Below are 53856 nucleotides of genomic sequence, written 5' to 3'. Positions count from 1 at the left end.
ATATGGCACGAATTACCGTTATGAAGAGCACTATAAAGGATTGAATGATAATGGCACGGCTAATGCTGGTCGTGATAGCGATACAGCCAACCGTTTTGCGGCAGGAGAGCAAAATGGTAACCGCGAAGGTAATCAGGATAACAGCATTGAAAGTGGGACATGGTATGCGCGTATTCGTCATGAACAGGCAATCAGTAGTCAGGTAATCATCAGCGGTAAAAGTAACCGCTGTCAGCTGGTGCCGGGTCAACGTATTCGCATAACAGGTAACCCGTTAGCCGATACGCAAGAGGGGTTTATCATTATAAGTGTGGCTGGGCACGGTAACCGCACGGATGCTTATGAAGTGGCATTTACCGCCATCCCGTATCAGGTATTAAAACCCTACCGCCCTAAACCGATAGCATGGCCACAAATCAGTGGCACCTTACCGGCACGGGTGACCAGTCCGGATAATGACACCTATGGTTATATTGACACTCAGGGTCGATACCGGGTTAAGTTTAACTTTGACCTGAAAAGCTGGAACAGCGGTGAAGAGAGCTTATGGGTCAGACTGGCGAAACCGTATGCCGGTAGCCGTTATGGTTTTCACTTTCCGCTTATTGACGGTACGGAGGTGGCGATAGCCTTTACTAACGGTAACCCTGACCGCCCTTATATTGCTTATGCGATGCATGACAGTGCCCACCCTGACCATGTTGCAACGGCCAACAAACATCGCAATGTGATTCGCACGGCGACCAACAATAAACTGCGGATGGATGATAAACGCGGTCAGGAGCACATCAAGTTAGCCACTGAATACGGAAAAACCCAGCTTAATATTGGTCACTTAGTTAACCAGAATAAAGAGCAGCGAGGTGAAGGGTTTGAACTACGCACTGATGAATGGGGCGCCTTAGCGGCGGCAAAAGGGTTATATCTGACCACCCAAACCGAGCCAAAAGCGCAGGGCAAACAGCTGGATATGCAAGGCGCGATTACTCAGTTAGAAAACGCCTTATCGATAGCTAAATCCCTGCAAAATGCGGCTAAACAATCGGAAGCACACAGTGCTGATACGGACAGTCAAAATCAGCTCAAGGCAAACTTAACTGAGCTGGCGCAAAGTGGCATTTTAGCTTATGCACAGGAGGGCATTGCGTTAACCAGTCCTGAAAACATCCAGCTATCTACGAGTAGCAGTATTTCCTTAACCAGTGAAAACCAGACTGATATTACCGCATTAAAAAACATCACCCTGTCTGGTGGTGAATCAATGGGGTTATTTGCCCACAAATCGGGGATGAAAGTCTTTGCTAACCAGGGTGATATAAACCTGCAAGCGCAAAATGCCAACCTGAATATGGCCGCCAAGCAGGATATCAAAATTGACAGTGTTGATGGTGAGCTGACAATCACAGCCAGTCAAAGAATCACCTTAATTTGTGGTGGCTCTTATATCAAAATCAGTGAAGAGGGGATTGAGCTCGGTACAGCTGGTAATGTGTATATAAAAAGCAATGCCTTGCAAAAAATGGGAGCGGCAACTATTGATAGTGACAAATTAAAATTTACATCCAGTGATATTGATGTAGCACTCATGCGTTTAATCAACACTGAACTCATCAATTTTTCAGGATAAAGGAATCAATAATGGCATTAACACCCTTAAAAAAATGGACATACCCGGTCGTTACCAATGACCCAAATCAATTAAATGCTAACCGTTATCATGAAGCATTAATGTTAGCGCAAAGCGGTTTTTATCCTGTGAGCGTTAATAAGCTTGTGCATGGAGGAATTCACTTTGATGAAGATGTGCTTAAGAATTTAGGCATTGTAAATGATAAACCCAGCAAAGTGTATTGTATAGCCGATGGTGAAGTGATTGCTTATCGGGTTAATGACAATTATCAAAAAGTTGATTATGGTAATAAGGTTGATTTTTTCTCAACCGGTTTTGTTTTAGTTCGTCATCTGCTTGAAATGGAACGAATTGAAGAGGCACCGCCTGCAACAACAGAAGGTGAGATATCAACCGACGCAGCTACAAATAGCTCAACTGAAAATTCAACAGCGCCAACAGCCAATGTATCACCGTCGTCAAATACACAGCCTACAACTACAACGCCGGTAAAAACATCACCAACGGGCACAAATACTAATATGCCAACTCCTCCAACGACAACCGGTGACTCATCAACAGCAGGCACGCCGCCTGCTACAGAAACGGCTAAACCCAAACAGCCGGGTCATCAACTGTATTTCTACAGTTTATATATGCATTTAGCTGATACCAAGTACTATGAAGATAACCCTAAAGAGCCTGCGCCTGCATTTTGGGAGCAAGATATTTACCGAGTCATTGATAAAGGTTTAGATTTTGTCGAAGGGCTAAATATTCGAAAAATGCCTGACCTAACAGAAGGAGAAATCCTTGCGGTATTACAAGCGGGCACCAAAGTGGAGTTGAATCTTGAGCTACATAGCGAAGATTATAAATGGTATGCAGTCACATCGTTACAGGAAGGCTATTGTTCAATCCCAGTATTAACCCCTTATGAGCATGAAGGAAAGAAGATTATCGGCTGGGTTCTCACTGGTACTAGAAAGCAACTGACTGAATCCACATTTGATATAAAAGGTAAAGATAGTCAATTAGCCAAATCAAAAGGACTAAGAGTCAGGGATGAAAGTAAAAAAAATATACTGGCTATGTTACCAGAGGGTACTCAAATAAAAATAACCGGTGATAAAAAACCTAAAACGTATGTTGAATTAACTCAAATAATAGGTAATGGACAACCGACAATTCCCTTACCTACAGAGAAAAAATTGGTTTGGTATGATAGTCTCGAAAATATCGCCCGAGGCAAAGAATATAATAAGGTTGTGGTATTAGATAAACCTTTTCCCATCAATGCGGGTGATTTAGTCGGTCATATTGGTCATAATCCAAATAAGATTATTGATATTATTGATAAAAAAACGGATAAAGACGGTAATTATATTAATATCGATACTTTACCCTTAGGTGGCGGGATAGAAAAAAGCCGATTTCGGCCGGGTTTACATGTGGAGTGTTTTACTTGTGAAGATTTGCCGACGTTCATCACCCAAACGCAGGCAGAGGCAAGTAAAGTACCCGATGAAGATAAAACATTGGTTGGCATATCAAAAGGTGCAAAATTACTGGCGTTAGCATCAGACTCGGATTCAACAGTAGGTGAGTGCTTCAAAGGTTCGGAAATAAAAGTACTGAGTAAAGAATCGAATATCAACTGGTTACAAATAGAGATTCAAATATCAAAAAGTGAAACCAAAACATTATGGATAGAACATAATAACGAGATACAGGATAAACTAAAAGAAAAAGGTAATCTAAAAGATTTAGCCAGTACCACACCGGCATGGAGTAAATTTCCCTTACAAGAGAGTGAGTTAACCGGTAGCAAAAATGAAGTTGATATGCCACCGTTGCTACTGAATATAAATGATAAAGATTTAATGGGGAATGATAAACGTGCAATTGATGAAAAGGGGACCTTATGGTTAAAGATAGAGTATGCACTGGATAGTAAAAATATTCCTATTAAAGGATGGACATTTATTGGTAGTGAGGGTGTAAAAAAAGTCAGTGGTTGGGAATGGTTTGATTTTAAACAGATTAGAGAAACCGGCAGTTTAAAAGAATTTTATCTGAATGCGAAAAAAGCGGCAACCCGAAACAAAGATAATGCCTCACTTGAGCACTACAAGCCAACCATTAAAGAGACCCTAACAATATTAGATAAGCAATATATTCAAAATAGTAATAAATATGCGGCATTAACACAGGACTGTTTTAAGGGAATAGCGGAAAAAACCCCATTAACAACGGCACTGGGACGGCTGTTAGTTCATTATAAAAGTGAATGGTATGAAGAGCTGGATGCGGAAGGAAAGCGACCGGAATGGGAAGCATTAAACAGTGAAATGACCGATGATGCTGAAAACTATTTGGGTTATATAAAAGACGGTGATGAAGCAAAACGTGATGCATATGTTAGTAAGTTTGATGCAAGCGAACAAGAATCAATAAAACAAGGCTTAGAACAACAAAGAAGAGACTATGAGCGTTTTCCCGCTGATTATAAAGATGCCCCCGACAAGAAATTAACACCGGAGCAACTTAACTTATTGGGTAAAATAAAAGAGTTAGAAGAGAAGTCAGAATTATGGGAAAAAAACAAAGAAAAAGCGACAAAAATGCTGTGGTGGGAAGATGTAGTCGAAGGATTAGCTAAGCAAAGTCAACAGACAGAACAAAGTGACACTGAAACAGAAAAAGATAAAACAGAAGACAGCTCAAAGCAACAAACCGAAACATCATCAACACCTGCCACGTTAAGCCAAAATGGTGAGGTTTGGTTTATGCATCCTGTGGCGATGGTGGATTATTTTAATGCTAAAAGAAAATTCTGGCATGAGCCTTTAGAGCGCCCACAACGGACTTGTTATAGTTCAAATACAAATCTTAATAATTGGAATGGTGCTTTTGGTTTTGTAAGAAATCAGGGCGCAAAAGCTCATACAGGTTTAGATTTATTTGCAGACATAAATACCCCATGTTACGCGTGTTTAGATGGAGAAATAGTCCAATATGAAGTAGAAGGTGGATATGGAAACGTATTAGTAATAAAAGTCAAGGGTGATGATTTACGCGCATCAAAAAATGACTATACGCTTGAATTTAATGAACCCGACAAACAAGAGATAGTTCAAGCTGATGATTTTGATATTAATGCTGACCATTTTTACTTACGTTATTGTCATTTAAGTGATAAACGTGTTGACTTAAAAGTCGGGAACAAGGTTAAATCGGGTGATTTGATAGGCTATACAGGTGATACAGGTAACGCTAAAGGACTTTGTAATCCTCATTTACATTTTGAAATTGCTATGAAAAAAAATGGTAATCGGACTAATACAAAAAATGCACAAAACGATAGACTAGCCTACAAAATCAATCCAGCATTCTTTGTTAATTTACAGGCAATTGATGTAGATGAGCAGACAAAAGTGAAAGAGAGAAGAATTCAAGAATAAATGGTTAAAAAAAGAAATAAGCTTAAGTAAAACAACAGCATAAAAAATAGAAATAAATTAAGGAATAACAAGATGGATTATATAAAACCTATTTTACTTCTAATATCACTAATACCAACAATTAGCCAAGCAGAATTAAGTCGCATTTACACAGGTAGCATTGGTCAAGATAAAGTTGAATTTTATTTTGAATATGATGTTGCGGTTTATATTGATGATAAAGATCATCAAGTTAAGAGTCTTAATATAAGCCAGATTCGTAATCCTAGTAAATTCAAATCTAATAATGTTAATCCAGTGATTGAGAATGTTGATATTTTTGATTCAGAACAGCTTACAGGCTATACACCCAATGGTGATAAGGTAGATTTACACAAAACATTTGAATACGGTGAATACGATGAACATTCATTACGCAAAGTAGAATTTAATAATGTAGATTATTTACAACAAAGTAGCACTAAAGATTTTTATTTTAAAGCGGTAGTATCAAAGAAAAAAGGGGAAAAAGCAAAAATTGTGGGGATCAAAATTTATAGCAAACAGGATGGTCGCCTTATTCAGACTATTACGGGAATAAAAGGGTGTGAATTTAATTCTTATGTTAGTGTTCAAACACATGAAGGCTTTGATTTTAATTTTGATGGTGATAATAATGATTTTTATCTGACTAAAAATAGAAATTATGGTCCTAATCAAATAGCAGATTATTACGCTTATGATAAAACCCAACAAAAATTTGTTAAATTAAATCTTGATGGTAATGATTTTCGTTTTGATTATAAAGAAAAAGAGGCTATTAGCTACAAAACCTGTCCAAGTAAAAAAGAAAGATCCCAAATATTTCTCACTGATAATTTTCAATACATAGGTAATAACCGTTATAAACGAATTTCAACAGAATGCTTATTTCAGGAGGATAGTTATCCAAACGAAAATAATGGTCGATATGAGTTTAAAAAACAAAGAGAATGCACACTTAATGAGTTGAACTTTTGTCGCAATTATATAGATACCAATGATTATGATGATGATTAATAGCAGTGTGACTGATAAGTATGAATCCAGCTGTATACTAAATAAATTAAGGAATAACAAATGAGTTATAAAAAAATAATTCTACTCTTTCTATTATTAATTCCTGCTATTAGTCAAGCTATTTTCCGTGTTTATACTGGTAATGTAGGAAAAAATGAAGCTGATTTTTATTTTGATTCTGAAAAGGCTGTTTTTGTTTATACAAATGGTAAAGATTATCAAGTTAGACTATTAGATTTTGTAGAAAACAATGCTAATGAATTTAATTTCAAAACTTATTATGCAAATTCATATAAAAAGATGATTGATAAAATATTTATTAAAGATTTCAATGTTGTGACTTTTAATGATGGTTCGGAAAATTACCAACAGCTAGCAGGATATGCTTTTGGTAAAGATAGTAAGATTAATTTAGATAAAATATTTGAATATAACGAATATTCATTAGATGAAGCGGAATTCAGCAATATAGATTATTTACAGAGAGATAGCACAAAAGATTTTTATTTTAAAGTGATAGTGTCTAAAAATCAAAAGGAAAAAGCACATATTGTGGGTGTCAAAATCTTCAATAAAAAAGATGGTCGTCTTATTCAAGTCATCGATGATATAAGTGAATGTGAGTTCCATGGTTATATTAGTATCAAAACTAATGAAAGTTTTGATTTTAATTTTTATGGAAATAATAATTCCTTTTTCATTGTTAAAGATCAATTGTCGGGTTCAAATAATATTGATAAATATTATGCTTACTCTTATGACAAAAAACAGCAGAAATTTGTCAAATTGAATCTTTACGGTAATGATTTCAGCATTGATGATGAAGATAAATTTGCTTATAGCTACAAATACTGTCCGGGCAAAAAAGAAGATGAAGTTATATCGTTGAAAAATAATTTTAAATACTTAGAAAATAACCGTTATAAACGTGTTGAAACAGAATGTTTGTATAAAGAGGTTGGAACGATGGTCGTAAATTCTAATCTATTGGTGTTTACAAAACAAAGAGAATGCACACCTAAAGAGTTAAGTAATTGTAGAAAATTTGTAGATGATCCTTATGAAGATTAAAAATTTTTAGATAAATAATAAGGTTTTTTATTAATTATAAAGTTATTGAAATATATGAATTTTTGATATTGCAAATGTTTTAAGGGAATAGCCGAAAACCCCCCATTAACAACGGCACTGGGACGGCTGTTAGTTCATTATAAAAGTGAATGGTATGAAGAGCTAGATGCGGAAGGAAAGCGGCCGGAATGGGAAGCATTAAACAGTGAAATGACCGATGATGCTGAAAACTATTTGGGTTATATAAAAGACGGTGATGAAGCAAAACGTGATGCATATGTTAGTAAGTTTGATGCAAGCGAACAAGAATCAATAAAACAAGGCTTAGAACAACAAAGAAGAGACTATGAGCGTTTTCCCGCTGATTATAAAGATGCCCCCGACAAGAAATTAACACCGGAGCAACTTAACTTATTGGGTAAAATAAAAGAGTTAGAAGAGAAGTCAGAATTATGGGAAAAAACCAAAGAAAAAGCGACAAAAATGCTGTGGTGGGAAGATGTAGTCGAAGGATTAGCTAAGCAAAGTCAACAGACAGAACAAAGTGACACTGAAACAGAAAAAAGTCAAACATTGCCCCCCTCAACTGAGCAAACCGAAACTTCATCAACGCCAGCCACGTTAAGCCAAAACGGTGAGGTTTGGTTTATGCACCCAGTTGCCCTTATGAATTACTTTAAATTTAAAGCAGGCATTGTGACTTATCATATCTATCAGGATGGAAAAATCGAAAAGCATATACCCGAAAAAATATTCCCTGGTTTTGAGCGAAAATATCAATATGTCTATCATGATAAAGATAATAACGAGCATGAAATTTGTATTTGTGAATGGCATACCATTAATAAGAAAGTGTTTGTAGATTCTCCTAGAGAAACATTTAACTATCCAGATCATGGAACTGTGGAGGAAACTAAAACTAACGTTAGTGATGGGTATATTGCAGCTAGAGCGAAATACAAAAATGGTGATATTCATGAATGGATAAAAATAGAAGATGGTGTAAGTATTCATGAAAGACTAACTATGATTAATGGGAATATTGCTGAATATGGACGTCATGACAAACAAGGAGATGTATGGAAACTATATAAAAAGCTGAAGGAAGAAGCCCAAATGGTTCGAATGCCGGATAGTCTTAACTATGAAAGTAGTGGTGTAATTATAAAATATGAACTTAAAGAAACTTTTCGAAAATATATAAATCCAGACTTACTGGCAGGTTTTATAGGCGCTCTGGCGGAGATTAAAGAAAATATTATTGTAACGGGTAGTGCCTACGAACAAGGCTCTTGTTTTCCTAGTTCTTTACACATAAATGGTCTGAGTATTGACACAAAGTACATTAAAAAAGTTAAAAATTTAACTGATTACAAAAAAGATAAAGAATTTGTTAACGCTTTGGCTAAATTCCATTTTAGAACGTTTCGAATAGGAGAGGCAATCTATAACTTATTTAAAGATATATCAGGAGTAATATTTGGATATGAATTACATAATAGCCATTTGCATACAGAAAATTTTGATTTTAATACCATTAAAATAATTGAATAATCGACGATTTAAATGAGAAGGATAAAGGGAATGAAAAAAAATTTTTTAACTTTGATTTTATTGTTTATTTTTTCTATAGGAATTGTTCATTCAAATGAATCACCGGATATTTGGGATTATTATAAAGTTTCAAAAAATTCTGTTTTTGGTAATGAATCAGATTATGACAGAGAGATTTTAACGGAAAAGTATTCGCGAATTAAACTAATATTAATTGATGGAAATATTATAGTTGATACAATTTGTCTTATCCACTATGAAACATCAACAAATCTTACTACACCTTTATCTTATTGGAAAACTCCAGAAAAAGTAGAGGAATATAAAAAAATTTTTTCAGAAGAAGGGATCCTTTTAGGCGATCAATTTGAGGCAATCAAATTTACTAATAATCATGACGATAATTTATGCTTGGAAGCGGGTTTAACTGATTTAATAAAGATCGATAATTATTTTGTTTTTCTAACTAAGTCAGATTACTTAATAATATTTTCGAAGCAATTGAAAAAAAATAATGAATCTCCCATAACTTATCGAGGATTTAATTATCAGGTACCAAATCGAGAGTTTAGTTGGTTTGGTCATCCCATGTTGACTAATAAAAAAATTGTAGAGGATATGAATAAGAAGTGTGATTTTCCCACTGATGGATCTTATTCTGATTCTTACTTTGCTAATGAGTGCGATTTAAAAGAATTAGGTCAATATTTTGGTAAAGTTAGTGATACTTCATTTAATAAAAAGAAAGAGATATATCAAAAAGGAGAATATCGATACAATTTAACTAAAAAGCAGCATGGAGAGTTTGATTTCGAAATATTTTTGAATATTGAAAAAAATAATAAATTAATAGATAACTTATCAATTTTTAAAGAAAAAATTTTAGAATCAGCTGCTTTTTTACAGTATTACTATATTGATAAAAATTTTAAGAATATTTGGTTATTAAATTATGTTGGTAGTGACGAAACACGAGATATTGAAAAATGGAGACATTATAAAATAGATAATAGTGGGCACTTCAAGTTATTGGAATCGATTTCATGTAAACATCGTGATAGACAAAGAGTTGTAAAATGTCAAAAAGATTAAGAATATCATCGTTAAGGTTTTGCTACCTCTAAAAGAAATCAATATATGATATTTGTTATTCGAATAAAAGATGAAGACAGATGAAAAGAAGACTATTTATCATACTTTGTTATTTTTTTACTATTCATTCTCATGCTGAAGTTGAGAACAATCTTGATAAAAAGATTACAAACTATAAATCAAAAATATATCAAGGAGATAGTTTGGTTAGTAAAAAAAAACTTGTGAAAACAATAGATTCTACATGTTTGTCAGTTAATCCATATGAAAGTGGTAAAACACAAAAAGAAATAGATATGGAAAAAAAGAAATGTATTTTATCGAAAATAACTTTTAATTATAGTGAAATAATTAATCAAATGGTATCAAATGAAAAAATATACCTTTCTCCAATAAATGGTATTAATATTTTCTTAAAAAAAACTAAAACACAAATTTATCCAGAAGATCTGAACATAGAAGTGAGACTTTTTACAGAATTAAATAATAAAATAATAGATGAAATTCCACTCTATTATGAGAAATATAATATTGAAAGTTTTTACGCAGAATCTCAATACTATTTCATTAATAATTATATATATATACTACAAGTTTCACATTTTGAAGAAGGTGATTGGCTTAAATCATGGAATAAATACTCTATTGATGATAATGGTAAATTTAATTTACAACAGTCAATTAAATGTACGTATAAATTTGAGAATGGAAAAGAAAAAAACATTTGTCAATAATCTTAAATTTTCTTAAAACTAAAAATTCTCATGCTAACGAGTTTATGGAAATAATAGACAAAGAAATTAATATGGTGTGTTTAACTTCAAAAACGCCAAATTATCAGGATGAAACGAAGAATTTTACCTATAAGATTACCAAATGCTTAACAGAACAACTACGTCAAAAAATAGAGGACATAGATCAAAAATTGGCTGAGTAATCTTATTATAATAACTAAAATTTGGGCTAGCTGATATTAATGTCTTATGAGCATAAAAAAAGAAACTTCTCAGTTGGTTTTTATTGACAATGAGAATTAACAAAGCAAGGCTTAGAAAAGCAAAGAAGAGAATATGAGCGTTTTCCTGCTGATTATAAAGATGCCCCCGACAAGAAACTAACACTGCAACAAATTGAATTGTCTAACGAAATTAAAAAGTTAGAAGAGAAGCTAATCATATACGACTGTGAACCATTAAATTGGTGTTTTAAATAAGTTTCAGCTAATGCATTTAATCAAGTATAAAATGACGACTATAAGTGGCAATTGTATACTGTTATAATCTAGCACCTTTTCTTTTGGACATATTAGTTATGCAAACCAAAATAACAATTGTCGGTGCTGGTGCTGCAGGGCTTTTTTGTGCGGGATTACTTGGTCAAAAAGGCTTTGATGTAACAGTCATTGATAATGGTAAAAAATTAGGACGTAAAATATTAATGTCTGGTGGTGGTAAATGTAATTTTACTAATCTCGATGTTGAGGCAAAACATTATATATCGCAAAATCGGCACTTTTGTAAATCTGCATTAAAACGATTTTCCCAATGGGATTTTATCCAACTCGTTAATCAATATCATATTGCCTATCATGAAAAGGATCATGGTCAGTTATTTTGTGATAATTCAGCTCAAGATATTGTTGATATGCTTATTCAAGAGTGTCAGAAAGGGCAAGTTAAGTTTATGTTAAAAACACAACTCGAAGATGTGGAGGCTGAACAGCAAGGATTTAAGTTATCTACTTCTCAAGGCTTTGTTGATACTGATAAACTAATTATTGCAACCGGTGGACAGTCGATGCCAGCACTAGGTATGACTGCTATTGGGTATAAAATTGCTGAAAAATTTTCGATTCCTATTGTGCCAGTCAAAGCGGGGCTTGTGCCATTTACGTTACATAAGCCTTTGTTAGATGTGTTATCTTCGTTATCAGGAATTGCTGTTTTAGTTGAAGTATCTAATGAACGAATCAGTTTTAAAGAGAATCTACTCTTTACTCATCGTGGATTGTCAGGACCAGCGATTCTACAAATTTCTAGTTATTGGCAAGTAGGAGAGGAAATCACTATTAATCTTTTACCGGATTTAGAGTTTGAATCGACATTTAAGCCTTTATTGGAAAGCAATCGTAATCAAAGTTTAAAAAACTGTTTAGCACAAATTCTACCTAAAAGATTGGTTGACGTATTAATACAACTTAATTTCATTTCTGACACTATTGTTAAGCAGCTTAATCCAAAACAACAGTTTGAATTGTATAAAAAGTTAACCCAGTGGCGCATTATTCCAAATGGTACTGAAGGGTATCGAACAGCCGAAGTGACTTTAGGCGGCGTGAGTACTGATGCACTTTCATCTAAAACAATGGCAGCCAATACCCAACCAAACCTGTATTTTATCGGCGAAGTTGTCGATGTTGCTGGTTGGCTAGGTGGGTATAATTTTCAGTGGGCTTGGAGTAGCGCTTTTGCTTGCGCACAGAGCTTTAATTGATTTTATATTGTTATCTAACTATCGATAACACCCATTTGAATATGATATTTTTTGACTTTATATTGTAAAGTTGTACGGGAAATATTCAATAATTTAGCCGCAGTGATAATTTTGCCATTGGCTTGATTTAATGCATCAATAATTAATTGACGTTCATAATTTTCCACTTGTTCAGTTAAATTATTGCCGTTAGGTGGGGTAGTTGGATTATTTTTGTCGGGTTGATTATTTGTTTCAACTACGGCATATGGGCTGTTAATATCAAATAATTCTTCATCTAAGGTTATTTGTTGTAATTCGCCCGGTTCACTTTGTAATACCATACTTCGTACAATTGCATTTTCTAGCATTCTTACATTGCCAGGCCATGGTGCTGACATTAACTGTTTAAGTGCATGTTCACTAATACCGCTAATAATAACGTTAAAATCATTTTTATGTTTATCGATAAAATAACGCGCTAAAACCGGAATATCTTCTGTTCTTTCTCGTAAAGCGGGTAATTTAATTAAACCAACATTTAAGCGATAAAAAAGATCGCTGCGCATTTTACCACTTTGTAACAGTTCCGCTGGGGATTCATTCATCGCTGCTACAATACGAACATCTGAATGTATCTCTTTATTACCCCCTAATTGCCAATAGGTTTTTTCTTGAAGAAATCGTAATAATTTGCTTTGCATATCTAAAGGCATGGCATTAAGTTCATCTAGAAATAGTGTGCCTCCATTGGCGAGTTCTAAATAGCCTTGTCGATTTTCAGCACCAGTAAATGCCCCTTTAACGGTTCCAAACAAAGTACTTTCGATAAGCGTTGTCGGTAATGCACTACAATTAAGTGAAATAAAAGCCTTATCACGGCGATGGCTGGTTTGATGAATTAATCGAGCAAATAATTCTTTGCCCGTGCCTGTTTCACCTACAATCAGTACAGGAACGTCGTTTCGACCTAAAATATTAGTTTGATCGATAACGTCCTGCATTTTATTCGAAACAAAAACAATTTCAGGTAAGGGTTGTTCTTTATTTTGATACAGTTTTCTATTGAGTGTGAAGACTTGATCTTGAAGTTGCCTTACATCAGATAAATTACGGCCTATTTCTACCGCACCAATAATCTCTTTTTTACTGTTGTAAAGTGGTACTGTAGTATGTAAATAATCAACAAGTTTACCTAAATGATTATAGTAAGATTGGTAATTATCTTGATATTCCTTACCTTGTTGTAATGCTTGCAACATTGTACTATCTTCTTTTTTCAAATTAGGATAAACTTTAAGCAATGGTTTACCAATAGCTTGTTCTTCTGAGTAACCATCAAGTTCTGCGCTTTCCTGATTGTAATAAATATATTTACCTTCTTTATCAATAATGGCCATTGGCTGATGCATTAAATCAAAAAAATGTTTAAATAGTTCTAATGCTTTTAATAATTCAGGATCGATTATCATGATATCCGTACCTTTGAAATTAGGATTATTTGCTAAATATAACTAGCTTTAGTTTGTTCAACCATCACTAATAATGACAAATATTCGTCATAAAAACATATTTTTTACTAAATGACTAATATTATTTCTATGTCTATATATTTAATTTATTGATTTTTATATTTTTTTAAGTTGGCATGCTGATTGCATTACCTGAGAAAAGCTTTTTTTCTTATTCATTGTGTACTTTTTTATGTACTAATTAACTGGAGGTCATATGTCTGACACAATTATGTCTAATTATAACAAAATACGCACCAATCTTATAACCAAAGATCGTCGTTTTAGTGCGGAAGGCAGCAAACTTTGTTTTGATGGCATTGATTTAGTCGATTTAGCCAAAAAATATCCAACTCCTTTTTATGTGTTTTCTGAAAAAGAAATTGATCGTAACGTTCAAGAAATTAAAGATGCATTTAAGGCACATCCAAATACCAAAATTTTCTATGCATCTAAAACTTGTTCAGTTATGGGCGTACTCAAAGCGATTAAAGATGCTGGTATTTATGCTGAAGCTAATTCGATGTTTGAAGTGCGTAAATGTTTGGAAATTGGTTTTCCAGGAAGCCAAATTGTTTTCAACGGTGTGGTTAAAAAACCTGTTGATTTAGAATTTGCTATCAAAAATGATCTTTATATTATTAATGTAGATAGCTTATATGAACTTGATATTATTGATGAAATTTCACAGCGTTTGAAAAAAGTAGCAAACGTGTGTGTGCGTGTTGAGCCAAATGTACCTTCTGCAACTCATGCAGAGTTAGTCACTGCTTATCATGCTAAATCAGGTATCGACCTTGAACAAGCTGAAGAAACTTGTCGTCGTATTCTTGAAATGCCTTATGTACATCTTCGTGGTTTGCATATGCATGTTGGCGATCAGGTACCTGAAGCAGAGCCTTTTGCTAAAGCAACGAAAGTATTAGTTGATGAATCACGTCGTTTAGAAGAAGTACTTGGTATTAAATTTGATTTAATCAACGTTGGTGGTGGTATTCCTGTTCCATACAAATATGATGAAGAAAATGGTAACCCACTAGAAGACAACATGTACGCAGGTATTACAGCACAAGATTTTGCTGATGCGGTAATCAGTGAAGTACACAAATGGCGTAAAGATGTTGAAATTTGTATTGAACCAGGACGTAAAGTAACAAGTTCAGCTGCAGTATTGTTAACCGAAGTAGCTTGTGAAAAACGTAAGACTAATTACGATTTAGACGGTAACATCGAAGAGCATGTTGAATGGAAATTTGTTGATGCAGGTTATAGTGTTCTTTCTGATAGTCAACATTTTGATTGGTTCTTCTATGTTTTCAATGCTTCAAAAATCAACGAAGCACATGATGAATACATCAAATTAGCAGGACCATTATGTGATGGTGGCGACTATTATCATGTAGGGGTTAAAGATGAAGAATTTTTAATGCCAAAAGATACTCAAATTGGTGATATTGTCGCTTTCCTTGATGCGGGTGCTTATACCATCGAAAGTCAAACTGTTTATAACAATCGCCCACGTACTGCTGTTGTTATGATTGATAAAGAAGGCAAAGATCGATTGATTCGCCGTGAGGACACTTACGAAGATATGGTTGGATACGACGTGTATTAATCATGAGTTATCTGGGGCACATCGTGCTCCAGATATTATAATGTGAGGTTATTTTATGAGTGATTCTAAAGGTTCAAGTTTACTTGGTATTAAAGACATTGTGTTTATGAATGTCATTGCAATATTAAGTTTACGTCAAATTCCTAATGTGGCGCCTTATGGGGCATCAGCAATGGTGCTTTGGTTACTTGCTGCATTTTGTTTGTTTTTCCCATTAGCGATGGTATGTGGTGAGCTTTCCACAGGCTGGCCAAAAGATGGTGGGATCTTTGTGTGGGTAAAAGAAGCGTTTGGTAAACGTATTGGTTGGATTGTTGTTGTTTGCTTCTTATTTTCTTGTGTGCTGTTTTTCCCACTTATGTTGCAATTTGGTTTTACCGCAATTGGCTATATGTTTAGTGCCGATTTGGCGCAAAATCAGGTGTTTATTGGTGTAGGTTCGATGGTGGTATTCTGGATTTTGACACTGATGAATATTCGCGGTATGCAGTGGACCAAAATTATCAATAGTGTGAGTGCATGGCTTGGGGTATTTATTCCTGCTGCAATTATTGTGTTATTAGCTATTGTTTGGTTATTAACCGGTCACCCGATGGCAACTGATTATAGTCATGTTAGTGATTGGATCCCAGATTTAAGCAGTTGGGATACCATCGTGTTTTTATCTAGTATGATGTTTGCTTTTGCTGGTCTTGAAGTGGCACCAATGATTGCCGGACGTACACGCGATCCACAACGAGACTTCCCTAAAGCGATGGCGGTATCGGCAATTGTTATTGTTGGTATTTACATGATAGGTACTTGGGCAATTAATACTTTATTACCTGCGGCTGATACTGATATTGTTGCTGGCGTAATGCAAGCGATGGAAGCGGCGGCTAAAGAGTTACATATGCCTTGGTTATTACCGGTTATGGCAATTTGTTTATTCTTTGGTGCATTAGGTCAAATTAACTCATGGTTAGTTGGTCCTATTTATATGTTACAAGAAGCATCTAAAGAAGATAATTTGCTTGGTGAACGTATTGGTCGTTTACATCCTGTATATCAAACACCAGCATTTGCTTTAGTTATCCAAGCAATAATTGTAACGGTACTTTGTTTCTCAACGTTTGTATCACCAAGTATTGCAGCAGCTTATTGGATGTTAACCGCATTAACAACAATTTGTTACTTTATCCCTTACTTAGTGATGTTTATTGCTTACTATCGTTTACGTATTACTCAACCAGATGTACCACGTAGCTTTAAGATACCAGGTAAAGTATTACCAATTGTTTTACCAGGTTTAGGATTCTTATCTACGCTATTTGCGGTGATCTTAGTCTTTATTCCACCTGCACAAATTGATATGGGTGGTTATGTTGAGTATATTGCGAAAATTGTTGGTGGTGCAGTGCTTGCAATTGTCCTAGCTGAATGGATATATTACCGAGCACAAAAACGTAATCGTTTGCAACAACAATAATATAGAGGAGTAAGAGTATGTACAAACCTATATTGGAAATTGATTTGCGCAAATTAAGGAATAATGCGCGAGTCGAAAAAGAGATACTTGCTAAGCACGGCATTGAAGTGATGGCGGTCAATAAAGTCTTTGATGGTTGTGTTGAAACCGCCAAAGCGGTGCTTGATGGTGGTATTGATGTGATTGCCGAGTCAAGAACTTACAATCTAAAAAAACTTAAAGACGCGTTAAATTGCAAAACGTGTTTATTACGTAGTCCTTGTTTGAGTGAAATCAGTGATGTCGTTAAATATGCTGACATTAGCTTAAACAGTGAAAAACAAGTTATCCAAGCACTTTCTGATGAAGCGGTTAAACAGCAGAAAATTCATCAGGTTTTATTAATGGTGGATATGGGTGATTTACGTGAAGGTATTTGGTTTGAACATGTTGATGATATCATCGATACTGTCAAACTTATCTTATCGTTACCTGGTGTTGAACTTTACGGTCTTGGAACAAACTTCAATTGCTATGGTACGGTTTTACCGACTGTAAAAAATGGAGTAGACTTTTTACAAATTGCGCGTAAAGTAGAGCAAGCTTGTAACATTAAGATCAAATATTTATCAGCGGGTAACTGTACGAGTTATCATTTACTTGATAAAGGTGTTTGGCCTGAAGGCTTAAATCACATCAGAATTGGTGGTTTACATGAGTTTGGTATTGAGTATGTGGATATGAAGTATTTAGATGAATTCCATCACTCAAATAAACCTGTCGATAAAGCATGCAGTAATTTGTATAAATTGTATGCGCAAATTATTGAACTCAATAGTAAACCAACTGTTCCTGTTGGTGAGTTAGGTGTAGATGCGTTTTTAAATAGTAAAACCTTTGTTGATCATGGTACGCGTAAACGCGCGCTTCTCGCTTTTGGACGTCAAGATGTACCGTCTGAAAACTGTGTACCGATTAATGATAGTATTACTGTTTTAGGACAGACCAGTGATCATACTATTGTCGATATTGAAGATGTTACTGAAACATTGCGTGTTGGCGATATCATTGGTTTTGAACTTGATTACACAGCCTTACTTATGGCTTGCCAAACAAATGGTGTAGAAAAACGTTTTATTTATTAATTCGTGTTAGCTGCTGGTTACGCCAGCAGCTGTTATTAATTATTAGGCGGTTTACATGGCAACATCAGAATCACAAGAAAGCCCTTCTCCCAGTAGTTTAAAGAAAAATCTAAAAAATCGTCACTTATTGATGATTTCGTTAGGGGGATCAATCGGTACGGGATTATTTATTGGTATTGCCGCACCGCTTAGTACAGTAGGCCCATTAGGTACTATTATTGCTTATTTAATGGCTGGCAGTATTATGCTTGCTACTATGTTATGTTTAGGTGAGCTTTCTTGTGCTTTTCCCCATGCAGGTTCTTTTCAACATTATGCATTAATGTTTATTCCGAACCCAATTTGGAGTTATACCATTGGTTGGTTATATTGGTTAAGTTGGGTACTGTCGATGGCAGCTGATTTGACTGCTGCTGCTATGATAGCCCATCAAGTTTTTCCTGCGATTCCTATTTATCTTTTTAGTCTTTTAATCCTTACAGTTATCACTTGTGTGCATTTAACTTCTGTTCGTGCATTTGGTGAAAGTGAATATTGGTTTTCAACCATTAAAGTCTTGGCGATTATTGCGTTTATTTGTATTGGCATTTATTTGTTATGTCAAGAATATAACCAAACCCACGTTTTACCAACACTTAAGACAGAACATGGCTGGTTTCCAAATGGTTTTTTATCGATTTTTGTCTGTATGACCATTGTAACTTATTCGTTTCAAGGTGTTGAGTTAATTGGTAATGCTGCTGGTGAAGCGCAATCACCACAAGCGGTATTACCAAAAATTATTACCGGTGTTGCATTTCGTATCATTTTGTTTTACGTGTTAGCGATTGCGGTATTAGCACTGGTTTATCCTTATGGCACAGAACATACCGAGATCAGCCCTTTTATATGGGTATTTAATAAGGCAGGTATTAGCTTTGCCTCTTATGGCATGCTGTTTGTTATTTTTTGTGCTGCCATTTCAGCTGCAAATTCAGCAATTTATGCTAGTTCAAGAATGTTATGGTCTATGGCTCAAGATAACTTAGCGCCAAAATATTTTTCAGATGTGAATAAACGAGGTGTGCCAACTAAAGGGATTTTATTTATTGCACTTATTGCATTAGTATCCTTATTTTCTAAATATATTGCTGCTGAAAAACTTTATATCTATTTAGTTGCAAGTACTGGACAAGTCGGTTGTTTTGCTTGGATTGTTATAGCCTGGTGTCAGTACCGTTTTCGTAAAGGTGTCAATACTGGTCAGTACCCTAAAGAGATGATTAAATTCAGATCGCCTTTATTTCCTTGGTTAGCCATTATATCAATTATTGCAAATACAGTGATTATTATGGGCGTTTGGTTTGATGAGTCAGGTTACTTTATTTTATTATCTGAAGTAGTATTAATTGTTATTATTCTTATTTCTTACTTTTTCTATAAAAAACGTAATCTCGAAAAAAGTCGTTAATCGGTACTTTTTATGTAATCGAGTCAATAAACATATTGTCTTGATTACATAGGATTGATTATTAACTCTATTATTGTTGAAACAAAACCGAATCACGTTTTATTAATTATATCTCAATTTGTCTGTACTATTTTAGAAAAGCAGCTACACCAGTAAAAACAACTTGTGCCGCAATAGCGGATATAAGTAATCCAGTTAATTTTGATAAAATTGATATACCGGTATTTTTTAGCACTTTAGCGATTGTTTTAGCACATAGCAACATGGCATAAATACCGCTTGAGGCAATCAATAGCGAAAGGGCACCAATCAGATTTTGCATACCTACGGAACTTGTCCCCATAACAATAATCGTACCGATCGAGGCGGGACCCATACATAAAGGTATTGCAAGAGGAACCACACTAATATCATCATCATCAGTATGAATTTTATTTTTTTCAGGTGAATCATTCATCAACGAAACCGCTGTAATAAATAGTAATGCGCCGGAGCCAATTCTAAAAGCATCGAGTGTAAAACCAAACACACTAAACATGGCATTACCAAAAAAGAATAACACAATACCAATGATAAAAACGGCACACGATGTTTTAAGTGCAGTTTTTCGGCGTTGTTGTTCATCATATTGTTTTGTGCCACTTAAAAATGCGCTCAAAACTGCTGGTGGTGTCATTAATGCGAACAATTTTATAGTTGTTGCAAGAATTTCAAAAAGATAGTCACCCATAGCATAACCTTCAAAAGAATAATAAAATTTGCTTTAACTTTGTCAACGCTAGATAGTTGGCAGGAAACAGTATGTTTTAAATATAAAAACGGTCACCGTAAAGGTGACCATCATTAGACAGATATATTTTATATTGTTTTTTTAAATCATTAACCAATAAAGAATTAGTTAAGGCGCTCTTTAATACGAGCCGCTTTACCACGAAGTTCGCGTAAGTAGTAAAGTTTAGCTTGACGTACTTGACCACGACGTTTCACAGTAATTGAATCAACAATTGGTGAGTGAGTTTGGAATACTCGTTCAACACCTTCGCCATTCGAAATTTTACGTACTGTAAATGCAGAATGTAAACCACGATTGCGAATTGCAATAACCACACCTTCATAAGCTTGAAGACGTTTTTTGTTACCTTCAACAACCCATACTTTTACTTCAATCGTATCACCTGGGCGAAAAGACGGGATGTCTTTTTTCATTTGTTCTTGTTCTAATTGCTGAATAATTGCATTTTTCATAATGTTATCTCTTACTAGTTATACTGAAATTTTAGTTGCTTTGTTTATCACGGTATTCTTGTTGAAATTCAGTGAGTAAACATTGCTCTTCATCAGTCAGAGCTAGATTTTCAAGAAGATCTTCTCTTCTCAACCAAGTTCGTCCTAGTGATTGTTTCAATCGCCAGCGACGAATCGCTTCATGGTGACCAGACATTAACACATCGGGCACCGCCATTCCATCTAACACCTCTGGTCTGGTATAGTGTGGACAATCAAGTAAACCGTTAGCAAAAGAGTCTTCTTCTGCTGATGATTCATGATTCAACACGCCAGGAATAAATCTTGCTAGAGCATCAATCATGGTCATTGCCGGTAATTCACCGCCACTTAACACGTAATCCCCAATTGACCATTCTTCATCAATTTCGGTTTGGATAACGCGTTCATCTATACCTTCGTATCGACCACAAATCAAAATCAATTTTTGATATTGTGACAACTCGCAAACACCTTGTTGGTTTAATTTGCGCCCTTGTGGGGAAAGATAGATTACTTTTGTATCTTCACCTGCTACTGCTTTCGCTGCATGAATGGCATCTCTAAGTGGTTGTACCATCATTAACATGCCAGGACCGCCACCATAAGGTCTGTCATCGACAGTCTTATGCTTATCATGCGCAAAATCGCGCGGGTTCCAATAATCTACTGTTAACAGTCCATTTTTTACGGCTCGACCAGTTACACCATAACAGGTAATAGCTTGGAACATTTCGGGAAAAAGGCTAATTACGCCAATCCACATATTCTTACCTTACCAATTAAAATGCTGGATCCCAATCGACCACAATCATTTTTGTTGTTAAATCAACTTGTTTAATAAATTGTTCTTCAACAAAAGGAATTAAACGTTCTGTTGCTCCAAATGCATCTTTTAGATTTGCTTTAACAACCAACACATCATTAGAACCGGTTTCCATTAAATCAGTGACCTGACCTAAGTCATAACCATTAATTGTTTTTACTCGGCAACCAATCAGATCTTTCCAATAAAAATCACCATTATTAAGTTCTGGTAATTTTTCTGCATCGACAAATACTTCGGCATTAGTTAATGCATTGGCTTGATCACGATCGTCAACACCTTTGAGTTTCACAATCATGTCTTGATTATGGGGTTTAAAGCTTTCTACGATTACTTCTTGCCATTGCCCAGCACGCTGAATATACCAAGGTGTGTAATCAAAAATACTATCTGGAAATTCTGTAAACGAAAAAATCCTGAGCCATCCACGAATGCCGTAGCTTGAACCAAGTTTACCCACAACAATTAGATTCTCAGTATTCATCATTACAATTACTATTAGTTACTAATATTAAGCAGCTTTTTGTGCTTGTTTGATCAATGTATTAACACGATCAGAAACGGTTGCACCTAAACCTACCCAATGATTTACGCGATCAAGATCTAAACGTAATTCTTCTGCTTTACCTTGTGCAATTGGATTAAAAAAGCCAACGCGCTCAATAAAACGACCATCACGTGGGTTACGGCTATCAGTGACAACTACTTGATAAAAAGGGCGCTTTTTAGAGCCACCACGAGCTAAACGAATAGTTACCATAACATCCTCTTAAATTAAAAAATAATCTTTATCTTGCCCAACATGGACAAAATCAAAGCCCCGAAATTATACTCTTTCTGGCAAAAAGTGCAATGGCTGTTTATGGCTGATAAAAGGTAATACATTTATTAACCAATATCTATAAATAATCAATCTCACCAATAATAATTACTGGGATTGATTCGGTTCAAAAAATAATCATTAACAGTCGTTTTAATCTATATCTTTACCCATTAATGCCGTACTTAGCCCTTTTCCATGCATATCAAGCGCTAAAGAGTAAGTTATGCCACAGGTGATTGCACAATTATTATACCTCCAAATAGCTGGTAACTGTTTGACGAGCTGTCATTCAATTAGCATTGAGTCCATGGCAATAATCTCTTTGACAGCTTTACGAGCACATCACCCATGACGGTAACATGATCTTTGGCTATTTGTTTAAACGTTACTTGCGAAAAATCGGCAACTCGTTCTGTAATGACAATATTAGCAGGAATACCGACTTTAAAAGATATTCATACAGATTTATTGTTTTCAGGTGAGTTTCATTTGATTTACCACAAAGATAATGTTCTTGAGCAGAAACAATCGGTTGAATTAAAGGAGTTAGAAAGGCATAACTATATTGCTTTTTTAAAAGGTATAATTATTTGTATTTATACTGAACAATTGACGTAGCTATAACATTCAATATGCTATAGAAGTTAGGCTGTAGACATTTATGATGGGATTAGTATTACACTGGGTTAACCTTATTTCAATTTGAACATGACAATATTGCGATAATCTTATTTGAAGGCATCTCGCTCAAAAGAGCAGTTTATCTGATTAAGCAAAGAGATCGACAATTACTAAAATCAGCTTAAAAATTTTATCAATTTATTAGGAATAATAACATGATAAATTAATATATTAATTTATTTGTGTATTTTACTTAATATTGTCTTAATTTTTTGTTTTTTTCTTAAAGAAAGCTCGTTTTAACACGTCAAAAAAACCTAATGAACGCACCATTTTTGGCCCATCAATATAAACACGAATGGCTCTAAGTACTTGTTTAGGTTGTTTAGAAGCAAAAGTAAAAGTACCATCTTTTTTGGTTTGAATTGAATAACGTGGAATCCATTTACCACCAAATAGTACCGATGCAATAACAAAATCGACTTCATTCCAAGGGATTTGAATATATTTGCGCGGGTCATGCTGATGATAAAACTCAAAAGCTTTGTCTCCGATTATGATATTGCCATATTCAGTTAAACCAGTAAATGCTGTTGCTTTTACCGTTAAATCAATCTTCGTGTTTAATGATTGAACCATCTATTGTGTTCCCAAGCTGGACTTGAATTAGTGATGATATCCTTTTCATCATCGTTATGTGATGAAAAGGATAGTTTGATTATTAAGAAATTGTTGCTTTAAACTAAAACGGTATTTTTTAAAAATACGTTGGTTAAAACATTATCTTTTATAAAAGACCAATAACGTGGCCAATAATACCTACAACAAATAATCCAAGGATAATGATAATAGGTGAGACTTTTTTACGTAGTAACCACATACATAAAAATGTTAAAAGTAATGGTACAAGTCCTGGTATTAATTGATCCAAGTTATTTTGCAAGGTAGTAACTTTTTCTTGTGTCAAAGATAATCCAGCTTGCATTTGTTGCAATGCTTTTTGAATGCCTTCCGCACCAGCTGGTAAAGCATTCCAATCAATAAATGCACCATTATCTAATTTTACGGTTGAAACGACTGGTTGGAATTTTATTGATACCCACCTTTGTACCAAAGCTGCTAGTACAAACATCCCTAAAATAGACGCACCTTTCGTAATTTTTTGGAGTAAACCACCAGATAAATTATCGGTAATTTTTGAGCCAGTACGATAACCAAATTCTTGGGTATACCACATAAAGCTCCAACGAATAATGTTCCAAAGTAAAAAGAATAGAATTGGTCCCATAATGTTACCACTAAGTGCAAGTGAAGCTCCAAGCGCACCAAGCATCGGTCTTACTGTAAACCAGAATACTGGATCACCCACACCAGCTAACGGTCCCATCATCCCGACTTTTACACCTTGGATAGCAACATCATCAACCGCAGCACCGTTGGCTCGCTCTTCTTCTAGTGCAAGCGTTACCCCTAGCACAGGTGATGCTAAATAGGGGTGAGTGTTAAAAAACTCTAAGTGACGTTTTAATGCAGCAGAACGATCTTCTTTGCTGGTATATAATTTTTTGATAGCTGGGATCATTGAGTAAACCCAACCACCATTTTGCATACGTTCATAATTCCAAGAACCTTGGAGGAAAGTCGAACGCCAAGCAACCGCTAAACGATCTTTTTTGCTTAATTGAATTCTATCAGTCATTTTTTTCTCCAAGTTCCTAGTAATCATTTAAAATGTCGTCAAGTGGATCGCCTTTATCGCCACCATTTGAAGAGTTTCCGCGTTCAGAAAGGCTAAGATAGATTAACGCCAAGGCAATACCAAGCGCACCTAGTGCAATTAAGGTTAATTGTGATATCGCTGCAACTACAAAGCCAATAATGAAAAATGGCCATACTTCGCGGTTTGCCATCATATTAATGACCATGGCATAACCAACCGCAACAACCATTCCTCCGCCTATTGCCATACCTGTTGTTAACCATTCTGGCATCGCTTCTAATGCGCCTTTTACCGTTTCAGCAGGGATAAATAAAAGAGCTGCTGCTGGGATTGCGATTCTTAGACCTTGCAAGCAGATACCCAAAATTTGCAATAATTCTATTTTACGAATATTTGCTTCTTCTGCTGCGGCATCCATCATATGGACTAATGGCACAGCAATGGTTCGCACAATCATAGTTAAGAATAATCCAGCAACAGCAAGTGGAATCGCAACTGCAATTGCGGTCGAAACACCAGCGACACCTTGCCCACCTAAAACTAAAATGATGGATGAAGCCACTGCGGCTAATGCTGCATCAGGTGCAACTGCTGCCCCAATGTTTGCCCAACCTAATGCAATCATTTGTAATGATCCGCCTAATACAATACCCGCTTCTAAATTTCCGGTCACAAGTCCAATTAATGAACAAGCAACCAAAGGTTGATGAAATTGAAACTGATCTAAAATCCCTTCCATACCCGCTAGAAAGGCAATAACTATCACCAAAATGATAGCAATAATTGATAATGTCATAATATAACCTCTTAAATAAACTAATTCTTTTGCTCAGCTAATTCTTGTTTCGCTTTCTTTAATAATTCATCCATATTATCGTTAGAATCATTAGGCACTTTACGAACGTCAAATTTGACGTTTTTAGCTTTTAACTTTTCAAAGGTTTCAACGTCTTGTGCATTCATTGATAACACTTTATTAACCATGACTTTACCCACAGAATGTGCCATCGAACCAACATTGACAACATTGATATCAACACCACCTTCGATGGTTCTTAGTACATCTTCAGGATTTTCAAATAGCAATAAAGCTTTGGTATTACCAAAACGCGGATCACGCGAAACTTCAATAATTTTTTTAATAGGCACGACGTTTGCTTTCACGCCAGGAGGCGCAGCTTCTTCAATCAGTTTTTTTCTTAACTGATCCTTAGCAACTGAATCTGATACGACAATAATACGAGTCGGATTGGTTGATTTTGTCCAAGAAGTGGCGACTTGACCATGTAATAAGCGAGAATCGATACGAGCTAGAACAATTTTCATCTTTCCATCACCGACAACTGTTCCTTCAGGAATAGCGGCAGAGGGTTTAGATGTTTGTGTTTTGGCAGGTTCAACCGTTGCGCGAATGCCTTCTTTGGCGGATTCTAAAATTGCTGAGGCAATTTCTTTAGCTGTTTCCATCGAAAAGCGTGATGAGTAAGCTTCAATTAACATAGGTAAGTTTAAACCAGCTACAATCGCCCAATTACTGTGTTCACCACATAAATTATTTGCTTGATTGAAAGGTGTTCCGCCCCATAAATCCACTAAAAAAAGCACTTCATCTTGATTATCGAATGTTGCTATTGCAGCAAGCATTCGCTCTTTTAAACTTTCAGGACTGTCACTTGGATGCAAGGTAACCGCTTTAACGTTTTCTTGCTCACCAAATATCATCGTTCCTGATTGTAGAATCCCTTCTGCAAACTCACCATGAGTTGCAAGAATAATTCCTACCATACACGCTCCTCCAAATATTTATCTCATTGGATAATAAAAAATTACTTTAAATGGGCTCCAAAAACTAGTTTGGTTTAGTTAAGTCATATGTAAAAACATTGAACATAAATACTCTGCTTATAAAAAATATGGGGTACATAGTTGTTTGTAAAACAAATGTTTATATTCCTAATTTTTATATAATTAACTGTTAAATCATAACATTTATTAATAAGTTAAGTATAGATAATCTATTTTTTTATAGAAGAATTTTATCTATTTTTAAAGAATCATTTATTCTAGTTACGAAATTTTTGCTAATTATTGATCATCCATTTAATAATGGATACTGTTATTTTAATTATTTGTGATAATAAGTGTTGAAGCTATTTAGGTGGGTATTATTATTTTATCGATTGATTATTAAGATAGTGGCTTAGTAATAACGAATTAACGCAAAATTAATTATAAGTTATTCAATCCATAGTAAGGGATTTTGATATTGATCAATAAGTTGTTGACTGAAACCTCTACCGTTTTAGACTTCTGAGATAATTTTCTTCAAAAGCTAATTGATTGTTCTTTGTCCATTTCGTTAGGTATGTTTCGCTAACATGCAAATCAATATCGTTGCTGTTTTTTATTTTAAGGATTTTTTTATCACTCAACTTTAGATCACATCAAACAATGTCAAAGATAACTGATGTGATCTATACGCTAAATTAGATTGTCTTAGTTTTTTGATTTACCAAATGCAACTTTAAAAATCAAATTAAGGTTACTTTTGTCAAATGCACTATTTGCTATTTTTTAAAAAATACATATGAACTAAACATCATCTTTTTTAGAGTTATTTTCATCGTTATTTTATAAACCATGATCTTTTAGCGCACTACGAATAAATCCATTATTTTCTGATAAGATTTTTTTTGCTTGCATAAAAGATAGGTTACCTAAAATCATTAAAATAGCCGTTTTACAGTGTCGATTACTTTGTTGTAATGCTAAAGTCGCTGTTTGTCGGTCACAATCGGTTGCTTGCATAACAATTGATATTTGGCGCTCAATCAGTTTAGCATTGGTTGCTTCAACATCTACCATTAAATTACCGTAAACTTTGCCAATTTTAATCATACTTGCTGTGGTTAACATATTTAGTACAAGTTTTTGTGCTGTGCCTGCTTTCATTCTTGATGAACCGGTGATCACTTCCGCACCAACAATGGGGGTGATAGCGATATCGGCTAATTCAAGCATTGGAGCTTTGGGATTGCAACATAAGCTTACAACTTTGCACCCCAGTGATTTAGCAAAGTGCATGGCACCAAGAACATAAGGTGTGCGCCCACTAGCTGCAATTCCGACTAAAACATCGTTTGCTGATAAATTGATCTTGGTTAAATCATGTTCAGCTAATTGTGGATTGTCTTCAGCATTTTCAACAGCATGAAAGATTGCCTGCTGGCCACCAGCGATTAAGCCGATAACCAGTTCAGGCGGTGTGCCATAAGTTGGTGGGCATTCACTGGCATCTAAAATACCTAAACGCCCCGATGTGCCAGCACCAATGTAAATTAATCTACCTTGATTTAACAAAGCGTGACTAATTACCTCTACTGCTTGAGCTATGTTGCTTAATTCTTGCTCTACTGCTAAGGCAACTTTTTTATCTTCATTATTGATAATTTTGAGAATTTCTAATGTGGAGCAGCTATCAATTTGTTCACTATCTGGATTACGGCTCTCGGTTAACATTGAAGATAAATTAATGTTTTGCATGTTTTCTTAATCCTAGCCATAGAAAGAATATTACTAGTGTAAATAAGCAACCAAAGCCTACACCAATAGCAATAACAGGGAGGTTGAGCGCAACAGCTAAGGTATAAAGCCCTAACATGATCATCATTGCACTATATTCGCTTAAGTTTTGGATTGATATGACACTACCTGCACCAACTAAATCTTTGCCCATTTTTTGAATTAAAGCATTAAGTGGCACTAAGAAGAATCCACCTAGTGCACCAATGATAACTAATAAAATATAGGATGAAATAATATGGCTTTGCAATGTAAAAACTATAACGGCTATGCCCATCATGATTCCAGCAGGAATACAACGTAATGTTTTATCGATTGAAATAAACACGCTAGCTAAACCAGCACCAATTACAATACCGATGGCAACAATGGCATTAAGATTGGTCGGGGTTGAATTGTCAACAATACCTAAAACCACAGGCACCCAGCTAATCAATAAAAAACGTAATGTAATGCCTGCTCCCCAAAATAGGCTGGTGCCTAATAACGTATATAGCGCTTGTTTATTACTGAAGATGATTTTCACTGTGTGGGTAAAATCTTTCACCATACTGGTAAATTTCCAGTGAATATCTTTTCTTGCAGCCGGTAACTTGGGAATAAATATGTTAGCAATTACGGCGAGTGCATACATTAAAACGCAAGTAAGTAAGGATGCACTGACATTCATATCGGCAATATGCCCACCAGCCAAAGAACCTAGCAAAATTGCTGCAATTGTTGATGCTTCAATTAAACCATTTGCTTTTATTAACTTATCACCTGATGTTAGCTCGCCTAAAATACCATATTTTGCTGGAGAGTAACCAGCAGCGCCTATACCCACTAAAAAATAACCGATAAATGGACTAATATTTAAGCAGATACTTGCTGCACCAATTAATTTTAGACCATTGGCTATCATCATCGCTTTGCCTTTGGACATACTATCGGCAAATTGGCCTACAAAAGGTGAAAGAATTATAAAAGGAACAACAAAGCTAATTTGTAATACTGACTGGCTCCATTGTGGGTAATGCAAATTTTTAATATAAGCAAGGATAGCAAAAAAGATCGCATTATCCGCAAATGCTGAAAAAAACTGCGCTAGCATGGTTGCCACCATGCCTTTGCTTAATAGTGAATATTGTTTCATAGTAGATTCTGACTTATTCATCGGCCATTTTTCTTAGCGTAATAAAATCGATTTTACCTGTGCCAAGTAATGGTAACTCTTTAACAACCCGAATATCTCGCGGTATGGCTAGTGTTGGTATACCAAGTTGTTGAGCGGCTTGATTGAGTAATTCTCGATTAATATTAGACGATGTGGTAAACAGTACGATTGCTTCGCCTTTAGACGAGTCTGTTTTTACCGTTGCACCATTCATCGAATCGGGATCGACTTTTTTGGCTAGAGCTTCAACACTTTCTAATGACACCATTTCACCGGCAATCTTAGCAAATCGTTTTAAGCGTCCTTTAATCGTGACAAAACCTTCGTTATCAATAGCAACAATATCGCCAGTATCATACCAGCCTTTTTCGGTCTTGCCGTTTTCATCTGTGGCTACAGGGGGCTCAAGCTTACCTGGATTTTCAACACGCAAGTAGCCTTTCATGACATTAGGCCCTTTTAGTTGTAGTTCGCCACCATCGGTAATCCCTGATATAGGAATTATTCGTGAAATCATACCAGGCAATAACCGTCCAACTGTGCCAGCTTTAAAGGCCATAGGCACATTAAGAGCAACAACCGGTGCACATTCGGTCACACCATAACCTTCTAAAATACGAATACCATATTTATCTTTCCATTGTTCTCGAACAGAATCGGGTAGTTTTTCGGCACCGGCAACTACGTAACGTAAGCGCATAAAATCATAAGGGTGAGCATATCGCGCATAGTTAGCTAAGAATGTTGGTGTACCAAATAAAACAGTACAATTTTGGTCATAGATAATTTCGGGTACCATACGGTAGTGTAATGGATTTGGATATAAAAAGGTTCGACTGCCCGAAAACAGCGGTAAAAATAGACCAGCAGTAATGCCAAAAGCATGAAACAGTGGTAAGGCTGACATAAAACGGTCTGCTGGTGTTGGATCGATAACTGTTCGAATTTGCTCTACATTGGCAATCAAACTATTATGGCTATGAACCACACCTTTAGGATTACCTTCAGAGCCGGAAGTAAAGAGTACTAAAGCTTCATCATCGCTAGATTGACGACGCTGAACCAAACGTGGAATATATTGATGAATTAAAATATATAATTTATCACTGAAAGTTAAGCTTTTACGTAAATCTTCAAGGAAATACCATTTAACACCCTTGACTTCTTCAAGCAAATAATCAAGCTTCCCTTTTTTGATGAATTTTCGAGAAGTAATAATGGTTTTAATTTCAGCCGCTGTTACCGCACAAGTTATGCCTTTAGTACCCGCTGTATAATTAAGCATTGCTGGAATTCTGTTTTTAACCGATAAACCAAAAATAGTTGCAACAGTAATTGTAGCGTTTGGTAATAACAGACCGACTCGTTCTTTTCTTTTGGTAATTTTAGCAATGATGCAGCTAACACCAATAATTTGTTTAAGAAGGTTTCGGTATGATGCTTCTGATGTTGTCGGGTCTTGCACCATTCGTGATTTAACCCCGTATTTTACTTGTGCTTCAAGTAAAGCTTCGAATAGTGTCAATTTAGGGCGACTTGCCATACGGGCATTCATCATAATTTCATGCAGTTTTTCACCTGCTATGTAACGCCTGTCTCTGGCTTTTGGCGCATTTGGCATTGGAATAGAGGTCGGCTCAAGAACATGAATAGTTATCTTTGGAAACAAATGCCGTTTGAATAATCCTTTTAAACGACTGGTTAGGGTAAATTCTGCTCCTTCAATCCAAACAGGTACGATAGTCGCTTTAGAACGAGCCGCAACAAAAGCCGCGCCGTCATAAATTTTCATTAACGAACCTGTTATTGTGATTCGGCCTTCAGGGAAAATAACAATTGGACGACCTTTTTCAATTTCACGAACTAATCGTTTTATTGCCATAGGACTGATAGGATCCATTGGCACAAAATCAACATAATGCTTTGCTAAACGTACCAACCAATGGTCTATATAGCCTGCATAAATAGCAAAGACAGGTTTTACTGGTAAAAAAACACCGATTAAAACGCCATCGAGAAAGGAAACATGATTAGGCGTGATAAGAAGCCTATCTTGTTTTAAATTATCTAGATTGCCATGAACTTTAACATGAAATAAAATCTTAAGGAAAAATTTTAGTATTTTAAATAACATCTGATTTCTCAATTGTCGTGCAAAATTACACTTTGTCATAATAGTGAAAAAGTAAGCAATATACAAGATAAGCAATTTATCCTGTTATTTGAATTAAAACAAAACATTATTATAAAGGCCATTGGGGTTACTGAATAATTAGACAATTGATGTTGGTCAAAAAAATAAGCATTAAAAAATGGACTGGAGATAAAATGTTAATATTAACGGCTGATGAGATTAAAAAAGTTTATACCATGCAAGATGCGATTGCAGCAGATAAGCAAGCTTTGAAAATTTATACTGAGGGTAACAGTGAGGTTCCATTACGGATTAATTTTGATATGCAAAAAGGTCAAAGCTTATTTATGCCTGCACATATAAAAGGTAGCGATATTGTCGGCATTAAAATTGTGTCAGTCTTTCCTGATAACCCAGCCTTAGGCAAGCCATCAGTACCGGCACAAGTATTATTGCTTGATCCACAAACTGGTGAAGTTTGTGCCATGTTAGATGGTACTTATGTTACTCAACTTCGAACTGGCGCGGTACAAGGAGCAGCAACAGATTTATTAGCGCGAAAAGATGCTCGTCGAGCGGTATTAATTGGTACGGGAGGGCAAGCTGTATCTCAGTTGGAAGCGATGCTTACTGTTCGTCCACTAACGGATGTGGCCATTTTTGATATTGATAGTGAAAAAGCTAAACAGTTCACAGAAGAGATGAAAAGACGTTTTGAACATTTCTCTACTAACTTTTATTACTCACAAGACTTGGATCAAGATATTAGTCGAGCCGATATTATTACTTCTGTGACGACTTCAAAAGTAGCAACGTTTAATGGCGAAAACGTTAAACCAGGTACTCATATCAATGGTGTTGGTGCTTATACGCCAGAAATGCATGAAATTCCAAGTGATATCGTGAAAAAATCGTCTATTCGTGTTCTTGATACTAAAGAAGGTGTTTTTGCTGAAGCTGGCGATATCATCGATCCGATCAATCAAAAGTTAGTATCTAAAGATGATTTTTTAGAATTAGGCAATCTAGTGATGAATTCTACGCTATGTCGTGAAAATGATCAGCAAATTACGTTATTTAAAACCGTTGGTACCGCTGTGCTAGATGTTTACGTTGGCTATGATATTTATTTAAAAGCCAAACAAAAAGAAATCGGCTTAACAATATAAAATAGGGCAATAGCCCTATTTTTTGACACAACTTTTTAAGTAAGCAATAACCTTTTATCGATATAGAGCTTAACTTTTTAATTCTTCTTTTTGTGAACGCCCAAGTAATGCCATTGCCGCTTGTTTTGGATCTTTATGTTCATATAGAACTTGATAAATTTGTTCTGTAATTGGCATATCGACGTGATAGTTTTTAGCTAATAACCATACTTCTTTGGTATTTTTATATCCTTCAACAACTTGAGCGATAGTTTTTTGTGCTTCTTCAATGGTTTTATTTTGACCTAATAATATACCAAAACGACGATTACGTGATTGATTATCAGTACAAGTTAAGACCAGATCGCCAAGCCCAGCCATGCCCATAAAGGTAGCAGGGTCGGCGCCAAGTTTAGCACCTAATCGCATCATTTCAGCGAGCCCTCGGGTAATTAGCGCTGTTCGGGCATTGGCACCAAAACCCAGCCCATCGGATAGACCTGCACCAATAGCAATAACATTTTTGACAGCGCCACCCAGTTGTACGCCAATAAAATCTTTACTGCTATAAACTCGAAAACTTTTGCTACAGTGAAATAAATTCTGTAACTCAGTTAAAAACAAATCATCGGTTGATGCAACGGTTACCGCAGTAGGTAAACCTGATGCGACTTCTTTAGCAAAGGTCGGACCAGAAATAACTGCTAAAGGAATTTCATTGCCTAGAATTTCCCTTGCTACATCTTGTAATAAGCGTCCTGTGTCAGCTTCTAAACCCTTTGTCGCCCAAACGATTTTTGAATCTTTACGTAAAAAAGGTTTAATTTGCTTAAGAATACTAGCAAAAGCGTGACTAGGAACTACAATAAGTAGGATGGGTGCAGCATTAACAGCGGTTTGTAAATCCGTTTCAACCTGTAACTCAGCTGGGAAAGCAATATCTGGTAAAAATTGCTTATTTTGCCTATCGTGCTGCAAAATAGTCATTTTATCAGGGTTATGACCCCATAATAGTGTTGGATGACCATTACGAGCCAGCAATATTGCTAAAGAGGTTCCATAGGAACCTGCTCCAATGACTGTTACTACAGCACTTTTTTTCATAAATAATCCAATAAACTGATTAAAAATTTATTGCCAAACAACCACTATTGTAGTGTTTCAGCAGAATTAGCTTCAGCTTGTTGTTGAAGATAATTAAGGAATAGTGCATCAAAATTTACTGGCTCTAAATTGAGTTGAGGGAATGTACCTTTGGTCACTAAACTTGACACGACTTCACGAGCATAAGGGAATAAGATATTTGGACAATAAGCCCCAACGCAGTGTTGGATTTGGTTTTCGTCAAAGCCAATTAATGAAAAAATACCGGCTTGAGTAACTTCACATATATACACAACTTCATCTTGTGACTTCACTGTTACTGTGACGCGCAAAGCAACTTCATACACGCTTTCGTTCAAAATTTGAGATGATGAATTAAGCTCAATATTCATGTCTGGTTGCCATTGTTTTGTAAAAATTTCTGGCACATTATTGGTTTCGAACGAAACATCTTTAGTATAAATACGTTGAATTGCAAATTGTGTTTCTGCTTGTTGTGTATTGTTTTGTTCAGTCATGATAAAACCTTATTTATTTTTGAATTATATTATTTTCTAACTAATGGTAAATTTTCGCCATTCCATCCAGCAATGCCATCTTTTAGGGCATAAACATGTAAAAAACCTTGTTTTACAAGAATTTCACCAATATTTGTTGATGATAAACCATTTTCATCAATTAAAATAATGAGATCCTCTTTGAATTTATCAATGGTTTTGGCGCTCGCATTTTTAATATCAATCGGCAAAACATTATGAGATTCAGTCACATGCCCTTTTTTAAAGCTATCAGCCGAGCGAATATCAACAATAACGGCATTTTGTTTATTGATCATATTGATTGCTTGGGCATTATTAATGATCTTAACTTTCGATAATTTGCTTTTAATTGTTAATACAATGATTGCAATAAATAACACAACCCAACCGAGTGAAAGTAAAAGGTGATTTTTTACAAAAGGAATAATTTCGAGTGTAATAAAGTCCATACTTATGTGATTACCTGATTTTTTCGATATAAGCTATGATTATAGCGATATTATGCGGTGAAATATAGTACCATTATGTGAAAACATTATTTAATGTCATGATGATTATTCGATTTTAAGTTAAAAATAGATAACTTTAGACAGAGTTATATTGATAATCGGCTCCTTAATTGATTAATGTTTTTCTAATTTAGTAATGTCAATTCCAATCAAATATTTTTCAAATAAAGCTGAGGAATCTTAATTAGCTTTTCCTATTTTTGTACATAATGGTGACCGATTCTTCTGGTTTGTTTCAATATTAACCATCAAACAACCAACACGTAAAACTTACTTTTTCTATTACTCAAATAACACTGAGCAAAACAAAAAATTATTATTTAATTATCTTTAGGTATTGAAAAGTGCTGAAGTAAAGTTTAAACAGCATATCTGTATGCACCAAAACTGAAAAATTTATAAAAGCTGCAACTGTATATGACCTTATTTTATATTGGCTCTAGTTTAAGCTTTGTGATCTTTAATTAGGTCGCAATGATTTGTTTTGGTGCATTACTTTGGTGCTTATTGCTTTATTTTGGTGCGATAATAATATTTGTGTTATTATCAGGTTAGCTTATTGACCACTTGAGCGTGGTTAAAAAATGGCATCATATTTGCATAACTGTAAACAACTTGGCAAAAATGCCTTTTAAACTGAACAATTATTTGTCCTTAATGGAGAAGATACATGTCTACACAAAAAGTTTTAACACTAATTAAAGAAAACGATGTTAAGTTTGTTGATTTACGTTTTACCGACACAAAAGGTAAAGAACAACACGTAACAATTCCTGTTAGCCAAATTGATGCTGATTTCTTTGAAGATGGTAAGATGTTTGACGGTTCATCAATTGCAGGTTGGAAAGGTATTAATGAATCAGACATGGTATTAATGCCAGATGCATCAAGTGCGGTAATTGATCCATTTTTTGAAGATGTTACATTGAATTTGCGTTGTGATGTTTTAGAACCAGCGACATTACAAGGTTATGATCGTGACCCTCGTTCAATTGCTAAACGTGCTGAAGAGTTTTTAAAATCATCAGGTATTGCTGATACAGTTATTTTTGGACCAGAACCAGAATTTTTCTTATTTGATGATGTGCGTTTTGGTACGCCAATGTCTGGTAGCTTTGTACATATTGATGATATCGAAGCAGCTTGGAACTCAGGTACTAAATATGAAGAAGGCAATAAAGGCCATCGTCCGGCAGTTAAAGGTGGTTACTTCCCACTTCCTCCTGTTGATTCTTCACAAGATATTCGTTCTGAAATGTGTTTAATTATGGAGCAATTAGGTTTAGTTGTTGAAGCGCATCACCATGAAGTGGCAACAGCAGGTCAAAACGAAATTGCTTGCCGTTTCAATACATTAACTAAAAAAGCCGATGAAGTGCAAATTTATAAGTATGTAGTACAAAATGTTGCTCATGCTTATGGCAAAACAGCAACATTTATGCCTAAACCGATGTTTGGTGATAATGGTTCAGGTATGCACTGCCACCAATCATTAGCTAAAGATGGGGTAAACTTATTTGCAGGCGATAAATATGCGGGCCTATCTGAAATGGCGCTATATTATATCGGTGGTATCATTAAACATGCTAAAGCAATTAATGCCTTTACCAACCCTGCAACTAACTCGTATAAACGTTTAGTACCCGGTTATGAAGCACCAGTGATGCTTGCTTACTCAGCACGTAACCGCTCTGCGTCAATTCGTATCCCTGTTGTGACTAGCCCTAAAGCACGTCGTATTGAAGTTCGCTTCCCAGATCCAGCCGGTAACCCATACTTGTCATTTGCGGCACAGTTAATGGCTGGTTTAGATGGTATTATCAATAAAATTCATCCGGGCGATGCGATGGATAAAAACTTATACGATCTACCACCAGAAGAGTCTAAATTAATTCCACAAGTGGCTGGCTCACTTGAAGAAGCACTTAATGCTTTAGATGCTGATCGTGAGTTCTTAACTCGTGGTAACGTATTTACTAATGACACTATCGATGCTTATATTGATTTAAAACGTCAAGATGTTGATCGTGTTCGTATGACTCCACATCCTGTTGAATTTGAGTTGTACTATAGTTTATAAGTTATTTTCGATTTAACTTAAATCTTCCACCGCTAATCAGCGGTGGTTTTTAGCGAGGGCGGGAATTCAAACGATGACATTTGATAATGAATCTGATGCGAATCTTGTTCTCGATTCAATAATCACAAGTATTTTATTGCTCGATAAAAATCTTCATATTCTTTATGCCAATACGGCAGCTCAGCAATTATTATCGCAAAGCACAAAAAAATTATTAGAGAGTTATTTGCCTGATTTATTGAGTTATTATTCATTAGATTTTGAACTCATGTTAAGTGCGTTAGAACAAAATCAAGGTTTTACGGATAATGAAGTAAATTTAGTGATTAATAATGAATTGCATATTTTATCATTAACGGCACAATTATTAGCAAATGGACGCATTCTTATTGAAATGGCTCCATTAAATAACCATAAGCGCCTTAGCCAAGAGCAATTACAACAAGCTCAACAAAGTGCAGCTCGAGAATTAGTTCGTGGACTTGCTCATGAGATTAAAAATCCATTAGGCGGTCTGCGTGGTGCGGCTCAATTATTATCTCGGGAATTACCCAAAAATGAGCTACAAGATTATACACAAATTATTATTGAGCAAGCCGATAGGCTCAGAAATTTGGTTGATAGATTATTAGGCCCTCAGCAGCGGTTACAGCAAAAAGAACAAAATATTCACAAAGCAATAGAACGAATCTATGCTTTACTCTGTTTAGAAAAGCCTATTAATATTCAAATTTTACGTGATTATGATCCAAGTTTACCTGATTTAATTCATGATTCTGAACAGATAGAACAAGTGATTTTAAATATTGTCCGTAATGCATTGCAGGCTATAGGAACAAAAGCAGGAACAATAACGATAAGAACAAGAACGGCCTTTCAGGTGACTTTACATGGACAGCGCTATCGACTTTGTGCCCGCATTGATATCGAAGACAATGGACCAGGCGTACCGGTTCATATACAAGATACCTTGTTTTATCCAATGGTGAGTGGTTATGAGGGGGGAACAGGAATTGGACTTTCGATTGCACATAATATAGTCGATCAGCATCATGGAAAAATTGAATTTAATAGTTGGCCTGGACATACTGAATTTTCTGTCTATTTGCCAATTAAACAATGAGGTAAATTAAAATGAATGTTTGGATTGTTGATGATGATAGTTCAATTCGATGGGTATTAGAAAAAGCGCTAACCAATGCTCACTTTAACTGCGTTACTTTCGCTAATGGTCAAGAAGTGATTGATGCGTTAGATACGCATGTGCAAAAACCTGCTGTATTGATCTCGGACATCAAAATGCCAGGACTTGATGGGTTAACCTTATTACATTATGTGAAGGAACAAATACCTAATTTACCTGTAATTATCATGACAGCCCATTCGGATCTTGATGCAGCCGTCAATGCTTATCAAAAAGGTGCTTATGACTATATTCCTAAACCATTTGATGTGGATGAAGTCATTCAATTAGTTGAACGCGCAATTTTACAAACGCAAACAAACAAGACAAGTCAAACCACAACAGCAAAAGCCTCAACCGGCATTATTGGTGAAGCACCCGCGATGCAAGAGGTTTTTCGTATTATTGGGCGATTATCTAAATCATCGATTAGTGTTTTAATTAATGGTGAATCAGGAACCGGTAAAGAGTTAGTTGCTAAGGCGTTACACATTCATAGCCCGCGTTCACAATCGCCTTTTATTGCTCTTAATATGGCTGCAATTCCTAAAGATTTGATTGAATCCGAACTTTTTGGGCATGAAAAGGGCGCTTTTACTGGTGCGGCTCAAATCAGACATGGTCGATTTGAACAAGCTAATGGTGGAACCCTATTTTTGGATGAAATTGGTGATATGCCATTGGATGTACAAACGCGTTTATTACGCGTACTTGCAGATGGACAATTTTATCGTATTGGTGGTTATTCACCAGTAAAAGTCGATGTACGGATTATTGCGGCAACGCATCAAGATTTACAAGCGCGCGTACAAGAAGGTAAATTTAGGGAAGATCTTTTTCATCGTTTAAATGTTATTCGTATTTTATTACCACCGTTACGAGATAGAGCACAAGATATTCCAAAACTTGCTGAGCACTTTTTACATACAACTGCAAAAGAATTAGGTGTTGAAAGTAAAATTTTTAGTCCTGAAGCTTTAAAAATCTTATGTATGTCAAAATGGCCTGGGAATGTTAGGCAGCTTGAGAATACCTGTCGTTGGGTTACTGTTATGTCCTCCAGTAAAGAAATACTGGTACAGGATTTGCCACCTGAACTACTACAAATGTCTATGCCTAAAAATTCAATAGAGTGTGAACCCCGCTCTCAACCATTTCATCAACCAGAACCTGAAATGAATTGGCAAAATTTACTTGAAGATTGGGCTAAACAAGCACTAATTGCAGGCAAAACAGGTATATTAACCGAAGCAGTAAACGATGTTGAACGTATTTTATTAAATTGTGCGTTAAACTTTACGCGTGGTCATAAACAAGATGCCGCCCATTTATTAGGATGGGGACGTAACACATTAACAAGGAAGTTGAAAGAATTATCAGATGATACATAAAATAAATTAGATGAGCTTTGATCATTAATTAAATAAGTTAGTTTGATTACTTTTGAATTGAAGTTTTTAAACTAACTCAATCGAAGTTTAATTAATTAGCAGCTTTTCAATTCTTAACAAAAAATTTGTATATTTATTTCTGATTTTCTCTCATTATTAATTAAAACCATAATTAACATTTTTCTATTTTTAGAGCAATGTTATTCATCTAATATGATTTTGGTTTTTATTCTTTTATTAAAAAACAAGAAATAACTTTTCGCATAAAAAAACGAATTTATGTAGAAATATGTTGACATTTGGGAAGGGAAACATATATAATGTTTAAAACGCAAAACGCAAAACGCAAAACCTGTAAAACCCTATTTATCGTTAGATAAATCGTTATATTTAAGTTTATTATTTCACTCTAATCATTTTCGCTCTTCAATTAACTTTTTATTCTCCTTTTTAAAAGGAAAAAAAGCTCTTTTTAATCAGAAAATATTTAATTCAGTTTCTTTTTATTTAAAATTTATTGGTATCATTTTAGGATTAATCACTGCTAATTCAGCTAATTCGTTAACTGCCACCACTTCAGCTGCAATTCATGGCAATGCACCATATTTAACTTTTGATAATGGAGCCACTAGCAGAAATAAAACAGATCCGCTTTTGAATATTACGCTTTACGATGGCCGAAGTTATAGCATCAAAGATAGTTTATCGACAAAAAGCAACCCAATTCGGCTTCCTGCTGGAGGCGAAAAATTAAAAAATATTAAAACTCAACTTCCTTTAAATAAGCTGAAAATCAGCTTGTTAGATCTAATTTCAAGTAAGGGTTATTGGAAAGATAATGATGGTGATAAGTTGTATACTGTTTCTGGCAATTTAACGTTAACTGTTAAAAGCGCTGATGGTGAAATGGTAAATAACCCTGAGCAGCTTTTGAACGATGCTTGTAATTCTCCCTATCAACTCAGTTTAACCAGTGATAGCGGCGTTTTATCAACTCGCTATGGCTTGCCAAATTCTTCTAATTTTATTGGCAATCAAGCAGTTTACTATCTTATCCCTAATAAAGTGACTACTCCTTATTTTTGCTTTGCTCGACCTAATTTAAAGTATAATGATAGCGATCCTTTTCCAAATTTTACATCTATGTCGGGACCAACAAGTGAATGGGATGGTACTAAAGGATTTAAACTTCAAACCTTATATCAACCTTCTACCAATTTTCCAACCACAGCATCAAAAGGACTGTATTTTTATTTAACGGTAGCAGGGGCATTATCAAGTGAATTAAGCTATAGTAAATCGCCACAAAGCTCTGGGATTAGCTTAAATATTACTACAGATAATATTAAACAAATCAATGTTGCTAAAGTAGAATTTCAAGGACCAGGTAATGGTTCAAGTACTGCAGAAGCTGCAACTGCAAAAGATCCAACTACTTTTACAATTTATTCAGATAAGAATAAAAAAAATATGATATACCGTTTCACAATAAGTAAATGGTTTATAGCAAAACCTGGTTATATTGACTATCCTTCGGCTAAATCCTACTGTGAAAATTTAGGTTACAAAATAGCTAGTATTATTGAATTAACTAATGCAAATGGTTGGGAATGGCAAGGTGGTTTGCCTAATCAACCAAATAATTACCAGCGTAGAATTGGCCGAACTTTATTTGCTGAATGGGGATTTACTGATAAGAATTATTATACAAATAGTGATCTAGAGTATGGTGATTATTGGACTGGGCAAATATACGACAATCTGAATGAGCCTTATCTTGTCCATTCAGATACCGGTGATGTATATCATGGTTATCTTGGTGGTAATAAACAGCGAGTTGCTTGCGTTAACTGATAGCTTTAACACAAATTTAGTATGAAAATTATTTCCTCACAGCCAATTATAACGGTGTGGGGAGTCGCATTAATAACATTGTCATCTTCACTGGATAAAATGCATTTATTCGATTGTTATATTTCTAATCTACCTAAAACATCAATTCTTTTATTCTATTAAAGTTAATTGAATAGCTTTATTTTTTTAGTTACAATCTAATGAAAATGATAATTGTTATATTTATCATTTCTTTTTTTATCAAGAATGATGATTAGGAGCCAAAATGTATTCACGTATCAAATTTAAGTTTATAGTGTTGTTAACAGCACTATTTGTGTTAGCGGGATGTGATGATAATAAAAAAAATGAGCAAAGTTCGGTTAATAAAATAACCATTGAGCATGCACAAGGTAAAACCGATGTACCTGAAAACCCTAAAAAGGTGGTCGTTTTTAATATTGCAACCCTCGATATTATGGATGCATTGAATATTTCTGTCTCAGCCGTACCTCAATCTGATGTGCATTATCCTGATTTTTTATCGAAATATAGTGATAAAAGTTATACTAATGTGGGGACTTTATTTGAACCAAACTATGAAGTTTTAAGTTCAATGGCGCCTGATGTTATTATTGCTGGTGGTCGTGCGAACGATGTTTATAATAAATTGAATGATATTGCTCCAACTATTTCTCTTGATATTGATCCAAATAACTTTTTGGCAAGTTTAACACAAAGAACTGAACAATTAGGAACGTTGTTTAATAAACAAGACCAAGCTAAAAAGCTCTTAGCTGATTTTAATCAAAAAATTGAACAACTAAAACCAAAAACAAATACCGCTGGAAGTGCACTCGTCATTATGGTTAATGGTGGCAAAATGTCAGCATATGGACCAAAATCTCGCTTTGGTTTTATCTTTGATATATTAGGTTTTAAACCTGCCACAACATTCCAAGAAGCAGGGCGTCATGGTAACGCAGTTACCTCTGAGTTTATTTTAAGTGTTAATCCACAGTGGCTATTTGTTCTAGATAGAGATAATGCTATTGGAAATAAAGAAGCGCAATCAGCTCAACAAGTTTTAAATAACGATTTAATTCAAAAAACAGATGCATGGCAAAATAATCATATTGTCTATTTAGATTCAACCTCAATGTATATTGCTGGTGGTATTCAAACTTATAGCCACTTAATGGATCAAATAAGCGAAGCTTTACAAAAAACATCAGCTAATTAATCAAATATATGGTTAAGTCGTTTTATTTTATTACAGGCATTTTCGTTTTGTTGATAATGTCTGTAATAAGTTTATTTATTGGGGCAGGGAATGTCACACTATCCGATCTTTGGATAGATAGTACCATGCGAGAGATTTTTTTTGTTAGCCGCGTTCCTAGAACCGTTGCTTTATTATTTGCAGGTAGTGCCATGAGTGTTGCCGGTTTAATAATGCAATTGTTAACCCAAAATCGATTTGTTGAACCTACTTTAGTTGGCACTACTCAATCAGCCAGTCTTGGTTTATTAATCATGATGGTTCTTGCACCAAGTGCAAGTGTTATGACTAAAATGGTTGTTGCTAGCTTATTTGCTATGGCGGGTACAATGATTTTTATGGCGATTTCCCGAAAAATCATTTTCAAATCAGCATTGATGGTGCCGCTTATTGGTATTATGTTGGGGGCAGTCATTAGCGCGATTACGACATTTTTTGCTATGTATTTTGATTTATTACAATCGCTTGGTGGCTGGGAATCAGGCGACTTTTCAGGTATTTTACGGGGCCGTTATGAATTATTATGGTTAGTCGGCGGTTTGACATTGCTTGCTTGCTGGAGTGCCGATCAATTTACCGTTGCAGGTTTGGGGCGTGACTTCTCAGTTAATGTAGGTCTTAATTATCGTCGAGTCATGTTGACGGGGCTTATTGTTATTGCATTAATTGGTGGTATTGTTGTTGTGGTCGTTGGCGTTTTACCTTTTTTAGGATTGATTGTGCCAAACATTGTCAGTTTATTATTTGGTGATAACGTTCGTAAAACTATACCTTGGATCTGTTTATTTGGCAGTGGATTAGTATTAATTTGCGACATTATTGGTCGGCTAATTCGTTATCCATTTGAAATTCCCGTGAGTGTTATTCTTGGCGTAGTTGGCGCTATTATTTTCTTAATATTATTGAGTCGAAGACGCCATGTCAGTTAATCAAAAACGTTATACAATAAGTCAAAAAAGAGTATTTTTGTTATTTATTCTGTCTTTAATTTGTATAAGTTGTTTTATGACTTTAAACCTTAAAGGCAATATTAGTTATATATTGATGCACCGAACTTGGATTGTGCTAACCATGATTCTGGTTGCTTTTGCTGCATCGACTTCTACCTTACTTTTTCAAACCGTTACCAATAATCGAATTTTAACTCCATCAATTATGGGATATGAATCTTTGTTTGTATTAATCCAAACGGTTGTGATCTTTTTTATTGATACACAAGGTATTCCCTATATTGGGATTATTGGTAAATTTGTATTTGAATCATTATTATTAATTTTATTTTCTCTTTTTTTATACCGTGGTTTATTCACTAAACTCAAACAAAATCTACATTTAGTTTTATTAATTGGTATTATTTTAGGTACGTTGTTCCGTAGCTTTTCTAACTTACTGCAACGTTTAATGACGCCAACCGAATTTGCTGTGTTACAAAGTCGAATTTTTGCAACCTTCACCCGTGCTGAACCTGTCTTGATTATCTTTTCATTAATAATAGCCTCTGTGATTGGTGTATTTTTGTGGAAAATGCGATTTCGATTCGATGTGCTTGCTTTAGGTCGGGATAATGCTATTAATTTAGGTATCGATTATCAAAAGAGCGTAACAATAATTTTATTACTCGTTTCAGTTTTAGTCGCAATATCGACGGCATTAGTTGGACCGTTTACTTTTTTAGGTCTATTGATTGCTAATCTTGCTTATAGTATTAGCGGATCAAGTCAACATCGTTATCTACTGCCTACCGCTTTTTTATTGGGTATCATTTTTTTGGTCGGTGGGCAAATGTTTTTAGAGCGTGTGTTAAATATGGTTGGCGCTTTATCTATCGTGATTGAATTTATTGGTGGTTCTTTGTTTATTTTCTTATTATTGAAAAAGGTTCCAATGTGATTGAAATTGAGAATGTTTGTAAAAGCTATCAAACTATACCGGTATTAAAAAATGTCAATGCGACTATTTCGCAAGGTGGGATTACGGCAATTATTGGACCAAATGGTGCTGGTAAATCAACGCTTTTATCGATTATCAGTCGACTGTTATTGGCTGATGAAGGTATCGTTAAAATTCAAAATATGGATGTTGTTAATACACCAAGTGATAAACTTGCGACCTATTTATCTGTTTTAAGACAAGAAAATCGGTTTACCAGTCGGTTAACTGTTTTTGAACTTGTGGGCTTTGGGCGTTATCCTTATACCAAAGGGCGCTTAAATGCTGATGATTATAAGCATATTAATCAAGCTCTAGATTTTTTAAATCTAACCGAATATAAAGACCGTTTTATTGATGAATTATCCGGTGGTCAGCGCCAGCGTGCTTATGTGGCTATGATTCTTTGCCAAGATACCGAATATGTCTTACTTGATGAACCACTCAATAATTTAGACATGAAACATGCGGTTGCTATGATGAAACAATTACGTCGAGCGGCAGATGAACTCGGTAAAACCATCGTTATTGTCATTCACGATATTAATTTTGCATCCGTTTATTCAGACTATATTTTGGCGATGAAAAATGGCGAGCTTGTTTATCAAGGTAATCCAAAGCAAATTATGAATTCACAACTTTTAGAGGATATATTTGATACCCCGATTAAAATTGAGAATGTCCAAAATCAAAATATTGCGATTTATTATTAATTTATTTTTTATGCTTGATATCGAATATAAACGAATTCAAATTTTAACCAGTTAAACAATGATTGTTCCTGCATTAACACTGTTAAGCATCAGATAAAACAATTAAGGTTTACAATTTCTCTTTATTCATGTTTAATTGCCAACAATATGTTTGCTGAGACTATATTATGAAATTAGACGAAATTGCTTTGTTAGCGGGTGTTTCTCGAACTACAGCTAGCTATGTAATTAATGGAAAAGCAAAAAAATATCGTGTTAGTGATAGAACGATTGAAAAAGTCTTAGCGGTAGTTAAAGAGCATAACTATCAACCAAATCAAGTCGCAGCAGGACTAAGAGCCGGTAAAACACGCACAATAGGTATTATTATTCCTGATTTGGAAAATAGTAGTTATACAACAATTGCCAATTACTTAGAGCAATTAGCGCGTAAAAATGGATATCAATTATTACTTTCATGTTCTGAAGATAAACCAAGTATAGAACAAGAATGCGTAAGGCATCTTCAGCAGCGGCGAGTTGATGCTTTAGTGATATCTTCATCGTTTGTTTCTCCTCAAGATTATAGGTTTTATGATGGTTGGCAAAATAACCAAATTCCATTATTTGCCTTAGATAGAACATTATCCAATAATCAATTTAGAAATATCGTTGGATCTGATAAACAAGATGCCAAAACGTTAGGTTCCACGTTTAGTCAATTTGTTGATGGAACTGTTGTTTATATTGGTGCTTTACCTAATTTATCGGTTAGTCAATTACGTCTTGAGGGATTTGAATCAATTGCAGCAAACCAGTTTAATAAAGTTGATTTTTTATATGCAAATAATTATAGTCGCTGTGATGCCGAAATTGTATTTAGTCGTTGGTTAGAAACGCATGATATACCCGATGGTATTTTCACTACCTCCTTTTCATTATTACAAGGGGCGATTGACGCGATCTTAAAAAAATTTGGCTATCTACCCAATCAACTGACGATTGCTACTTTTGGTGATCATGAACTGCTTGATTTTTTACCATGTAGGGTGATATCACTTGCTCAAGATCATCAAGAAGTTTCACAAGTTGTTATCGCATTATTAATGGAAAGCTTGCGTGAACAAAGTTATAAGCCCGGCACAACCATTATTCCAAGGCGGTTGCTATATAGGGGAAGCTTGGGTAGAGCCTGTCTGAGCGATTATAAAAAATAGCTTTTTTAAATTTTAATCAAAAATTGGATCTAGATCACATATTAATTATTAATAGAAATAATTTATTTGATAAATATTTTAATTGTATTCATCATTGCTGAAACGATTCAATATAATTCAATTAAGGATTTAGAATTGTTGAGTTATTTTAGCAAACCCAACATTTTAACCCAGAGGTATTTATTCTATGTTTCATTTAGTTAAAGAAAATATTCATTTAAATGAACAAGCAACTAACAAGCAAGAAGCAATAAAAAAAATTGCCGCAGCATTAACGAGTGCAGGTTTTGTTGAAGATGGATATGTGAACGGTATGCTAGAGCGAGAAGAGCAAGCTGCAACCTATCTGGGTATTGGTATCGCGATTCCTCATGGCACCACAAAAACTCGCCATTTAGTGAAAAAAACAGGTGTACAGGTATTTTGTTTTCCTAATGGCGTTGAGTGGGGGGATGATGGTGAAAAAGCGTACTTGGCTATTGGTATTGCGGCAAGCTCTGATGAGCATTTAGAATTACTTCGCCAATTGACACATGTTCTTGGTGAAGATGGCGTCGAAGATAAAATTAAAAAAATTCAAACAGCAGATGAAGCAATTGCTATTTTAACCGACAAAGTAGAACAAGAAGATAGCAAATTTACCATTCATCAAGATTCAGTGTTATTAGATATTCAAGCAGATAGCCTAGCAACCCTACAAGCATTGAATGCTTCGCGTTTAAAACAGCACAATGCAGTGAATGCTAATTTTATTGCCGATGTGCTTGATAATAAACCTAATTATTTAGGCAATGGGATTTGGTTAAGTGATAGTAAAAATGGTAATTTAAAAAATGCGATTGCCATTAGTCGTACAGTTAGTCATCTGAGTGAAGATAGTAAACCTGTAAAATTGCTTATAACAATGTCAGTTGTTGATGATTCAGTTGCAGAGGTTGTGCATAACATCGCATCGTTGATTTTTAGACAAAAATTAAACCAACTTTTAACAGCAAATGTCGAACAATTAAGTCAGTTACTTATTTCTGGTTCTGATATCAATAATTCTGAGCATGTTGAATCGATCCCTACTCTTGCTCAATCTAATGTAGCCGAATCAAATGATAATGAATTAAGTCGTGAATTTGTTATTCATAATGAAAATGGCCTGCATACCCGCCCATCATCTGTATTAGTTAAATTGGTAAAAGAATTCAATAGTAAAATAACGGTTGCCAATTTAGATGGTAAAGGTGAACCTGTGAGTGCAACCAGCTTAATGAAGATTGTAGCTCTAGGTGCTAAAAAAGGCAGTCGTCTTAAATTTACTGCTATTGGACAAGATGCTGAGCAAGCGCTCGATGCCATAGGTCAAGCCATTGCTAGCGGATTAGGTGAGGGAACTGAATAATGACTTATCGTGTTGCAACAATTACATTAAATCCCGCTTATGATCTATTAGGTTTTTGTCCTAAAGTTGAACTTGGTGATGTTAATTTAGTGCAGACAAATGCACTACTTGCTGCTGGTAAAGGGATTAATGTTGCCAAAGTACTATCAGATCTGGATGTTAAGTTAACGATAGGCGGTTTTTTAGGTAAAGAAAATCGTGATGGTTTTAACTTGCTGTTTAAATCACTAAATGTCGTTGATAAGTTTCAAACCATTGATGGGCGCACCCGTATTAATGTTAAATTAACTGAAGAAAATAGCGAAGTCACTGACCTAAATTTTTCTGGTTTCACGATTAGTGATCAAGATTGGCAGACTTTCGTTACCGATTCATTAGAATGGTTAAAAGATATAGATATGGTTGCCATTAGTGGCAGTTTACCTGCTGGCGTATCTTTGGAAAAGTTTACAGAATGGATGAAGCAAGTTAAAGCAATTTGTCCTAAAGTGGTATTTGATAGTAGCCGTGATGCTTTAGTTGCAGGTCTTAAAGCCAACCCTTGGTTAATCAAACCAAATGATAAGGAACTTGAAATGTGGGTTGGTCGAAAGTTATCTACGCTTACTGACATCAAAACAGCTGCTTTACAAATTATCGATAGTGGTGTTGAAAATGTGGTCATCTCACTTGGTAGCAAAGGTGCATTATGGGTAACAAAAAATGAAGCGTGGATTGCTAAACCCCCAAAATGCCAAGTTGTTAGTACAGTCGGTGCAGGTGACTCAATGGTCGCTGGATTAATGTATGGTCTTATGACCAATCAATCAATTAAAGATACGTTAGTGTTTGCATCAAGTGTTGCAGCGCTATCTGTTGAACAAGCAGGCGTAGGCATTTCTGATCGTCAAGCTGTAACTAATATGCTCGGCAAAATTGAAATTAACGCTGGATAGGAGTATTCATGAATATATATATTGTTGAAGGTAGTAATACAGGTCCAGTAAATGGACGATTAGCTAAAGCTGAACTTATTTTAGCTGCTAATGCATTAAATTTAAATGTAGTTGAAAACGCGGCAAATGCCGATGTGATTGTTGCAGTGGGTACAGGTTCAATTGCTGATACATCAGTGATGGGTAAAAAAGTTTATGTTGTAGAAGATATCGATGATGTTTTTGCCAATCCGAAACAGATAGTAAACGATGCGCCAAATAAAGCAAAAGTTTATGAACAAACTGCGATAACAGCTTCAGCTTCTGCTACAGGTATCAAACGAATTGTTGCTGTGACTGCTTGCCCAACAGGTGTGGCTCACACATTTATGGCAGCCGAAGCCATTGAAGAAGAAGCAAAAAAACGCGGCTGGTGGTGTAAAGTTGAAACACGTGGATCAGTTGGCGTGGGGAATGAATTAACACCTGAAGAAGTTGCTTCTGCTGATGTCGTTATTGCTGCATGTGATATTGATGTTGATTTAAGCAAATTTGCCGGTAAAAAATTATATCGTACTAAAACTGGTCCTGCTCTTAAAAAGACCGCTCAGGAATTAGATAAAGCATTTGAAGAAGCAACAATTTATCAACCTACAACCAATACCTCATCAGCTAAATCAAGTAATGAGAAAAAGAGCGTTTATAAACATCTATTAACGGGTGTGTCTTACATGTTGCCAATGGTGGTTGCAGGTGGTTTGATCATTGCGCTTTCTTTTGCTTTTGGTCAGTTCCAAGAAGTATTAAAAACAGTTACTGTACTTGAAAATGGCGTAGAAATTGTTAAACAAACTCTTGTAAATGAGCTTGTTGGAGAACCTCATTTAAAACAAATTGGTGATTTAGCATTCTCACTAATGGTTCCATTGCTTGCTGGTTATATTGCTTACTCAATTGCTGATAGACCAGGGCTTGCTCCTGGCCTAGTTGGTGGTTTACTTGCAGTTTCAACTGGTGCCGGATTCTTAGGTGGTATTATTATTGGTTATTTTGCTGGTTATTTAGCCTTGTTAATTACTCGATATTTACCACTACCAAAAACGCTTGAAGCATTAAAACCTATTCTAATTGTGCCTTTACTTGCAACTTTAATTACAGGTCTTGTTATGCAATTTGTTGTTGGTACGCCAATCGCATGGTTAATGAAAACTATTACTGTATGGCTAAATACCATGAATGGTGCTAATGCTATTATGTTAGGTGCATTATTAGGTGGTATGATGTGTACTGATATGGGTGGACCAATTAATAAAGTTGCTTATGCGTTTGGTACTGGTATGATTTCTTCACAAGTTTATGCACCTATGGCTGCAGTTATGGCGGGTGGAATGGTTCCTCCATTAGCGATGGGATTAGCTACTTTAATCGCCCGTAAAAAATTTGCTAAAGCAGAACAAGAAAGTGGTAAAGCGTCTTTAGTTTTAGGTTTATGCTTCATCTCTGAAGGGGCAATTCCTTTTGCAGCGCGTGATCCGTTACGTGTTATCCCTTGTTGTATTGTTGGTGGTGCAATCACTGGTGGTATGGCATTGGCATTTGGTTCAACGTTAATGACGCCACATGGTGGGTTATTTGCGTTAGCAATCCCAGGCGTTGTTAAACCCGTTGGCGGTTATTTATTGTCAATCTTAGTCGGCTCTATCATTGCTGGTGTAGTTTATGCGGTTATTAAAAAACCGGAAGTCGTTGCCGAAGAAGTTACACAGTAATTATTTTTATACTTACAAAAAACGCCATTATAAAATGGCGTTTTTGCTTTTTAATGAATAATAATTACTTTTTCACCCAACGCTGTAGGTCTTTAGCAATAAAATCATCCATTTTTTGTAATATATTTGTTGCATCATCTGATACGATTAATGTGTTATAAAAACTTTCTCGAATAAACCCATCTTGTACTGCATGCTTTAAAAAGTTCAGCAGAGGTTGCCAAAATTGGCTATTGAATAGTGCAACGGGTTTTTCATGGTAGCCTATTTGCATCGCTGTCCAAACTTCAAAAATTTCTTCTAATGTGCCCGTTCCACCTGGCATCGCAATAAAACCATCAGCTAGTTCAGCAAGCCTTGCTTTACGTTGATGCATATTTTGAACAACTTCTAACTGAGTAATGCCATGATGTGCAGTTTCGGCTTTAACTAAACGTTCAGGAATAACACCAATAACTTCACCACCATTAGCTAATACGGCATTAGCAATAATCCCCATCAACCCTTTATTGCCACCACCATAAATTAATCGCCTATTTTGTTTGGCAATGGTTTGACCAAGTTGTTCAGCTGCAACACGATATTCAGCACGATTGCCTTCACTAGCACCACAAAAAACACAAATATTCTTTTTCATAAACGTTTATTTTACCTATCTTGTCATTTTTAACTTATTTTAGCATAGACATAGACAAATTTGCTTACAAGCTGAGCAATTGATTTTATTTAGTGTTTTAACGATTGACATAAACGTAATAGATGGTTAATATTTTGTCCGTCAAGTGTTCCTCCATAGTTCAGTCGGTAGAACGGCGGACTGTTAATCCGTATGTCACAGGTTCAAGTCCTGTTGGAGGAGCCAAATTCAGTTTTTAAGAACCTGCATTGAGCAGGTTTTTTTATGTCTAATCATCTATGATGGATTTTTGGTCTGTGATTAGCCTTATAAGATTGCTTATCTTGTTATCACCTAGTTACTTTTTCAAAATTATCTAAAGTAATAATATAAATTCAAATTGTTACTCACTTTATAACACTTTCCACAAAAATTACTCCAGTTTTATTATTTACTTCTATTAATCCTATTCGCATTGACAAGAATATTGTGAATAAAATTAAAATTCCTATTCTTTATTGATTCCCTGATAATGTTAAGTATAGCTATGATGAGCATGAACTTCATTCATACTATAAAGATTGATGTCAAATTAACAACTTAATTTTTAAAAATGTCAAAGATTTTTTTTATAAAAAAACAAAAAAGTCTTATTGGTATATTCTAGAAAGGTAATTTTTTGAGGCGTATAATTTGAGACCCGTTAATCAACGTTCTAGTGAAAAATCAAGATGAAACTTAACATAATCATGGCAGCTTTAATGGTAACGAGTTTATCATGTGCTGCTGCAGAACATTCTTCACATTGGGGGTATGAAGGTGAAGATAAACCTGAAAATTGGGGTAAACTATCACCAGAATTTTCAACTTGTGAAAATGGCAAAAACCAATCACCTATCAACATTGAACACGTGTTCAAAACTCATCATGATAAACTTAAACTGGTATTCAAACCTGGTAAGCAAGAAATTATCAATAATGGTCACACTATTCAAGTTAATGTTGGTGAAGGTAATACTTTACAAATCGATAACGAAGTTTTCACCCTACAACAATTCCACTTTCATGCGCCAAGTGAAAATGAAATTAAAGGCAAACAGTTCCCAATGGAAGCTCATTTTGTCTATAAAAATAAGAATGGTGAGTTAGCTGTGGTTGCACTTATGTTTAATAAGGGAAAAACAAATCCAGAATTAGCAAAAGCCTGGCAACAAATACCAACCGAAGTTGAAGCGACGGCAACGCTTACTCAGCCTGTTGATATAAAAGCTCTATTACCAAATAGGTTAGATTTTTATCGCTTTAGTGGTTCATTGACAACTCCTCCATGTACAGAAGGGGTAAGATGGATTGTGTTAGAACAAGAAAGCAGCGTATCGACTGAGCAAATCGAAAAATTCCACTCAATTATGCATCATGATAACAATCGACCAGTCCAACCATTAAATGGAAGGGTAATTGTTGATTAATGTCCAAATGGCTCTATCAAATGTATTTAGATAGAGCCTATTTTAACAAATTTTTTTTCGATTCTATTATAAATAAACTTGTTAATTTTTTTCATAATCGAAATTTAAAATCAGAAATTACTTATAAATGCTTTGCAACCTCTCGGGCAACATCTAAAGCAATCTGATCCCAAGCATATTCAACCACAGAAGTCATATTTGCATCTTTTACACCACTATCATTTTGCTTGGTTGAAAACTCTTTAGTCCACGTTTTACCTGATAATTCAAATGTGAGATTTAAATATACACTAGCATTATCAATATTCGTCATGCCATAAGTGAATTTAGTTTTGGCATGATTAACAATTATTGTCAGTTTTTTCCCTCCAGAATTTATGTCAGCGTATGTACTAATCGCCTCTTCAATTCTAGTAGAAAGCCCTATACCGGTTGGGATTCGGGTACGATTACCACCACCAATAAATCCTGAAGAACCTTGTATGTCAATACGTGTAGTAAAACTATCAGGAACCCATATAATATTTAAGTTTTGTTTTTGAGGTAAATGGATTTCTGATTTTATTTGTTTTAATGATTGATAAGACAAACGATCATTAAATTGAAGATGAACACTACAACCAGATAAAATAAATCCAAGACAAGTTAATAAAATTATTTTTTTTCATACCATTATCCTTAATAAAATTTCCAGCAATATTATGTAATTAGAGCAATTAAATCAATAATTACTTAAAATTTATAATTAGATAATTTTTCGGTTTATAAATTCGACGGCAACAAGGATACTTCGATTTGAAATTAAACAAACCAAACCAAACATTTTAATTGTGTGAATTAATAGTCAATGATATTCAGTTAATCGTTGATTATTAATAATAAAATCTAATCTAAGGCTTTATTGGATAACAATAGTGTTTTGTTCTATTTAAATGTTTGAATCAGGGTAAGGTAGTATTTTCTCCAAATAAAACCATATTAATAACATAGTTCTTTATCTCATAGAGGTATTTATAATGAATACTACTCACGTCGGCGAGTGATATATGCGCATAAGTTTTAAATTTAAAAACTGTTTTTTCACAGGCCTGAACATTGATTATGAAACAATTATAATTTCTACTAGAGGGCCTAATTAACAGGTAGATTCCATCATTGTAAACACGATAATCTTTACTTTGTGGCTTGATATTTTTAA

45 protein-coding genes and 1 tRNA gene are annotated in these 53856 nt (G+C 35.0%); 28 read left to right on the top strand and 18 right to left on the bottom strand.

The annotated features are described in order from the left end of the window. From A9G09_RS04535 to A9G09_RS04495, 8 genes are all read left to right on the top strand, one after another. Window positions 1-1627 (top strand): type VI secretion system Vgr family protein (locus tag A9G09_RS04535; RefSeq protein WP_141671529.1); only part of this gene is annotated, 1627 nt, incomplete at its 5' end. Window positions 1628-1638: 11 nt separating this feature from the next. Continuing rightward, window positions 1639-5073, top strand: coding sequence for a M23 family metallopeptidase (locus A9G09_RS04530; protein WP_065633717.1), 3435 nt, complete (start codon window positions 1639-1641; stop codon window positions 5071-5073). Window positions 5074-5145: 72 nt separating this feature from the next. Next, entirely contained in the window at window positions 5146-6111 is a 966-nt protein-coding gene (locus tag A9G09_RS04525) for a hypothetical protein (RefSeq protein ID WP_065633716.1), read from the top strand. A gap of 60 nt (window positions 6112-6171) precedes the next feature. Then, complete coding sequence (locus A9G09_RS04520) at window positions 6172-7182, top strand: hypothetical protein (RefSeq protein WP_065633715.1); 1011 nt, start codon at window positions 6172-6174, stop codon at window positions 7180-7182. A gap of 210 nt (window positions 7183-7392) precedes the next feature. After that, complete coding sequence (locus A9G09_RS04515; RefSeq protein WP_065633714.1) at window positions 7393-8736, top strand: hypothetical protein; 1344 nt, start codon at window positions 7393-7395, stop codon at window positions 8734-8736. 30 nt (window positions 8737-8766) lie between these two features. Then, window positions 8767-9828 (top strand): hypothetical protein, encoded by a 1062-nt coding sequence (locus tag A9G09_RS04510; RefSeq protein ID WP_065633713.1) that lies wholly within the window; start codon window positions 8767-8769, stop codon window positions 9826-9828. Window positions 9829-9908: 80 nt separating this feature from the next. Beyond that, window positions 9909-10562, top strand: a complete 654-nt coding sequence (locus A9G09_RS04505; protein WP_065633712.1) for a hypothetical protein — start codon at window positions 9909-9911, stop codon at window positions 10560-10562. Window positions 10563-11139: 577 nt separating this feature from the next. Continuing rightward, window positions 11140-12321, top strand: coding sequence for an NAD(P)/FAD-dependent oxidoreductase (locus A9G09_RS04495; RefSeq protein ID WP_065633710.1), 1182 nt, complete (start codon window positions 11140-11142; stop codon window positions 12319-12321). 14 nt (window positions 12322-12335) lie between these two features. On the opposite strand, the gene A9G09_RS04490 is transcribed toward A9G09_RS04495, so the two are convergent. Beyond that, window positions 12336-13775 (bottom strand): sigma 54-interacting transcriptional regulator, encoded by a 1440-nt coding sequence (locus A9G09_RS04490; RefSeq protein WP_141671528.1) that lies wholly within the window; start codon window positions 13773-13775, stop codon window positions 12336-12338. Window positions 13776-14028: 253 nt separating this feature from the next. On the opposite strand from A9G09_RS04490, the gene A9G09_RS04485 reads away from it, so the two are divergent. Genes A9G09_RS04485 through A9G09_RS04470 form a run of 4 tightly spaced genes read left to right on the top strand, consistent with a single transcriptional unit; the run spans window position 14029 to window position 19468 of the window. After that, entirely contained in the window at window positions 14029-15426 is a 1398-nt protein-coding gene (locus A9G09_RS04485) for an alanine racemase (RefSeq protein ID WP_065633708.1), read from the top strand. 55 nt (window positions 15427-15481) lie between these two features. Further along, entirely contained in the window at window positions 15482-16894 is a 1413-nt protein-coding gene (locus tag A9G09_RS04480) for an APC family permease (RefSeq protein WP_065633707.1), read from the top strand. 17 nt (window positions 16895-16911) lie between these two features. Continuing rightward, window positions 16912-18018 carry an alanine/ornithine racemase family PLP-dependent enzyme gene (locus A9G09_RS04475; protein WP_065633706.1) on the top strand — a complete coding sequence of 369 codons (1107 nt, stop codon included), beginning with the start codon at window positions 16912-16914 and terminating at the stop codon, window positions 18016-18018. Window positions 18019-18073: 55 nt separating this feature from the next. Next, window positions 18074-19468 carry an amino acid permease gene (locus A9G09_RS04470; RefSeq protein WP_065633705.1) on the top strand — a complete coding sequence of 465 codons (1395 nt, stop codon included), beginning with the start codon at window positions 18074-18076 and terminating at the stop codon, window positions 19466-19468. A gap of 127 nt (window positions 19469-19595) precedes the next feature. Here the strand turns inward: A9G09_RS04470 and A9G09_RS04465 are convergent, their stop codons facing one another. From A9G09_RS04465 to rpsP, 5 genes are all read right to left on the bottom strand, one after another. Further along, the gene (locus A9G09_RS04465) at window positions 19596-20198 is read right to left on the bottom strand and encodes a MarC family protein (RefSeq protein ID WP_065633704.1); all 603 of its coding nucleotides are present in this window, start codon (window positions 20196-20198) and stop codon (window positions 19596-19598) included. 164 nt (window positions 20199-20362) lie between these two features. Continuing rightward, window positions 20363-20713: a 50S ribosomal protein L19 gene (gene rplS, locus A9G09_RS04460; protein ID WP_065633703.1), complete on the bottom strand. Its 351-nt coding sequence runs from the start codon at window positions 20711-20713 to the stop codon at window positions 20363-20365. Window positions 20714-20744: 31 nt separating this feature from the next. Next, a complete protein-coding gene (trmD, locus tag A9G09_RS04455; protein ID WP_065633702.1) occupies window positions 20745-21497 on the bottom strand; it encodes a tRNA (guanosine(37)-N1)-methyltransferase TrmD in 753 nt (250 codons plus the stop codon). A gap of 16 nt (window positions 21498-21513) precedes the next feature. Continuing rightward, window positions 21514-22044 carry a ribosome maturation factor RimM gene (rimM, locus tag A9G09_RS04450; protein WP_141671527.1) on the bottom strand — a complete coding sequence of 177 codons (531 nt, stop codon included), beginning with the start codon at window positions 22042-22044 and terminating at the stop codon, window positions 21514-21516. 24 nt (window positions 22045-22068) lie between these two features. Then, window positions 22069-22317 (bottom strand): 30S ribosomal protein S16, encoded by a 249-nt coding sequence (gene rpsP, locus A9G09_RS04445; protein WP_025314644.1) that lies wholly within the window; start codon window positions 22315-22317, stop codon window positions 22069-22071. Between the two features lie 429 nt (window positions 22318-22746). Between rpsP and A9G09_RS04440 the strand changes: the two genes are divergently transcribed. Continuing rightward, complete coding sequence (locus tag A9G09_RS04440) at window positions 22747-22998, top strand: hypothetical protein (RefSeq protein WP_065633700.1); 252 nt, start codon at window positions 22747-22749, stop codon at window positions 22996-22998. 267 nt (window positions 22999-23265) lie between these two features. Here A9G09_RS04440 and A9G09_RS04435 read toward each other — a convergent pair whose 3' ends face one another. The 7 genes from A9G09_RS04435 to aas form a co-directional block, all read right to left on the bottom strand. Further along, window positions 23266-23640, bottom strand: a complete 375-nt coding sequence (locus A9G09_RS04435) for a DUF956 family protein (protein WP_065633699.1) — start codon at window positions 23638-23640, stop codon at window positions 23266-23268. Window positions 23641-23788: 148 nt separating this feature from the next. Further along, window positions 23789-24700, bottom strand: coding sequence for a PTS system mannose/fructose/sorbose family transporter subunit IID (locus A9G09_RS04430; RefSeq protein WP_065633698.1), 912 nt, complete (start codon window positions 24698-24700; stop codon window positions 23789-23791). A 16-nt stretch (window positions 24701-24716) separates the two neighbouring features. Then, window positions 24717-25517, bottom strand: a complete 801-nt coding sequence (locus A9G09_RS04425) for a PTS mannose/fructose/sorbose transporter subunit IIC (RefSeq protein ID WP_065633697.1) — start codon at window positions 25515-25517, stop codon at window positions 24717-24719. 20 nt (window positions 25518-25537) lie between these two features. Further along, complete coding sequence (locus A9G09_RS04420) at window positions 25538-26506, bottom strand: mannose/fructose/sorbose PTS transporter subunit IIA (protein WP_065633696.1); 969 nt, start codon at window positions 26504-26506, stop codon at window positions 25538-25540. An 846-nt stretch (window positions 26507-27352) separates the two neighbouring features. Further along, window positions 27353-28264, bottom strand: a complete 912-nt coding sequence (gene murQ, locus A9G09_RS04415) for an N-acetylmuramic acid 6-phosphate etherase (RefSeq protein WP_065633695.1) — start codon at window positions 28262-28264, stop codon at window positions 27353-27355. Continuing rightward, the gene (lplT, locus tag A9G09_RS04410; protein WP_218056832.1) at window positions 28251-29459 is read right to left on the bottom strand and encodes a lysophospholipid transporter LplT; all 1209 of its coding nucleotides are present in this window, start codon (window positions 29457-29459) and stop codon (window positions 28251-28253) included. The genes murQ and lplT overlap by 14 nt, the downstream gene beginning before the upstream one ends. Continuing rightward, window positions 29452-31593, bottom strand: coding sequence for a bifunctional acyl-ACP--phospholipid O-acyltransferase/long-chain-fatty-acid--ACP ligase (gene aas, locus A9G09_RS04405; RefSeq protein WP_065633694.1), 2142 nt, complete (start codon window positions 31591-31593; stop codon window positions 29452-29454). The genes lplT and aas overlap by 8 nt, the downstream gene beginning before the upstream one ends. Window positions 31594-31787: 194 nt before the next feature. On the opposite strand from aas, the gene A9G09_RS04400 reads away from it, so the two are divergent. After that, window positions 31788-32762 carry an ornithine cyclodeaminase family protein gene (locus tag A9G09_RS04400; RefSeq protein WP_065633719.1) on the top strand — a complete coding sequence of 325 codons (975 nt, stop codon included), beginning with the start codon at window positions 31788-31790 and terminating at the stop codon, window positions 32760-32762. Window positions 32763-32831: 69 nt separating this feature from the next. Here the strand turns inward: A9G09_RS04400 and gpsA are convergent, their stop codons facing one another. The 3 genes from gpsA to A9G09_RS04385 are packed head-to-tail and all read right to left on the bottom strand — an operon-like array spanning window position 32832 to window position 34833. Beyond that, window positions 32832-33845, bottom strand: coding sequence for an NAD(P)H-dependent glycerol-3-phosphate dehydrogenase (gpsA, locus tag A9G09_RS04395; RefSeq protein WP_065633693.1), 1014 nt, complete (start codon window positions 33843-33845; stop codon window positions 32832-32834). A gap of 44 nt (window positions 33846-33889) precedes the next feature. Then, window positions 33890-34363, bottom strand: a complete 474-nt coding sequence (secB, locus tag A9G09_RS04390; protein WP_065633692.1) for a protein-export chaperone SecB — start codon at window positions 34361-34363, stop codon at window positions 33890-33892. A gap of 29 nt (window positions 34364-34392) precedes the next feature. Beyond that, window positions 34393-34833 carry a rhodanese-like domain-containing protein gene (locus A9G09_RS04385; RefSeq protein ID WP_065633691.1) on the bottom strand — a complete coding sequence of 147 codons (441 nt, stop codon included), beginning with the start codon at window positions 34831-34833 and terminating at the stop codon, window positions 34393-34395. Between the two features lie 730 nt (window positions 34834-35563). Between A9G09_RS04385 and glnA the strand changes: the two genes are divergently transcribed. The 12 genes from glnA to fruA all read left to right on the top strand — a co-directional run bounded on the left by glnA (window position 35564) and on the right by fruA (window position 50573). Beyond that, on the top strand, window positions 35564-36973 hold the full coding sequence (glnA, locus tag A9G09_RS04380; protein WP_065633690.1) for a glutamate--ammonia ligase: 1410 nt from the start codon (window positions 35564-35566) through the stop codon (window positions 36971-36973). 73 nt (window positions 36974-37046) lie between these two features. Further along, complete coding sequence (gene glnL, locus A9G09_RS04375) at window positions 37047-38096, top strand: nitrogen regulation protein NR(II) (protein WP_065633689.1); 1050 nt, start codon at window positions 37047-37049, stop codon at window positions 38094-38096. 11 nt (window positions 38097-38107) lie between these two features. Further along, the gene (gene glnG / locus A9G09_RS04370) at window positions 38108-39547 is read left to right on the top strand and encodes a nitrogen regulation protein NR(I) (protein WP_065633688.1); all 1440 of its coding nucleotides are present in this window, start codon (window positions 38108-38110) and stop codon (window positions 39545-39547) included. A gap of 654 nt (window positions 39548-40201) precedes the next feature. After that, window positions 40202-41401 carry a hypothetical protein gene (locus A9G09_RS04365; protein ID WP_065633687.1) on the top strand — a complete coding sequence of 400 codons (1200 nt, stop codon included), beginning with the start codon at window positions 40202-40204 and terminating at the stop codon, window positions 41399-41401. A gap of 265 nt (window positions 41402-41666) precedes the next feature. Next, window positions 41667-42623, top strand: a complete 957-nt coding sequence (locus tag A9G09_RS04360; protein WP_065633686.1) for a siderophore ABC transporter substrate-binding protein — start codon at window positions 41667-41669, stop codon at window positions 42621-42623. 8 nt (window positions 42624-42631) lie between these two features. Beyond that, complete coding sequence (locus A9G09_RS04355) at window positions 42632-43591, top strand: ABC transporter permease (protein ID WP_065633685.1); 960 nt, start codon at window positions 42632-42634, stop codon at window positions 43589-43591. Then, window positions 43581-44552: an iron chelate uptake ABC transporter family permease subunit gene (locus A9G09_RS04350; RefSeq protein WP_065633684.1), complete on the top strand. Its 972-nt coding sequence runs from the start codon at window positions 43581-43583 to the stop codon at window positions 44550-44552. Before A9G09_RS04355 ends, A9G09_RS04350 begins: the two co-directional genes overlap by 11 nt. Continuing rightward, window positions 44549-45304: an ABC transporter ATP-binding protein gene (locus A9G09_RS04345; RefSeq protein WP_065633683.1), complete on the top strand. Its 756-nt coding sequence runs from the start codon at window positions 44549-44551 to the stop codon at window positions 45302-45304. Before A9G09_RS04350 ends, A9G09_RS04345 begins: the two co-directional genes overlap by 4 nt. Before the next feature lie 167 nt (window positions 45305-45471). Continuing rightward, window positions 45472-46500, top strand: a complete 1029-nt coding sequence (gene cra / locus A9G09_RS04340) for a catabolite repressor/activator (protein WP_065633682.1) — start codon at window positions 45472-45474, stop codon at window positions 46498-46500. A 187-nt stretch (window positions 46501-46687) separates the two neighbouring features. Beyond that, window positions 46688-47890, top strand: coding sequence for a fused PTS fructose transporter subunit IIA/HPr protein (fruB, locus tag A9G09_RS04335; protein ID WP_065633681.1), 1203 nt, complete (start codon window positions 46688-46690; stop codon window positions 47888-47890). Further along, window positions 47890-48825 (top strand): 1-phosphofructokinase, encoded by a 936-nt coding sequence (fruK, locus tag A9G09_RS04330; protein WP_065633680.1) that lies wholly within the window; start codon window positions 47890-47892, stop codon window positions 48823-48825. Before fruB ends, fruK begins: the two co-directional genes overlap by 1 nt. Window positions 48826-48833: 8 nt before the next feature. Next, window positions 48834-50573, top strand: a complete 1740-nt coding sequence (fruA, locus tag A9G09_RS04325) for a PTS fructose transporter subunit IIBC (protein WP_065633679.1) — start codon at window positions 48834-48836, stop codon at window positions 50571-50573. A 64-nt stretch (window positions 50574-50637) separates the two neighbouring features. Here the strand turns inward: fruA and A9G09_RS04320 are convergent, their stop codons facing one another. Beyond that, window positions 50638-51210, bottom strand: a complete 573-nt coding sequence (locus tag A9G09_RS04320) for a TIGR00730 family Rossman fold protein (protein ID WP_065633678.1) — start codon at window positions 51208-51210, stop codon at window positions 50638-50640. A gap of 149 nt (window positions 51211-51359) precedes the next feature. Here A9G09_RS04320 and A9G09_RS04315 point away from each other — a divergent pair. Next, a tRNA-Asn gene (locus A9G09_RS04315) sits at window positions 51360-51435 on the top strand. 485 nt (window positions 51436-51920) lie between these two features. Beyond that, window positions 51921-52658 (top strand): carbonic anhydrase, encoded by a 738-nt coding sequence (locus tag A9G09_RS04310; RefSeq protein ID WP_065633677.1) that lies wholly within the window; start codon window positions 51921-51923, stop codon window positions 52656-52658. Window positions 52659-52779: 121 nt separating this feature from the next. On the opposite strand, the gene A9G09_RS04305 is transcribed toward A9G09_RS04310, so the two are convergent. Next, window positions 52780-53247 (bottom strand): hypothetical protein, encoded by a 468-nt coding sequence (locus A9G09_RS04305; RefSeq protein ID WP_081297481.1) that lies wholly within the window; start codon window positions 53245-53247, stop codon window positions 52780-52782. Window positions 53248-53856: the final 609 nt, after the last annotated feature.

Source organism: Gilliamella sp. wkB292 (assembly GCF_001690235.1).
GTDB lineage: Bacteria > Pseudomonadota > Gammaproteobacteria > Enterobacterales > Orbaceae > Gilliamella > Gilliamella apicola_F.
Note: the sequence above shows the minus strand (reverse complement) of the source record. Positions and strands in the feature narration are given on the sequence as shown.

Excerpts from the sequence above, each read along its gene's own strand:
- A9G09_RS04530 (WP_065633717.1), top strand. The coding sequence starts at position 1,639 with ATGGCATTAACACCCTTAAAAAAATGGACATACCCGGTCGTTACCAAT.
- A9G09_RS04525 (WP_065633716.1), top strand. The coding sequence starts at position 5,146 with ATGGATTATATAAAACCTATTTTACTTCTAATATCACTAATACCAACA.
- A9G09_RS04520 (WP_065633715.1), top strand. The coding sequence starts at position 6,172 with ATGAGTTATAAAAAAATAATTCTACTCTTTCTATTATTAATTCCTGCT.
- A9G09_RS04515 (WP_065633714.1), top strand. The coding sequence starts at position 7,393 with ATGACCGATGATGCTGAAAACTATTTGGGTTATATAAAAGACGGTGAT.
- A9G09_RS04510 (WP_065633713.1), top strand. The coding sequence starts at position 8,767 with ATGAAAAAAAATTTTTTAACTTTGATTTTATTGTTTATTTTTTCTATA.
- A9G09_RS04505 (WP_065633712.1), top strand. The coding sequence starts at position 9,909 with ATGAAAAGAAGACTATTTATCATACTTTGTTATTTTTTTACTATTCAT.
- A9G09_RS04495 (WP_065633710.1), top strand. The coding sequence starts at position 11,140 with ATGCAAACCAAAATAACAATTGTCGGTGCTGGTGCTGCAGGGCTTTTT.
- A9G09_RS04485 (WP_065633708.1), top strand. The coding sequence starts at position 14,029 with ATGTCTGACACAATTATGTCTAATTATAACAAAATACGCACCAATCTT.
- A9G09_RS04480 (WP_065633707.1), top strand. The coding sequence starts at position 15,482 with ATGAGTGATTCTAAAGGTTCAAGTTTACTTGGTATTAAAGACATTGTG.
- A9G09_RS04475 (WP_065633706.1), top strand. The coding sequence starts at position 16,912 with ATGTACAAACCTATATTGGAAATTGATTTGCGCAAATTAAGGAATAAT.
- A9G09_RS04470 (WP_065633705.1), top strand. The coding sequence starts at position 18,074 with ATGGCAACATCAGAATCACAAGAAAGCCCTTCTCCCAGTAGTTTAAAG.
- A9G09_RS04465 (WP_065633704.1), bottom strand. The coding sequence starts at position 20,198 with ATGGGTGACTATCTTTTTGAAATTCTTGCAACAACTATAAAATTGTTC.
- rplS (WP_065633703.1), bottom strand. The coding sequence starts at position 20,713 with ATGAAAAATGCAATTATTCAGCAATTAGAACAAGAACAAATGAAAAAA.
- trmD (WP_065633702.1), bottom strand. The coding sequence starts at position 21,497 with ATGTGGATTGGCGTAATTAGCCTTTTTCCCGAAATGTTCCAAGCTATT.
- rimM (WP_141671527.1), bottom strand. The coding sequence starts at position 22,044 with ATGATGAATACTGAGAATCTAATTGTTGTGGGTAAACTTGGTTCAAGC.
- rpsP (WP_025314644.1), bottom strand. The coding sequence starts at position 22,317 with ATGGTAACTATTCGTTTAGCTCGTGGTGGCTCTAAAAAGCGCCCTTTT.
- A9G09_RS04435 (WP_065633699.1), bottom strand. The coding sequence starts at position 23,640 with ATGGTTCAATCATTAAACACGAAGATTGATTTAACGGTAAAAGCAACA.
- A9G09_RS04430 (WP_065633698.1), bottom strand. The coding sequence starts at position 24,700 with ATGACTGATAGAATTCAATTAAGCAAAAAAGATCGTTTAGCGGTTGCT.
- A9G09_RS04425 (WP_065633697.1), bottom strand. The coding sequence starts at position 25,517 with ATGACATTATCAATTATTGCTATCATTTTGGTGATAGTTATTGCCTTT.
- A9G09_RS04420 (WP_065633696.1), bottom strand. The coding sequence starts at position 26,506 with ATGGTAGGAATTATTCTTGCAACTCATGGTGAGTTTGCAGAAGGGATT.
- murQ (WP_065633695.1), bottom strand. The coding sequence starts at position 28,264 with ATGCAAAACATTAATTTATCTTCAATGTTAACCGAGAGCCGTAATCCA.
- lplT (WP_218056832.1), bottom strand. The coding sequence starts at position 29,459 with ATGAATAAGTCAGAATCTACTATGAAACAATATTCACTATTAAGCAAA.
- aas (WP_065633694.1), bottom strand. The coding sequence starts at position 31,593 with ATGTTATTTAAAATACTAAAATTTTTCCTTAAGATTTTATTTCATGTT.
- A9G09_RS04400 (WP_065633719.1), top strand. The coding sequence starts at position 31,788 with ATGTTAATATTAACGGCTGATGAGATTAAAAAAGTTTATACCATGCAA.
- gpsA (WP_065633693.1), bottom strand. The coding sequence starts at position 33,845 with ATGAAAAAAAGTGCTGTAGTAACAGTCATTGGAGCAGGTTCCTATGGA.
- secB (WP_065633692.1), bottom strand. The coding sequence starts at position 34,363 with ATGACTGAACAAAACAATACACAACAAGCAGAAACACAATTTGCAATT.
- A9G09_RS04385 (WP_065633691.1), bottom strand. The coding sequence starts at position 34,833 with ATGGACTTTATTACACTCGAAATTATTCCTTTTGTAAAAAATCACCTT.
- glnA (WP_065633690.1), top strand. The coding sequence starts at position 35,564 with ATGTCTACACAAAAAGTTTTAACACTAATTAAAGAAAACGATGTTAAG.
- glnL (WP_065633689.1), top strand. The coding sequence starts at position 37,047 with ATGACATTTGATAATGAATCTGATGCGAATCTTGTTCTCGATTCAATA.
- glnG (WP_065633688.1), top strand. The coding sequence starts at position 38,108 with ATGAATGTTTGGATTGTTGATGATGATAGTTCAATTCGATGGGTATTA.
- A9G09_RS04360 (WP_065633686.1), top strand. The coding sequence starts at position 41,667 with ATGTATTCACGTATCAAATTTAAGTTTATAGTGTTGTTAACAGCACTA.
- A9G09_RS04355 (WP_065633685.1), top strand. The coding sequence starts at position 42,632 with ATGGTTAAGTCGTTTTATTTTATTACAGGCATTTTCGTTTTGTTGATA.
- A9G09_RS04350 (WP_065633684.1), top strand. The coding sequence starts at position 43,581 with ATGTCAGTTAATCAAAAACGTTATACAATAAGTCAAAAAAGAGTATTT.
- cra (WP_065633682.1), top strand. The coding sequence starts at position 45,472 with ATGAAATTAGACGAAATTGCTTTGTTAGCGGGTGTTTCTCGAACTACA.
- fruB (WP_065633681.1), top strand. The coding sequence starts at position 46,688 with ATGTTTCATTTAGTTAAAGAAAATATTCATTTAAATGAACAAGCAACT.
- fruK (WP_065633680.1), top strand. The coding sequence starts at position 47,890 with ATGACTTATCGTGTTGCAACAATTACATTAAATCCCGCTTATGATCTA.
- fruA (WP_065633679.1), top strand. The coding sequence starts at position 48,834 with ATGAATATATATATTGTTGAAGGTAGTAATACAGGTCCAGTAAATGGA.
- A9G09_RS04320 (WP_065633678.1), bottom strand. The coding sequence starts at position 51,210 with ATGAAAAAGAATATTTGTGTTTTTTGTGGTGCTAGTGAAGGCAATCGT.
- A9G09_RS04310 (WP_065633677.1), top strand. The coding sequence starts at position 51,921 with ATGAAACTTAACATAATCATGGCAGCTTTAATGGTAACGAGTTTATCA.